The sequence below is a fragment of the Streptomyces sp. NPDC058284 genome (assembly GCF_042881135.1).
Classification (GTDB): Bacteria; Actinomycetota; Actinomycetes; order Streptomycetales; family Streptomycetaceae; genus Streptomyces.
In genome coordinates this window covers 184952-241854 of sequence record NZ_JBHVYE010000002.1, presented here as the reverse complement: position 1 = coordinate 241854, position 56903 = coordinate 184952, and the positions used below count along the sequence as shown (strand labels likewise).

Here is a 56903-nt window from a genome sequence, read left to right as displayed (position 1 = left end):
CGCCGAGGTCCTGCCAGACGCCCCACTCCCCGGTGGTGCCGGGCTCCTCGCCCGTTGTCCACCACTTGGCCTTCCAGGTGTGGCCCTTGTGCGATACCTGCTGGCCCCCGGTGTACACCGTCGCCTTCGCCCAGGGCGCCGCCGTGCACTGGTTGCCGCTGCCGCCGGTGACGGTCAGGGAGTACGTCGCCGAGTGCGCGGCGGACGGGCTCGCGCCGTTGACCGTCAGCTTGTACGTGCCGTTCACAACCGCCGCGGTCGTGCCGATCGTGAGGGTCGAGGTCCCGCCGGCCGTCACCGAGGTGGGGCTGAGGGAGGCGGTGACACCGGCGGGTGCGCCGCTGACGGTGAGCTTGACGGTCTGGGCGCTGCCCGAGGCCACCGCGGTCTTCACCGTGGCGGTGGTGCTTTCGCCGGCCTTGACCGTCCCGGAGGCCGGGGCCGCCGACACCGAGAAGTCGTCGCTGGGTACGGTGCCGCCGCTGGTGAAGGGCGCGAAGATGTGGCTGAAGTCCCAGGTGTTCTGCTCGATGCCGGAGCAGTTGTCCGCGGCGGCGCCGCCGGGGCAGCTGCCGTTGTCGCGCTGGAGCGCCCAGAAGGAGATCATGTTGATCCCCTTGCCGACCGCCCAGTCGTACACGTCCCTGGCGTTGGCGAGCGTGAAGGTCTCGGCCGGGCCGAAGTCGTCGACGCCGGGCATCTCCGTGACGCCGATCATCGCCCAGAGCTGCGTCGGGCTCTTGCCCGGATAGAGCTTGGCGAGCTGGTCGTACAGACCTTGGGCGGCCGTCTTGGTGTCCTGCGCCATGTCGTGGGAGGCGTTGTCGTAGTAGTCGAACGTCATGAGGTTGGCGACGTCGACCCGCGCGCCGTTGGCCACGGCGTTCTTCAGCACGGCGAGACCGCTGGACGCGAGGCCGTGGGTCGTCGTCGGCAGGGTGTACGAGATCTCCAGCTTGCGGCCCTCGGCGGCGGCCCAGTCCTGGACCTTCTTGATCGCCTTGTTCCGCCGGTCGATGCCGGCCGCGTTGTCCAGGGAGTCGACCTCGATGTCCATGTCGAGCCGGGGGATGTCGTAGGTCGTGATGACCTTCTGGTAGACGGCGGCGATCTGGTCGACGTCCGTACAGCTGTCGGCGATCTCGGTTCCCGTGGTGTCCGCCGTGTAGCCGCCGAAGGACGGGATGACGTCACCGCCGCGCCCCTGGATCGTCTTGATGTCGGCGCCGAAGGACGCCGGGGCGACGGGCAGTGAGGTGTCGCCGTTCCAGTAGGCGGTACAGGAGCCCTTCGACGCGGTCTGGAGGAACGCCATCGTCAGGTGCTTGGCCCCGGACTGGGCGCTGAGCGCGGCGGGGCTCTCGCCGGTCCAGGACTCGAAGTAGGGGGCGAAGACATGGGCGGGGAGCGGGGTCGCGGCCTGGGCGGGGGCACCGGAGACCGCGGTGAGGCCCAGAGCGGCCACTGCGGTGGCCACCGCGGTGGCGGCGGCACGGAGGGAGCGCATACGTCTCATGGCCATCCAAGAGGAGAGGGGGCGTCAACTCAGGTGTGACGCACTGGGGTTGCTTACGGAATAGCCCTGTGGTCAGAGACATGTCAATGGTCTGAACCAAGTAAGGACTAGACCAATTGGGCGGCTGGCGGCGTGCCGGACGGTGGCCTGCGGGGGCGCATGGCGCGGGGGCGCTGGTCAGACGGGCGCTTCGGGCTCGCCCCTGTGCGCCGGGGTGGGAATGGGTGGTCGTACCACTTGCCGACGAATCCGGTGGTCCGGGCGGTGCGGGTGGTCGGGTGGCCGGGTGGCTGGGGTGGGCGCAGGTGTCCCGGTGCGTCTACTCGCCGCCGAGCGGCCGGGGGACCCGAACGGCGGCCTCCCGGAGCAGCCGGGCCAGATCAGGGACGCCGAGGCCGAGTTCCTGGAGCCAGCGGGCCACCTGGGCGACGGGCGCCTTCAAGGCCTCCGCCTTCTCCAGGAGGTCGTGCAGGTCGATCTCACAGTCGATGGTGAGGAACATGTCGCTGTCATCGATGATCCGCAGCAGGTCGAGGGCCCGCGCGTAGGACAGGCCCTGCGGAACGTCGGGGCAGGAGACCGCGACGCCGTAGCCGGTGAGCCGTTCCACCAGGATCGATGCCGAGTAGGGCGCCGGCAGATCGCGGGCCGCCGCCATCACGTGGGCGAACGGCATGGCGTCGGCGGTGGTGACGTTGGTCCATATGAGAGGGCGGTCCTCCATGTCGACACACAGCAACTGCCCGTCCAGAGCATCGAAACGGCGCGGCGGCCGCAGGGGAACGTCGAATCCGTAGGCGCGAAGCCGGTCGACCGCTCGCCGCAGCGGCCAGTCCTGATGTTTCGCCGCGGCGAAGACATGCGTATAGAGCACCGGCTCGTCCGGGAACAGCGGCCCGTACCTTTTGGCGACCAGAACGGCCGCGTCATCGGCGCTCGCGTCCTCGGGCCACACCGACGGAGGGACGAAGCCCAGCCCTTCGAGCCGGTGCTTGATCTCGTGCGGTGAACACCGCAGTACCCGCGCGGCGGCGAGCACGTGGCCGGGCGGCACCTCCTTCGAGCGGTCAAGCCAGGGCCACACGCTGTTCGCGTCGCGGCTGAGCAGGACGGCCACATCGGCGCCCGGCCGCTCCGGCAGCCCCGCGGCATCGACACGCAGCCCGCAAGCGGTGAGACGCGCGCAGACCCCGCTCACCGGGAGGCCGAGGCACAGGGCCGCCTTCGCGATGTGACCGGCCGGGACGGCCTCGTCGGGGTCCACCCAGCCGTAGGCGTCCGCCTTCTCCCCGAGATCGCGCCGCAGAACCGGGTCGTGCTGTGCCGCGGCAGCAAGCCCGACGTAGGCCTCCGGTACGCGGATGCCGCACTCGCGCCACTGGTCGGCGAGGGCCCTGACGTCCGGGGAGGGCCCGTGCGATTCCCGCATCAGCTCGTCGAAGGTGGCCGTTCGCCGGTCCGGCAGAGCGCCCAACTGCCGTGCCCTGCACACCAGATCGGGCAAGGCCTTCCCGGTGGCCTCGGACGTGTCGTGCAGATGGTTGACGATGAATTCGACGTCCGAGGACCAACCCCAGTACAAGTCGTCATCGTCGCCCGCCGCGGCGGTCAGCAAGTCCCTGTCCGAGGGCAGGGCGGGCAGTACGGACGTGACCTCGGCGAGATCCGGGCACGCCTCCTCCAGCTGGGCCAGCAGCGGGTTCGGGCGATGGGCCAGCAGACGCCACAGCAGCACGGCGTCGGGCGCGTGCCCATGGGGGCTCTTCCACGGGTCGGGCCTCCATCGGTCCTCGCCGCGCCGTTCGCCGAACAGCTCCGGCACGACCTTGGGGTCGGCCATGAAGCACCCGGCCCGTGCCACGTCGAGCGTCCGGTTCCCGAACGCCAAGTGCCGTCCGGCGTCGGCAGCGGCTGTCGTCAGGAGGTCGCCCAGCAGCATGCTCCGGTCGGCCACCCGGCAGAGCCACGCGTAATCGGGCAGCGGCCCGTCCTCGGCCACCAGCGCGGACGCGGCCTGTTCGAGTACGGCACCGAGCTGACCTGCCACGTCGTCCAGGAGGGTGCGCCGGTCGGCGGAGAGCTGCCGGGGCGAGCGGGCCCCGGTCAGGTTGACCACCGCGCCCGTCAGTCCGCAGGCGTCGCTCGACAGCACTCCGCGGCGGACCTCCGGCTGCACGACCAGGCCGTCCACCAGAATCCCGCCCCCGTGCTCGCACCAGATCAACTGCACCCCCTCGGGAGCCTGGCGCCACGGCACCAGCGCGCCGTGCGCGTCCATGCCGTACTGCTCGCGGGCGGGCGCCTTCCGGGTCTTGAGGCGGTGCTCCTCCCACCGGGCAAGCCGGGACCCGTGCACCGCCTCGGTCGGGAACTCGGCGATGCCCAGGACGCGTTCGAGGGCGTCGACGCACGACCAGGCCCTCTCGGCCTGTCGCCGCCGCAGGTACAGCCGGACCTGGGTGCCGGCCTCGTCCCCGCGGTCCCGCAGCCGGACGATGCGGAACAGATGCGCAGGACCGCAGATGCGGGCTTCCAGGAGTGGCCCGAGCCGGCCCTCGGAATCCATCCGGCACGTCCGTACGCGGATCTCGTCGGCGAGCATGAAGTAGCTGAGCACACCGATGCCGAACCTGCTGTTCGGGTGGAACTCGACCGGCGGCCGCACCTGTGCCCACCGCGCGCGTTCAGCCGTGAAGTGCCGCTCGCGGACGAACTGCGAGCCTCCCTCGCTGAAGACACCGCGGAGCTGCTGCTCACCCATGCCGACCCCGTTGTCACGGCACTCGACGTACTCGCGGCCCTCCGCGTCCGTGCCCTGCTCCATGGCGATGCGGCCCTCGTAGGCGCCGGACGCGCCGCCGGACGGTCCGGACCGCCCGGACCGGTCCAGGTACTGCGTGCGGGCCCGGCGGTGGCGGCAGGCGTCCAGGGCGTTCTGGTACAGCTCGCGCACGGCGAGCTCGGGCTCCTTGTAGAGCTGGATGCCCGTGAAGTGCTCACGCACCCGGCGCTCGTCGAAGCGGAAGGCCGCCCAGCCGCTGAAGACGTCCTCCGCCGGACGCACTCCGTCGGCGGAGAGGCGGGCGGGCAGCGGCGGCAGGGGCTGGTTGACGCGTTCATGGACGGTGTTGCGGACAGTCGCCAACAGGCCGTCGACGTGGGCCACATACCCGCGAAGACCCTCGACGACGGCTTCGTGCCCGCACCGCGCCACGAGCACCGGCAGCTCCGGTGAGCCGCCCCACCGAGAGGCGGCCAAGGTCTGCCGCACCTCCGCCGGGTCGACGGGAAACGGAATCCCGACGTGCTCCACCACGATGCTGGGCAGAGCGGTGATCTCGCGGCTCATGCCGTGCGCCAGCGCGAGGAGGAGGGCCAGGCGCTGGTCCCGGACGCGCTGCGGCCCGCCGCGCCGGGCCCGGACCACGTCGTCCACGGGGAGGGCGCCGAGGTGTTCGGGGTCGCAGACGCCGGGGCCGACGCGAAGGCCGTGCAGGAGCCGGGCCACGCGGTGGGGGTCGAGCACCTGGCCCAGGGCTTCCGCCGGCTCGCCGATGTCCCGCAGGAACCCGCCCACCACAGCGGGATCGGACATCTCCTCGCGCTCCGCGAGCCAGCGGTGGAACAGCCACCAGCCGATGGGCCCCTCGGCGTCGGGGTGCCGGCGGCCGCGCTCGGCCAGGAGGTCGTGGCTGTCGGCGAACGCTTCGAAGGCGGATCGCGCCGGGTTCGCTGCCGCTGTCCGCCCGAGCGGGTTCGGCCCGTGGTGGCTCGGCCGGAGGCGGTTCGGCTCGACGGCCGGGGCGAGCGTGGCCGTCAGACGCAGGCACTGCATCCGGTGGAGGAACGGGACGAGGACGAGCAGGGCCGCCTCCGCCGGATACAGGTCCAGCTCCCGTGCGGCATCGGGCTCGCCGAGCAGCCACTCCAGTGCCTCCACGAACCGCCGCACGGCGTCGTCGTCCTGCCAGGGATCGGCACCCGCGTCGTCTCGCGTGGCGTCCCGCGTCCGGTCCTGCACCGCGACGACATCCGCGACGTACTGCTGGAAGAGGCCCGCGTCACGGCGTCCCGAAACGTGGTGCCAGACGGTGGAGTTGACGGCCAGGTCGACCCAGGGGCCGGTCACCGGGGCGGGGGAGGGGGAGGGGGACAGGTCGTCGTCGGGCCGGGCGCCCTGGAAGACGACGGTGTGCGCTTGGACCAGGTGGCCCACCGTCGAGTCGCGTACCGAGTTCCACGTCTCACCCCGCACCGTTCGTCCCCTGCCCCCGGCTCGTCCGCCCTGGCTCCTGCGCCTTGGCTCGTGCCACTGCGACGGTGCGGTCAGTGTAGGAGCCTGCGGGCGCGCCGGTGCGCGTGATTCCATGGGACGTCAGATAGCGGAAGCGCTCCAACTGGGCGCCGATGAACGGCATTTGATGTTGAGTGATTCTCTGGCGGCCCTGGCCGCCGTGGGCGGCGGCGCCGTCGTGCAGGCGATCGGTACGGACGCGTGGACGACGCTCCGCGCGGGCGTGGCCCGGCTCTTCGGACGCGGCGAGACCGACTCGGGCACGCTGGCCCGCCTCGACCGGACCGCGGCCGACCTCGACGAGGTGGCGTCCGCCGAGTCCGGGGCGGTGCGGGCGGATCTCAGCCGCGCCTGGCGGACCAGGTTCGAGGACCTGCTCGATGCCCTCCCGGAACCGGAACGCCGGGCCGCCGAGCGGGAGTTGCGTGCACTGATCGACCTGATCCCACGCGCCGCGACGGCGAAGGACCCGGTCGACGGCCGCCGGTGGGCCGGTGCCGGACGGGACCTGACCATCCGCGCGGGAGACGGCTCGGTCGCCGCCTTCCAGGTGGGCACGGTGAACCTCGGCGGCCCGCCGGACCCTACGGCGCCGGGCCCGGCGAGGGGCTGAGCGGCACCGGCGGCCACCCCACCGTCATGGTGGGCGACGTCCGCCGGATGCACGTCTACGGCGACATCGCCTCGGCCGGGTCCGGCTACCTGCGCGACCCCGCACGATGGCTGCCCGTACGGGAGTGGGAGCCGTACGAAGCCGGTGTGCACCGCGCGCACCCGTCCCGGAAGGGCCGCGCGCTGCCGGCCTACGTGCCCCGGGACATGGACGCCGTCATCCGTGCCCAATGGCAGGAAGCACTCGACGGGGGCGGGTTCATGTACCTGGTCGGCGAGGGCGCGGCAGGGGCGACACGGGCCGCGTTCGAGGCGGTTCGGGCCCTGGCCGCCGACCGGCGGGTCCTCGCGCCGCGTGCGCCGGGCCATCTGGCGCTGCTCGCCGACCGCCCACCACCTCCCACGCGCCGTGCGCCGGTCATCTGGCTTGACGGCCTGGAGCGTTTCCTCGTACCGGACGGCCTGTGCGTCGAAGTGCTCGGTGAGCTCGTCCGCGCGCGGTTCCCCGTCATCGCCACGCTCGACGCCCTGTCGTACGAGGCGCTCACCGCGCCCCGCGGCCCCGGACCGCGCCACCTGCTCCCCGGCAACGGGTGGGCGGCGCGGGTACTCAACTACGCGTCGCCCATCCGCCTCGCGCGGCACTGGACCTCGGCGGAGGTGGCGCGGGCGCGCCTGAGCGAGGACGGCCAGGTGCGGGAGGCGACGCGCTGTGTCCGGGCCCCGGTGGCGGAGTACCTGGCGGCGGGCCCCGCCCTGTGGAGCAGGTGGGAGAACGGCCGGCGCGCCGGGGAGAATCCACGCGGTGCCGCTCTCGTCACGGCCGCCGTCGACCTCGCCCGCGCCGGACTCACCGGCCCGTACTCCCGCCAACTGCTCATCGACGTACACCGGTTCCACCTGGCCGACCAGGTCGGTGACCGGGCGGTACCGGAAGGCCCGGACGACGCGTTCGCCTGGGCCGCGCGGCCCGCGCGTCACACCGTCGGCCTGCTCAACCTGGTCTCTCCCGACCTGTGGCAGCCCTACGGCGGCCTGGCCGATGCCGTACGCGACGACGCCGAGGCGCCCGGCGTACATCCCTTCGTGTGGTTCGAGGCACTGGCGAACAGCGCCGACATCGGCGAGGCGTTCCACATCGCCCTGAACGCAAGCGAGTCGGAACCGACAGTCGCCCGCTTCCTGTGGACGGCGCTGGTCGATGCGGGGGTCGCCCGCGCGCGGGTCAACCTGGGCGCCCTGCTGCTGGAGCAGGGCCGGTACGCCGAGGCGGAGACCGTCTGCCGCGAGGCGGCCCGGGAGCCGGAGACCCGGGCGCGGGCGCTGTTCAACCTGGCGCTCGTGTACGCCGGGTCCGGGCGGCCGTCCGACGCGTACGAGACCGCCCTGCGCGCCCTGGAAGCGGGCGTGCGGCAATCCTGGGCTCTGATCGGACAACTCAGGGCGGAGAGCGGCGATGTGGACGGCGCCGTGGAGGCGACCCGGCGGGCCGTCGGCCTCGGTGTACCGAACGCCGCCTACAACCTGGCCGGGTACTTGGCGGAAGCCGGGCACTTCGAGGAGGCGGTCGACACCTACCGCGATGTCATCGCCTCCGGCGACCTGGACGCCTACGGCGAACTCGGCTTGCTCCTTGAGAGGTTGGGGCGTTCGGCGGTGGCCCGGCGCGTCTACCGGGAGGGCATCGCCGCCGGGCGGAGGGACCTCTGGCTGAACCTCGGCAACCTCTTCAACCAGGAGGCCCGGCACGAGGAGGCATGCGGCGCGTTCGAGAGCGGCGGCCGGGCGGGCGACACCCGCGCCTGGTTCAACCTCGGAAACCTGCACGGACGCCAGGGCCGCCATCGGGCCGCGGTGACCGCCTACCGCGCCGCGATCGACGCGGGCGACCCGCACGGCCTGCACAACCTCGGCCTGGCGCTGGAGAGGCTCGGCTGCCGGGAGGAGGCGGAGGAGGCGTGGCGCCCGGCCGCGGCCCGGGGGGACCCGGACGCGCTGCTGGCACTGGCGGACCTCGCCGAGAAGGCGGGCCACAGGTCCCGCGCCATGACCCGCTACGAGCGGGCGGCGGACGCCGGAAGCAACGAGGCGCTGTACTGCCTCGGCGCGCTGACCATCCTCGAAGGGCGGTCCGAGGACGGGGAACGGCTCGTTCGCCGGGCGGCCGCCGCGGACAACGTATGCGCGCTCGTCCACCTCGGAATCCTCGCCACGGCACAGGGGCGGGACGGCGAGGGACAGCACTTCCTGCGGCGCGCGCTGGCATCGGACCGGCGGCTCGCCGAGGCGTACATCGACGGGTGGCGGGAGGCTGGGCCGTCCGAACGGGCATGAGGCCTTCGCAGGGCGCCCATTGCCGTGGCACCGGCACGGGCGAAGGCCTCCGCCGTCGGTACGCTGCCGAGGCCGGTGGACGTCCTGATCCGGTGTTGCGGGCCGGGACCACGAATCCCACCGGCCCGCCACCGTCCGGAGCGCTACCGCAGCCCCGGGTCCGGGACCCGGGTGCCCGTCCCGCTCACCCGCACTCGCGCGTCACCGGCGTGCAGCTCGACCCGCAGCAGACCCGGGCGGCCCATGTCCGCGCCCTGGTGCAGTTCGAGGACCGACTGCTCGGGGACCAGGCCCAGTTCGCGTGCGTAGGCGCCGAACGCCGCGGCGGCGGCGCCGGTCGCGGGGTCCTCGACCACGCCGCCGACGGGGAACGGATCGCGCACGTGGAAGACCGTCGCGGACTCGCGCCACACCAGTTGCACCGTGGTGAGGTCGAGGGAGGTCATGAAGTCCCTGAGACGCTCGAAGTCGTAGTGCAGGTCGGCCAGTCGGGTGCGGGACGCGGCCGCCAGGATAAGATGCCGCGCCCCCGCGTAGCCGATCCGCGGCGGGAAGGCCGGGTCGAGCTCGGCCGCGGACCAGCCGAGCGCGTCGAGTGCCTCGGTGACGTCCTTGTCCGCCGCGTCGTGGACGGCGGGCTCCACGCTGGTCAGGGTCGCGTGCAGCGCCCCGTCCGCGCTCTCGGTCACCGTCACCGGGACGGTGCCCGCGCGGGTGGCGAGGAGCAGTTCGCCGGCCCCGTGCCGCTCGGCGTGGGCGATGGCGGCGGCGATGGTGGCGTGGCCGCAGAAGGAGACCTCGGCCTTGGGGGAGAAGTAGCGGACGGTGTACGCCCTGGGGTGGTCGGCGAGCTCCGCGGGAGGAGCGGTCAGGAAGGCCGTCTCGCTGTAGCCGAGCTCGGCGGCGATCGCGAGCTGCTCGTCGTCGGAGAGACCGGTGGCGTCGAGGACGACACCGGCGGGGTTGCCGCCCGAGGGGTCGGCGGAGAAGGCGGTGTAGCGGAGGATCTCGGGGCCGGAGTGGGGCGTCGTCGTCATGGCGGAGGCAACTCCTTGCGGTGCGGGGAGGGTCGTGTCCGTACGCGTGTCGGTGCTGGTGCTGGTGCTGGTGCCGGTGCCGGTGTCTGCTTCTGCTTCTGTGCTCACCTGCATAAAGAGAGCATCGCCGTCAGATATTTCGCTGCCCGACGAAGTGTCGTTGTTCTACGCTGCGTTCATGCCGAACACCAGCCGCGTCCCCGCTCCGCGCTCGACGGTCGGTGGCGCGCCGACCGGTGGCGCACCGGCCGAGCGCCGGGGTGGGGCCCAGGGGGAGCCGCTCAAGCACCAGACCGACATCGCCCGCGCCGCCGCCCTCATCGCCGACCCGTCCCGCGCCCGCATCCTCAAGTGCCTGGCCGACGGCAGGGCGCTGCCCGCGAGCGCCCTGGCAGGCGAGGCGGGCATCGGCGCCGCGACCGCCAGCGCCCACCTCGCCCGACTCGTCGAGGGAGAGCTCCTCACCGTCGAGCGGCGCGGAAGGCACCGCCTCTACCGGCTCGCGGGCCCGGACGTGAGCGCCGCCATGGAGTGCCTCGCACTGATCGCGCCGCCGCTGGCCATCACCTCCCTCAAGCAGAGCAACCGCACCAACGCCCTGCACCGCGCCCGCTCCTGCTACGACCACCTCGCGGGGCGGCTCGGCGTGGCGCTGATGCGAGGCCTGCTGGAACGCGGCGTACTCACCGGTCACGACGGTGTGCACCGGCCCCACGAAGCCCTGCGCGACCGCCCGTCGTCGTACGGGCACGACATCCAGTACGCACTCACCCCTGCGGGCCGCGCGACCCTGGCCGAACTGGGCGTCGATCCGGACCGGCTCCCGCCCCGCCGCCCCGCGATCCGCTACTGCGTCGACTGGAGCGAACACAAGCACCATCTGGCCGGAGGACTCGGCGCGGCCCTCACGGCGCGGCTGTTCGCGCTGGACTGGGTGCGGTGGGGTCCTGCCCCGCGGGTGGTGCTCCTGACCGACGCGGGCGCGCACGGCCTGGAGCGCACGCTCGGAGTCACGGTCGCTGATGTCCGGCCCGGCTGAGGGTGATCCGGCCGTGGAACTTCTGCGGTACGGGCGCGAAGCGGTACGCCATGGTGACGTGCTCCGCGTCGGGTACGTCGAGGTGGTAGCGCGTACACATCAGGTAGCACAGCGCCATCAGCTGGACGGTGCCGATGTCGGCGCCGGCGCACTTCTTGGGGGCCCAGCCGAAGGGCACGTAGCAGCCCCTGGCCAGGGGCCCGTGCGGGGCGCCGGGCAGGAAGCGGTCCGGGTCGAAGGTGTCCGCGTCGCGCCAGAACCGGTGATCGCGGTGGATCATGTGCGGGCTCAGCACATAGCCGCGCCCCTCCGCCAGCGTGGTGCCGCCGAGGTCGAAGGAGGTCCGGGCGTGCCGCATGAGCAGCAGCGGCGGACTCCACATGCGCAGCACTTCCTTGACGAACCGGTGGGTGAGCGGCGCCGCCTTGACCGGGTCGGCGCGGAACGTCTCCGGATCGGTGGCCCGCAGCTCGACCGTGAGCCGCCGGGTCCACCGCGGCTGGCGCGCGAGTTCGTACAGCACGCTCGCGGCCGCCGCGCCGGGCGGCCCGCCGATCGCCGTGAGCACGGCGGTGACCACGTCGAGCGCACGGTCCATGCCGAGTTCCGGCAGCAGATCGACGAAGGGATCGGCGAGGTCGTGCTCCCGCGCACGGCGCCCGGCGGCACGCTCGCGCAGTATCCGCCGTACGACGAGTCCCGCCCGGAACTGCACGGCGGCGAAGTGGAGTTGATGCCGAAGTTCGCTCCCCGGGGAACGGTCGATCAACCGCATCAGCTTCTGGTCGAGGTCCTGGACGATCCAGGCGCTCTCGCGGGCGGTGAGGCCCGACAGGGCGACGGGCAGCAGGGCCCGCACGGCGACGTCCTGGGCGAGCAGGACCAGGTCGATGTCGTCGCCGAGGCGCGCGTCGATGGTCCGTTCCATGCGGGCGATCAGCGCGCCATGGTGCTCGGCGGTGGCGAGCGCGTGCAGCCGGGTGCGCCACTCGGTGCGCACCCGGGCCCACGGCACCGTGGCGCTGCCGCGCCGCCGGAGCATGTCGACGAAGCGGTCGTTCATGAGGAGGCCGTGCCAGTTCGCGGCGCTGACCTTGCGTGCCGCGTCCGGCTCGAAGACGGCGAGCAGGTCGTCGTTGATCCAGAAGACGCCGCCTTCGGCCGCGCTGCGGTCGCGCAGATCGTGCAGGAAGTCGTCGGGATGGTGCGGAGTGGTCATGGCGTCGCCTCTCGCGCCGCACGGGAAGCCGCCCGTCGGGGGCGACTTCCCGCGCACCCGAACGGATCAGATGTGGTGGTAGAGGTACCAGAAGTGATAGACCCCGCCGTAGCCGGACCGGATGTTGAGGGCCGACTTGGCAGAGCGGTAGAGCTTCCTCATGCAGTTCACCTCCCCCCAGGTGAATCGGTGCGGTCGCTCAGCCGCGCGGTGAAACGCGGCGGAGCCAGCGCGGGGCCCAGTTGGGGACCGCTCCCCGCGCCGGTGATCGACAGGTGCCGGTCGTGGGTGATGACGCGGACCAGGTCCGTCAGGAGCGTCATCGTCACGGTCGCCCCTGCGCAGCTGTGCGGCCCGTACCCGAAGGGCATGAACGCCGGATCGCGCGGGGGCGTCGCCCACCGGCCCGGCACGAATTCGTCGGGGCGGTCCCAGTGCTGCGGGTGGCGGTGCATCAGATACGAGCACACGTCCACGTCGTCGCGCGGGCCGACCGGGACCCCGGCCAGGTCGTGGGCGCTGCTCGGCTTACGGGTGAAGAGCCAGGCCACCGGCCACAGCCGCAGCGCTTCCCGGACTATCCACTCGGGTTCGGGGCCGTCGAGGCCGAAGGCGGGGCCCGAGGCTGGGCACTGGCCGGTATCGGTACCGGGTCCGGGTCCCGTACCGACGAGGTACACCGCCCAGCCCAGCGCGAAGCCGATGGAGCCCACCGTGGCGAAGAGGAAGGACAGATAGACCTCGGCGAGGTCGTCCGGCCGTGCCGAGGGGCCGCCATCGGTGACGACCACGTCCAGCAGGTCACGCGGATCGCCCGCACACTTCGCGGAAGCCGAAAGGGCCGTACGTCGCGTCCGGATCTCCGAGGCCAGGAGCCGCATGACCCGTCGGCGGAACACGAATCGCGAGGCCACCGAATGGCGTTCGCGCGCGCCGGCCAGCACTGCACGGGTCACCACGCCGTCGACGGCCTGCCGCAGCGGCGCCGGGGCCTGTCGGCACAGCAGTACGTCCGCCAGGTGCTCGCGGACCAGCAGGTTCCCGGCGTCGGGCCAGCTGCTGACCGGCACGAGCCGGTCCTTGACCAGCCGGGGCAGCTCGGCCCGGCCCGCGTCGAGCCGACGGCGCAGCAGCGCGCGTGCGCCACGGCCGATGTCGACCTGCGCGTCCCGCGGGCCGAAGATGCCCGAGCGGGTGTGGAAGAAGTCCGAGGTCTCCTCGAACAGGCCGCGCCGGTTGCCCATCACCTCGCGAGCGGCCCCGGGGCCGGCCACACACAGCCGCCCGGACGCGGAGCGCCAGATGTCCTGACGCCCGTCGAACTCCGCACGCAGGAAGGAGAGCGGGTCACGGCGCCAGGACGCCGCGTCGCGGGGCCCCGGGACCGGCCGGCCGTACGTCGCGCCGGTCTCCGCACCAGCCTTCGCACCAGTCGAAGATTCCATGCCCCCGCCCCTACTGTGCAGGGGAGGCCGCGCGTGATGGGACTGCACCCACCCGATGTTTCCGCTCCCCCGATGCCGGATGGCCAGCGTGCTCCGGTGGGGGCCGCGTGTCACCCCTCGGGACGTCCCCGCCGCACACCGCCCGGCGAAGGAATCCTGCGCGGACCGCGTCGCACCACCGGTCCGGGACCCATGAGCTGCACCGCTCGCGAAAACGCGGTGGACGACGCATCGCCCCTGCCGTCCGCCCGGCCTCCTGCACCGGCTGACTCGTCTTCGGCCCGGCTATGTAGGGCAGCCGACCACGGAGAGACTAGGTACGGACGCGGCTGCCCGAAAGGGCAAGATGCGATCCTGCCGCCCTCCCCGGACCGACCGCCCGAGCGACTGCCCGCGCTCAGTGAGCGGGGTCCGCGCGGCGGTGGGCGGGGTCCGCGCGCAGGTGGGCGACGCCCGAACGCACCGCCCAGCCGAAGACCGCGAAGGCGACGACACCCACCACGACCGAGTCGTACGGCGCCGGCAGACGCCCCGAGCCACCGAACGTGCCGAGCCACGACAACAGGGTGAGCGCCGCCAGGTGGAACACGATCCAGGCGCCCCGCCGCAGTTCCCCGGCCGGGGAACTGCCCGCCGTCCCGCGTCGTTGCAGCAGGAACAGCGGGACACCGACGAGGACGAGAGGCAGCGCGAGCCGCAGGTCGTCCCAGCCGGACCAGTAGATGAACTCGGTCGCCACGGCGAAACTGACCGGAGCGATCCAGCGCACCCCGGGCATGTGGCCGTCCGCCAGAGGCAGGCCACGCTCCCGGTCGTGCGCCCGGAAGGAGGCCACGGCCACCGCCGAGGCGGCGTAGATGATCAGGTACATGTCTCCCATCACGCTCACGATGTCCTGCCAGCCGCCGAACGGCAGCATGAAGACGATGATGACCGCGAGGTTGAGGACCAGGGCGCGGCGTGCGATGCCCGAGCGGGGGTCGATGCGCATGAAGAAGCGGGGCAGCAGGCCGTTCTTCGAGAGGGCGTAGGTGTGGCGGGCGTCGATCGCGACCCCCACGTAGGCGGAGCCGCCCGGGGAGACCACCGCGTCGGCGTAGAGCAGGGTGGCGAGCCAGTGCAGGTTGAGGACGAGGGCCAACTGGCCGAACGGCGAATCGAAGTTGACGCCCTGCCAGCCGTGCGCGAGCAGCGATTCGGGCACCGTGTAGAGGAAGGCGAGCTGGAGCCCGAGGTAGACGAGTACCGCGAGGCCGATTCCGGTGAGGACGGCTGCGGGGACGTTGCGGCGCGGGTTGCGGGCTTCTCCGGAGAAGTCCAGGGGGGCCTGGAACCCGTTCACGGAGTACACGATGCCGCCGCCGGCGAGTGCGGTGAGGCAGGCCGCGTAACCGTACGGGGCGAACCCTCCGTGGTCCGTGAGGCGGCCGGAATGGGTCCCGGACAGGAACAGGGCGACCACCGTCAGCACCGGGACGACGACCTTGAACACCGAAACGAGGTTGTTCAGACGCGCGAACATCCGCACCGCGAACCAGTTCAGCGCGGTGAGCAGCACGCTCAGCGCGGTGGCGACGCCCAGGCCCGACGCGGTGAGGGAGCCGCCGCGGTAGAGGCCGGGCACGTAGTGCGCCGCGTACTGCATGATCGCGCTGATCTCGGCCGCGGTGCCGCCCACGGAGAGCATGACGGACCAGCCGACGACCGTGCCGACCAGCCGGCCGTTCGCGTACAGCGGCCAGCGGACCGTGCCGCCGCCCTCCGGCCTGGTGGCACCGAGTTCGACCATGACCAGCGCCACCAGCGCGCAGAGCAGACCGGCCGCGACCCAGGAGAGCAGCGCGGCGGGCCCTGCGGTCTGGGCGGCGTACAGGGCGGCGAAGAGCCAGCCCGAGCCGAGGATGTTGGAGAAGCCGATCGCGGTCAGACCCCAGAACCCGAGATCCTTGCGCAGCCGGTTCTCCTCGGTACGGATGTCCGGGGCATCGGCGGTCTCCGCCGGTTGTTGCTGCGCCACGTGGCAAACCTCCTCGACAATCACGGACCCAGAGGAAGTCAGAGTGTCACGGCTGCTCACACTGCTCACGCTGCTCACGGCTGCCGGAGACGGAAGGGCCGCTCGACGCGCTCCGGCGTGGGTGGCGGTGGGTGGCGGTGGGTGGCTGTGGGTGGCGGCAGCCCTTGAGTCAGGCCGGGTGGCGCCGCGCCGGGGTCTGTCTCGTACGCTGTTGTGCGGCTCGGCGGACGAGTATCGCGTGCAGGTCCTGCGCCGCCTTGGGCGTCGAACGTGTGTGGCGTCGCTGGATGACGACGCGGAGTTCGGTGGTGTCGTCCGCCAGCGGGCGGCAGGTGATCGTGCCGCTGCGTTCCAGGGGGTCGCCGAGCACGCTGTAGTCGGGCAGCACGGTGGCGCCGAGCCCCTCGGCCACCATCAGCTTCCCCATCTCGGCGCCCTCGGTCGAGTACGAGAAGGACGGCGTGGAGCCCTGGAGGAGCCGGTGGATGTAGCGGTGCATGGTGTAGCCGGACCGCATCACGATCAGCGGCTGGGTCAGCAGGTCGGTGACGGTGACCGCGTTGAGCGCGGCGAGCGGGCTGTCCGGGCGGACACAGACGACCGGGCGCCCGCGCAGCAGTTCGGTGGTGTGCAGGCCGGGCGGAAGGTCGTCGTCCCGGAGGTAGCTGACCAGCCCGAGGTCGAACCCGCCCTCCGTGAGGTGTTGTTGGACACCGTCCTGCCGGTCCGTGACCACTTCCACCTGTGTCGAAGGATGAGCGGCACGGAACTCCCGGATGGCCGGCGCCAGCAAGGTGACCGTGGCCGCGTTGACCGTGCCGAGCCGCAGCAGACGGCTGATGTGGTGCTGCTCACCGGCTGCCCGGCGCAGCCGGTCGACCGCGTCGAGCACCCCGGCTATGTGCGGCAGCAGTTCGCGACCCTCATGACTGATCTTCGCCCCGGAGTGCCTGCGTTCCAGGAGCTCCACTCCCAGCTCCCGCTCCAGATTGCGGAGCGTCTCACTCAATGCCGGCTGCGATACGTGCAGTTCATCCGCCGCACGGCGTAATGACCCCATCCTGGTGACCGCAGTCAGGTATTCCAATTGCTCCACACGCATAGTGACCACCTCCGCGCCTCATCCTAACCGGCAAATTCGCCGACTGATGAGGTGGTGAAAGGGCTGCCCTATCGCCACATCGGGAATTCCGTCTCGATTTGGGGAAGGGGCTTTCACGCCCCTGTCGCAGCCTCCGTCGCCCGCGTTCTGGTCGGTAGTACGGCTCTGGCGGAATTCCCCTGCTCGGCGCCGGATGCCGGTCACGGCCCGCGCCAGCCGTTCGGGTCCGAGCCGCCTAGCCATGCCTCGGACGTGACTGCTGCGACCCCAGTCCTGTGGCGGGGCGCGGCCGTGGCACCTCCGTTTTGGAGGTCCCGCCGGCGGGCGCCGCGCGCGCTGCCTCATCGGTGGCGGCCGGCACGCGGGCGTCGGGCTGCGCGAGGCGGTGGCGAGGCGCAGCGCGTCGAGGCGGCCGAGTGAGTGTGATCTGCCGGACCAGCTGCTGAAAACAGGCCAGGGAAGCAAGGCTGGGCAGGACCGCCGCGGTGATGTCGATGACGTCCTTGGGCGCCTGCGCGACGCAAAGGAGCATGGCGATGAGAGAGAAGACAATCACCACGCACCAGGAGTGGACGGCACGGCGTTGATGCAGCGCGGCTCTCAGCACGGAAAGGGATGCGACCAGCAGGGGACCGAAGATGAGGACGGGCCACCAGGTGACCGAACTCGCTGTGTGGCCTTTGGCGACGAGCCGCAACGGGTCGTAAGCCACCGCCGTGCTGAAGAAGCTCACCGCCGATGCGGTGAGAGCGACGAGCGCCGCCATGGCGTAACTCGCGGTCCGGACGGGGTGCAGACGGAACTGGACACGTACTTTGCGATGGCTCTGCGGGTTCGCTCTCAGCGGCGGCAGCTCCGCCGTGATGTCCTGCAGTGCCCGAAGCGGGGAATTGACCGCGGCGTCCACGACGGGCGCCTCTTCACCGACCGAAGGGTTCGAGGAGGTCTGGTCCGCGATCGATTCCTGGAGCAGAAATGCCAGCTCCTCGGCCGGATCCCAAGCCTGAGAAGGCGGATCAGCTAGAGCCGAGTATTGACCCGGGAGGCCACCGTACGGGTTCGGGTCCCCGTAGTCGCCTCCAAATGGCCGATCATCTGGATATTCTGGGTGATAGTAGGGCTGCTCGTTCCACATAACGGAATCAGATCACTCCGGCCTGGGAGTACTGCACCAAGAAGTCGAATCGCGCCACCGTCCGGCGAGACCTGATTCAAGTGCGTTCATGCGGTCCAAAAATTCCGACAGAAGAGATTCCGTCGAAATCATGATGGGTGGTTCGTTCTCGTTGACAGCTTCGACCATGATCGGCGAAGCCGCCGAAGCGGGAGTGCCCCCCTGGGCCTCTACTCCGGATCTTCCGCGCGCGACTGGGGTTGCCTGGTTGACACGCGCGGAGGCGATGCACCCCCGAGGTTCCTTTGCCATATTCGGGATAACGCGGGGAAGTTCCTGCGGATGCGCGGCATACGAGTGAGGGTTCCTCCGGCCAGGATTCGTTATATGCGCTTGTATGACGGCTGTCCGGACGGATGGCCCCGGGTTCCGGGCCCAGGGCCCCGCGTGGTCCGGATGAGACGGAATCCTTGACCCTCGCGCATATCGCTGGCAAGCACCGTCCTGGCCGACGGCGTCCATCCCCAAAATCACTATAAACGCTATTCCGTGACACGGATTTTCCGGAGATGCCTACAGATCCGCTCCGCGCGGTGCCGCACCTCCTCCGTGCGCCCCGCTATTCGGTGTAATATTCCGCGCAAAAACGTTATTCCCTTGATTGGGCAGAGCCTTGCGCACACTCCGCTCGTTCCTCTCAATGCCCAATATGCGCAGGCCCAAACTCAAGGATGGAGATCGCTATGGCTGTAAGCTGGGCGAGACGAATCGCCGTCATCGAACCCGCCCCAAAATCCGTGCGGTACGCCAGGTACCTCGCCCCCCACTGGAAGGGGCTGACCCGCCTGGAAAGCGATAATTGTATTGGGCTCTTTCCTGCGGTGCTCCTCTTCGGCCTGGCTGCCCTGATTGTTTTCGGCGCGGGCGGCGCAGGCGTCGCATGGCTGGCCGACCAACTGACCGGACACCGCCGGCTCCCGTACCTGTGGCTGGCCTTCGACGCCGTCGCCGGCACGTCACTGGCACTCTCGTACTGGCTCGTCAGCCGCCACGCGTTGCGCTTCTACGAGGTGGAGCCCTCCTCGTCGTCCACCTGGCGGCTCGTCACGATCGCCAACACGGCCTGGCGCTGCCTCCCCGCCTACCACCGCGACAGCCAGAAGCCACGACTGCGGGCCGTCAACACCGCGGCCCGCCTGCTGCTCACCGACCCGGACGACCCCCACACCCACAGCATCCTCACCGAGCACACGGACGCCCTGCGTCACCTCGCCACCACTGTGCTCCATGAGGCGCAACAGGAGCAGCCGGACAACAGCGCTCGTGCGCTCCCCTTCGCACGGTCGGGCCGATCGAAGACAGGCCAGACCGCCGCAACCGTACGTGCGCAGTAGAACCTGGCCCACACGCTTAGCGGTGACACCGCAGGCTCCGTTGCGACACCCGCAGGCTCCGCTGTGGCACCTCATGCAAGCCAGGGGTGCGGGCGGCACGGCGAGCCGACTGCCCCTCCTTTCCCGCCCTTCACCTCGGGGGGCGGGAGGCCGCAGGCGTGGCGGGATGTCACCGCTCCGTACGGATTCGGGCTCCGCTTCCGTCTCGACGGAGCTGGCCCGGGAGGAGGATCCTGCTGTGAGCGTGGCGTTCGGTATAGGACAACCAGGTGATGCGGTCGGGGCGTTGCCTGGTGACCGACGGCCCGCGACGGTAGGGGCCAGGGCCGGGTGGGGGGGCATCATGCCGGGTACGCAGTGGATATTGCCGGTTGGAGTGTGTGCGGGTGTCACATGGGTGGCGCTTCTGGTCCGTTTCTGGCGTGAGGGCCGGTTGCTGGCCACCCGTACGTCTCAGTGGTGTGCCGTCCTGTTCGTGGCGTGGACGGCCTGTGTCGCCGGATTGGCCAGCTTCTACCTCATGCCGCACGCTTCGAGTGTTCCGCCGGCGCTGGTCGGTGCCGTCGCCGGCTGGGCCTTGGTCTCCCAGGTGGGTCGCGAGGAGGAACGGCAGTTGCAGCATGTCCCGCTGTTGAAGCTGTTCACTCTGTACGACTCGGTTCTGCTGGAGCGGTTGGCCAGGCAGTTGAAGCATGACGAGGCCCTCTGGTGCCGGAGCCTGGCCCGCGGGTTCTGTGAGAGCTGGGAACTGCGCATGTTCATGGACGATGTCCGCGACGTCCTGCTGCTCCGGGCGGATGTCACGGGCCTTGCGACAACACTGCTGCGCTCCGACCTGAAGGACGAGATCGAACGCAGGCACGGCGAGGCCGTGGTCGCGCTGAACGCATGGACCAGTGAGACACGGGCCACGGAGAAGCTGAGCGGGGACCCCGACACTCACATCCTGGCGGATGCGGAGCTCAGGGTCCGCAATGCTCGCGGTCAGGCGGAGCAGCGGTGCTGCTTTCTGCTGGGCATCGCCTACACGGAGGGGAACCGCTCCACCGACCGTGAGATCTTCAGTATCAAGGAGAACCTGCGGCATGATGGCGTGGAACACGGTATGCCCGACCGCCCCGCCTCGCGTAGGCGAGTCTCCATACCGGGCCAGTCGCGCGGCGGCCGCCCGTGACGCTCAGGACCGGGCGGGGGCATACGGCCGGACCGGCCCATCAGTCTTTGTACGACCATGACCGGACTGCCCGGCGTGTGGCGGAACGAGGAAATGGACCTCGACCTCGATGTCCAAGGCCTCGGCTATGTTCGCCAAGGAGCGCAGCGTGAGGTTCTCGTCCCCTGAGAGGATCTGGCTCACCCGGCCTGGCGATACACCCATGCACTCGGCCAGGTGTGTGCGGGAGATTTCCCGCTCCTCCAGTAGGCCCGCTATCGACGCGGTGACCTGGCGAGCCAGTCGCGCTCCCGCTAAGTCGTCCTGCCTCCTCGCGATGCTGTTGCGCCAACTCATCGCCACCCCCCACAGCTAGCCGCCCCGGTCCAGGGGCCTCGTTGAGAGCATGCCACGTTTAGGCATACCTAAAAGGTCTACGGGACAACGGATTTGACAGGCCGTCACTACGTCTCAGGGTGTTGCAGCCGTGACCTGCGGCGACGCTTCGACCGGATGTAATCGGCCACTTTCTCCCGTAGATCAGTACTGTCGGCGCGGTGCGGGCTCAGGTTCCTGCCCGAGCGAAGGATGCGATCGCAATGCAGCGCTCCGGAGTGTGCACTCTGGCCTCAACTGGTCCGTTGCTGAGCGGTATCACCACTCATTGGCCCCTGCGGCGGGGTCCGGGCCGGTCGCGAGGCAGGGCTGCCATGGCCCGGCGCCCATATCGGCCGGATGACGCGATCCGGCCACGAGCGGGCCCCTGATCGGCACGTCGCATCTGCGCCTGCGAGAGCCGGTCCGATGAGCCGAGGCCCTTACCCTGTGACGCGTGGGCTTCTGGCGGGCCGGTCAGCGCGCGTTGACGAGGATGCGTGCCTGGCCTTCGCGCCCGGCGGCCGTCACCTGCCAGCAGCCGGGGTCCGGCAGATCAAGGCCCATCGGCAGGGCTCCGGGAAGGCCCTCGGACGTCGGTGTCAGCTCTGCTCGTCCGGTGCCCGGCGTATCGTCGGTCCGCCGTACCGAGACCTTCGGCAGTGTCTTCGCGTCCACCCACAACGGGAACTTTCCCCGCAGGTGGCCGTCGTGGGTCTCCAGAAGGTCGCTCCAGTTGTCGGTCTGCGGGGCGATGAACCAGATGGTCCCCTCGCCGACCGCCTTCATGTCCTTCTCGGACAACTTGGCAGGCAGCCGGGAGGCCGGGACCACGGCGTCGTCGCACGCCCCTCCTCGTTGCTGCGACGAGGCCGGGTGGGACGACGAGGAAGCAGCCGTAGCGTCCTGCCGGTCGCTGCACGCGGCGATCGGTAGCAGGACGGCACAGCACAACAGCCCGGTGAGGCATGCCCGTCGACGCTTGGCATCAAGCAACCACATGGAGACTCCCTGTCATCCTCAGCGGCAGGAACATCAGGATGACGATGCCCGTGCTTTGCGTCAGGCGAGTCCGAACCAGGTGGAACAGAAGAGAGAACTGCCCGGCACAGCAGGTGGATTCCTTGGCGCACTCGCCACAGTAGTAGCGATTGCTCGCTGAGTACGAGTGCACCTCAGCGCCCCCTTATGCTCTGGTCGGACGAGTTGATCTCTACGGGGGAGACCTGACGTGTCAGGAGTGAACCGGACGACCCGGCGTCTCACGCTGTCGGCGGCCATCGCGGCCAGTGTGCTGTGCGCCGCTCTGACAGCGTGCGGAGGCGGGGGCGGCGATGATGCCGGGCACGGGGAGGGACCCACCGGTGCGACCAGCAGCCCTACGTCTGCGATACCGGACTCCGATGTGGTGCTGAGTCAGAAGGCGCAGGTCGAAAGCGCACTTCCGGACGTCGGCGCGATGGGCGGCCTGAAGGGTGTGAACGGGGGCGTCACCACCGCGGACGGGCACCTCGACTGTCCGAGTCCGCAGCAGTGCAAGGGGAAGTGGTACGGCCACGACAAGTTCGCCTTGTCCGGAGATACGCACTACGTCAACTTCGAGATCGTCACCTACACCAGCAGGCAGGACGCCAAGGCCGGGTTGAAGGCCGAGGTCGGTGACAAGCAGGCTCTCTCGAAGCCCACCCTCGGAAATGAGAGCCGGGCCTACACCAAGGAAGGCGGAGGGTTGACGGGCGAGTACATCACCATGCGCGTCGGCACGGTGGTCGCCACCACCTATGTGGAAGGCGGTGCGAGCGAACCGACGCTGACGCAGGGCGCCACGATGTTCGCCAAGCGCATCGCGCAGGTCCAGTCCGGAAAGCAGGCCACGGCCACGCTGCCCCAGTTCTGACCTGGCAGCCTCCGGCCCGCCCACCGATGGGTGCCTGGACAGTTCGTGGCCACGACCGTCTCCACCGCTCGCATCGACCGCCGTCCGGTCGAACCGGACGGCCCCCGCGCGCCCATGCGGTAAGTCAACGGGTTCAAGGGGCGGAGGGACTTGATACGGATGCAGAGTCGCCCGCTACCGCATCGCGGTCGTGGTCGCGCTCGACTGCGGGCTGCGGCAGGGAGAGGTCTTCGGCCTCTCGCCGGAGGACGTCGACTTCCAGCGAGGGATCGTCCGCGTACGCAGGCAGGTCCAACTGCTCAACGGCCGCTTGTACTTCACCCTGCCCAAGGGCGGTAAGACGCGCATCGTCGACATGTCCCAGTCCGTCGCCGCCGAGCTGACAGACCACTTCCTTCAGCACCCCGCCGTCGAGGTCGAGTTGCCGTGGGGCGGGCCGGAGCCGGAGCGGGAGAAGCGGACGTTCCCGCTCGTCCTGACGACGACGTACGGCAACGCGCTGCGGGCCAACATCTTCAACGACGAGGTCTGGAAGCCCGCCCTCGCTGCGGCCGGGGTCATCCCGATGCGGGAGGAGGGCAAGCGCTGAGAGGCGTCCCGCAAGGACGGATTCCACGTCCTGCGGCACACCTTCGCCTCGATCATCCTCGAAGCGGGCGAGTCCGTCGTCACCCTGGCCCGCTGGCTCGGCCACTCCAGCCCGACCATCACGCTCGACCATTACGCCCACTTCATGCCGGAGGCGGGCGGCAAGGGGCGCGCGGCGGTCGATGCCCTGCTTGGCTCAGTTCCTGATTACGTCCCTGAGGGCGTCGTGGCGGCTTAACCAATGGTTGGCGCAGCACATGTTGTGCCAACCGTTTGCTCTGCCCGCTTCGTGGTGCTCCGACTGGGGCAGTCGGTGAGGACGTTGTGGTGAAGGCCCGGAATCCGTGAGTGCTGGACTTCGGCCCTCGGGGGCGGCCAGTCCGGCTGGTGCTGGTGGCGCGGGAGACGGGGATTCCACCAGGGCGGGAGAGTGGTCCGTCATACAGAGGGGACCGCCTACTCGTCTGCGTACAGACGCTGGTGGAGGTCTAGTGGGCCAGCGACACCCGGGTCCGGCGGGAAGTCATGGGCTGGATGCTCGATTGGGCGCCACCTTCTCAAGGCTCCGACCTCTTGCGCGGAACCTTGATGGTTCGCCCGGCCTCCCAAGCCCGAACTACCAGTGCGTTTTGGATCCATCCGAGAAAGAAGATAGCTGTGAACAACATCCCAAGGGCCCCATAGATGGCGGGCACCACGTGCATGACTCCCACTGTCACAGCCGCTATGGACACAGGCAGCACAACCAAGGACCCCCGTGCCCGACGACGACACGCCCGCGCATAGCGCTCGGCTCGTCGCTGCTTCGTTTCCCTCTCGGCTGCCTCATCATCAAGGATGCGCCGTTGCCGCTCTGTCCATCGGCGGCGGACCTCCGCCTCTTCTGGGCTCTGCGGCTCGATGTTCGAGTTGAACACTACGTCGCCGTGGACGGACCCTGCCTGGACAGAATGCCCCGCAACGTTGCCGCTCAAGTCGTTCCGCATGGACCGCTGTTCGCTCATGGATCGGAAGATACGCCAGCGGTGGCGCGCACCGCTTGGTCATGCGTGGATTAGCGGCCACGCATGACCAAGCCACCACCCCAGAGGAAGAGAAGTGCGGCCGCAATCCCCACAAGCACCGCTGCGGTAGTCCAATCATGGGTGCAATAGCCGAGGACTGCGAAGCCAGGGGCGGCTAGTACCAGCACCAGGAGCCCACAGCCCTTGATCGCCTTGTTGTCCTCCGCCTCTAGTCGCTGCCGGGCGCGCTCAGCCGCTTCCCGCTTCTTCCTCTTCGCGCCGACGATGTCTTCATCTTGCTTCGGAGCGTCGCAGGATGGATGGGGCACGGAGTTCGGTCCGTGAAAATGCACATCTCCGTAAATATTGCCGAACTGTCCGGATATGCCGAAGGCATTGCCGCTCATGTCGTTGGTGACGTTTTGTCGGGCACAGTCGTCTCGCGCTTCCTCCATGGTCAAGAAGTTACGCTAAATAGCCGCATTCGACGGGTAGTTGGAGCAAGGGGCGTGCCCCAACAGGGGCTCTCTCGACCAAGCGCGGATCAGGACTGGCGTGAAGGCGAACCGAAGTTGAGAGGGCCCACGCTGCCAGCCTGAATCACTGGGCCGAGCTGGAGGCCGCCACTGATCGTATTTTGGACGCTCGTAACTTGTCGGCCTTCCAGAACGTGCTCCAAGTCGCTCAGCACAGCTCGCAGTTGAGCTGCCGCCGTGGGCTCAGCCAGCAGGAGGCGTCTCAGTTGCGTGCGCCACAGTGCCTCAACGTCTGCGGCAGTCTGTTCGTCACCAGTTGCCACCGCCATCGTCAGCTCGCTGCGCGAGGTCTCTAGCTCCCCCTCGATCGCTGCTTCTTCGCCTCGACGATTACGCGCGAAAAACGCGACGATATGATCACGCGCCTGCGTCCAGGAGTCCGCCGCCATCTGCTGAACGAGCACGGTCGCTCCCGAAGCGGCGAGTGCCATCAACTCTGCATCCATCAAGCCCCCTTGGCTGTGACTGAGGCAGTCACGGTAACCCCGGACGTCCGCCGCCGCTGCGCGCATACGTCATGTAGATGGCTGTTGACGGATGTCTCAGAAGTGCGTCCGCTCCCTCTGCGTGCATTGTCAGTGACGGTGCAGTGGAGGGAAGCTGGGCAGGGTAGGTCGTGCACCAGGTGTAGAGCATGAGGGGCGGGGTGGGGTACCCGCTCCCCAGTGCCGCGCATTCTCCCCAGATTCTCCCCAGGAGTCCTAGAGGGGGCCTACGGGGTGTTCGCGTACGTGAAGTTAGCTACGCGTCCACCCCTGCTCCTACAGCCAGTCCCGTCGCTTGAAGATGAAGTACAGGCTCACACAAACCCCCGCCATCAGCAGAATCGCGAACGGGTACCCGAACGCCCACCCCAGCTCCGGCATCCGCTCGAAGTTCATCCCGTAGATCGTTCCCACCAGCGTGGGAGCAAACAAAATCGCCGCCCACGACGAGATCTTCTTGATCTCCTCGTTCTGTTCGAAACCCGCCTCCGCCAATGCCCGCATCTCCGCGTTCTGCTGTTGGGTGACCAGGGTTGCGTTCACCGTCAGGATTTCCGTCAGGGCCTGGCGGAAGCCGTCGACGCGTTCGCTGGTGTGGGTGACGTGGTCGGCGACATCGCGCAGGTAGCGCTGGAGCTCCTCGTCCGTGCCGTACTTCGCGAAGCCTGCCATCAGGGCGTGCAGCATGCTGACCAGGGGGCGGGTGGCTCGTTGGAACTCGACCATTTCGCGGGAGAGTTCGTAGATGCGGCGGGAGACCTCCGGGTCGCCTCCGAAGACCTCGGTCTCGATCTCGTCGATGTCGTTCTGGACGCCGGCGACGACCGGGGCGTAGCCGTCGACGACCGCATCGAGGATCGCGTAGAGCACCGCCTCGGGGCCCAGTCTGAGGAGGTCGGGGGAGTCCTCCATGCGGCGGCGGACCGCCGTGAGGTCGGGGGCCGCGCCGTGCCGGACCGTGATGACGAAATCGGGGCCCACGAAGATGTGCAGCTCACCGAAGTCGACCTCCTCGGGCGCGTCGAGGTAGCGCGCGGCGCGCAGGACGACGAAGAGCGTCTCGCCGTAGCGCTCCAGCTTCGGGCGCTGGTGGGCCTCCATGGCGTCCTCCACGGCCAGTTCGTGGAGGTCGAACTCGGCGGCCAGGGAGAGGAGTTCGCTCTCCGTCGGGCGTGCGAGGCCGATCCATGCCATGCCGTCCGGCTGGTCGCGCAGCTCGCGGAACGTGTCCGCCAGGGACCCGGGCGTCGCCACCCTGACGCCGTCGCGGTACAGCGCCGCCTCGACGACGCTGTCGGCGTTCGGCCGTGGGGGCGGGGTGGGTTCCGCGGGGAGCTGGGCGCCTGGGGAGGCTGGTGTGGGCTCCGCGTTCTTCGGAATCCTGGCTGGCTTGGGCGGCTTCGGGGACTTCTGGGGCTTGGGCGGTTTGGGCGGTTTGGCGGACGACGTCGCCGTGGCTCGCGTCATGCGGCGCCACGCGTTGTGCCTCGCGGTCGGTGTCGGACGGGCTCGGCGCTCCGCCATGCTGGCCGCCTCCTGTGTCCTGTGTCGAACGCTTGTCCATGTGGCCGCGGGCGGCCGATGCCACCTGTAGTGCGGCCGCGGTGCGGCCACGGAGCAGCCACGGAACGGTCACTACATCGGCACCGAGCAGGATATGCGTCCCGGGTCACGTGGGCGTGGCGAGACGGCGCGAGCGGGCGAAGCGGGCGAGGGGGGCGAGGGGGGAGAAGGGGACGCGCCGGCTCACCGGGGGGGGTATATCGGCACGCGTTGCGGTGCCTGCCGGGCACCTGCCCCGACCCGGTCGGGTTGGGTCGGGTCGGGCCGGGTCGGGTCCGGTTGGGGCGGCGAGAATCGCGGACCGTACCTGTCCGCTACCCCCGCTAGCGTGCCGTCCATGACCAAGACCACGCTCCGGGCACCGGCAAGCACCACCCCCGTACTGGGAGTACGCGCCCTCAACCGGGCCACCCTCGACCGGCAGCTCCTCCTGCGGCGGGCCCGGGGTCTGTCCGTCAAGGACGCCGTCACCCACCTCGTCGGTCTCCAGGCGCAGAACGTCAAGCCGCCGTACTACGCCCTCGCCGCGCGCCTCGCCGAGTTCGACCCCGGCGAGCTCTCCGCGCTCCTGGACTCCCGCGAGCTGGTCCGCATGGTCACACTGCGCTCCACCATTCACCTGCACACCGCCGACGATGCCCGCTCGCTGCGGCGGCTCGTGCAGGGCGCCCGCGAACGCGAGCTCTCGGCCTTCCGCAACGGGCTGACGGGAGTCGACCTGAGCGAACTCGCGGGGCTCGCCCGCGCGGCCGTCGAGGCGGAGCCCCGCACCATGAAGCAACTCCGCGAGACGCTGCTCGTCCGGTGGCCCGACGCCGATCCGCAGGCCCTCGCCGTAGCCGCCCGGTGCACCCTGCCCCTCGTGCAGGTCACCCCGCGCGGGCTCTGGCGGCGCGGTGGGCAGGTCGCCCTCACCACCCTTGAGCAGTGGCTCGGCGACGGACCGGACAGCCGGTCAGGAGCAACCCCCGGCGTCACGCTCGACGACACCGTCCTGCGCTACCTCGCCGCCTTCGGGCCCGCCTCCGTCAAGGACATGCAGACCTGGGCCCGGCTCACCCGGATGCGGGAGGTCTTCGAGCGGCTGCGACCCCGGCTGCGTACGTACCGCGACGAGAACGGCGTCGAGCTGTTCGACCTGCCCGACGCGCCCCGCCCCGACGCGGACACCCCGGCCCCGCCCCGTTTCCTGCCCGAGTACGACAACCTCCTCCTCGCGCACGCCGACCGCACCCGCGTCGTCCCCGCCGCGTACAAGGGGCGTACGTGGAAGGGCAACGTCCCGTTCTCCGTGTTCCTCCTCGACGGGTTCCTGGCCGGGGTGTGGCGGCTGGTCGAGGAAACGAAGCGAGGGAAGGGTGCGGAAGGCGGCGCCGCCGTGCTCACCATCGAGCCGTTCGGGAAGCCGAGCCGCGCCCAGCGGGACGAGCTGACGCGGGAGGCCGAGCGGACGCTGCGGCGGATCGCCGAGACCTCGTCCTCGTACGACATCCGCTTCGGGGCCGTCATCGACGCCTGACGTCGGCGGCTGCCGGGTCCGGGTGAGCCGACGCGAATCGGGAGGAGTACCGGGCGACAGCGTGGTACTCCTCCCGTACGTCCACGAAAGGAACGCCGGTGACCCACGCAACCGATGACACCTGCGGACGCCCCGGCCCCGGTGCCGAGCCGACCACCGCCGACCGCGCCTGGCTGGCGGTGGCCTGCCGGCTCGCGACCGAGTGCCCGCCCTCGCGCACGGAGCTCTCCGGTGGCGTGGTCGTCCTCGCCGACGACGGCACCGAGCTCGCCCGTGGCCGCGCGCGCGAGCACGGACCCGATGAGCACGCAGCCGAAGCCGCCCTCGCGCGGCTCGCCCCCGACGACCCGCGACTGCCCACCGCCACGCTCTACAGCTCGGCCGGACCGTGTGCCGAGCGTGCCTCGGGGGCGCCTCCGTGTGCGGAGCTGATCCGGAAGGCCGGAATCCGTCGGGTGGTCACCGGCTGGCGGGAGCCCTACGCGGACGGGACCGCTGCGGGGCAAGCCGACGCAAAGGGGGCCGCTGCGGAGGAAGGCACTGCGGGCCAGGCCGACGCCGACGGGGCCGAGCGGCTCGAAGCCGTCGGCGTCACCGTCATCGAACTGCCCGAGTACGCCGACGCCGCCAAGGCCCCGAACCGGCACCTGTTCTGAAGCGGCGGCCTTGCAACCGGCCTCGCAACCGGCCTCGAAACCGGGTGCACGTCCGGCCTCGCGGTCCGGCCCCGCGACCTCCCCGTACCGCCGCCCCGCCCCCCGCCCCGCGCCCCGCCCCCGCCCTCAACCCACCCGCTCCGACAAGAACGCCTCCCACGTGCGCGTGCCCGTGACGCCCGCCGTGGCGAGGTTCTCCCCGGCGCGGTACGCGCGGCCGACCTTTCCCGGCACGCGCACCGGTACGAGGGGGCGCCGCCTGCCGGTCGACTCGACATATCCGCGAACCAGGTCGCCCAGCCCGTACACCTCCGGGCCCGAAAGGTCGGGGACCAGGCCCGCCGGGGCGCTCAGTGCCAGCTCCACCAGGCGGGCCGCCACGTCGCGGGCGTCCACCGGCTGCCAGCGCATCCCGCCCGGTGCGGGGACGACGGGCAGCTTCCCCATCTTCTGCGCCACCGTCAGGGCCAAGTCGTGGAACTGGGCCGCCCGCAGCGTCGTCCAGGGGATGCCCGACTCGGCCACGGCCCGCTCCGCGCCCAGTTTCGCGCGGAAGTAGGCCAGCGGGATGCGGTCCGCGCCGATCACCGAGATGTACACGAGGTGCCGCACACCGGCCGTGCGCGCGGCCCGCACCAGGCTTCTCGTCGCCTCGTCGTCGCCCTTGGGGCCGCCCGCGAGGTGCAGCACCGTCTCCACTCCCGCCAGCGCGGCGGCCAGGCTGGTACCGGCGCCCGTACCCGCACCCTCACCGGAGTCCGCCCGGCCCTCGCCCTGGAGCAGGTCGCCGACGTGGTACTCGATGCCGGGCTCGGCCGCACGGCTGTGCCGGGTCAGGATGCGGACCTCGTGGCCCGCCTCCCGCAGGAGCGGTACGACGTGGCCGCCGAGCGTGCCGGTGCCGCCGGTGACCAGGATGGGGGCTGATGTCTTCAACGTTCTCTCCCGACGTTCGACCACAGGTCCGCCCGGCTTCGCTTCTCGCGCCGCCGAGCGGGTTTTCGTCGGCCGAAGGCGCTCCCCCTGCGGGCGGCTCCCCCTGCGGGCGGTGCGCGCTGTCGGCCCACTGCGATGACGCGCGGCCCCGCCGAAGTGTGACAGGGGCGGGCGGCCGGGGTTCGGCGGGCGAGTCGTCGAAACGATTTCTCGCTCACCTGTCACATCTCCGCGGCGGGCTCCGTCAGGGAAGTGACGTCGACGCCGGAGCGGCGACGGCGTCGGAATGACGACAGAGGCAAGACTTCGAGGAGTTGTTGACCATGAACGCACGTTCTCTCACCGCAGAGGTTCCGATGGTTCCGCGGATGTCCGAGGACCCCGCCCAGCTCGTTCCCGAGCTGGCCGATGTGTCGGCGGCGTTGTTCCGGGTCACCGGCAACGGTTCGGTGCCGCGTTCCACGATCAGTCTGGTGCAGCTGCGTGCGGGCCAGATCGTCGGCAGCACCTATCTGACCGTTCTGCACACCGGGTTCCTGCGCAAGGGCGGGGAGTCGGAGGAGCGGATCACGTCGGTGGTGTCGTGGCAGGACTCGCCCTACTTCACCGGTGCCGAGCGGGCCGCGCTGGCCCTCGTGGACGCGGTTCTCCAGCCGTCCGCGGACGGTGAGCGGGTCTCCGACGCGCTGTACGCCGAGGTCGCGGAGCACTATGACGAAAAGGCGCTGGCCACCCTGATGTTCGCGATCGGCCAGGTCAACTTCTTCATCGCCGTGGCACTCGTCGCCAAGCCGGTGCCGGGCCGCTCCTTCAGCGACCCCTGGAAGTGACACCGGCTCTCGGGACGGTTCGCTGCAGGACAGGCTCGCCATGATCGGGGCGGGCGTCGTGCGGCAGTGGACGGTCGTGTACGCCCGACACCGGCGCTGATCACAGGGAGTTCAGCCATGCCCATCGTCACCGTCCGATTCACGAGACGCCCACGGACAGCTGGGGCGTGGCGGGCAAACTGACCGCCGACAAGTAGACAGGTCCACGCGGCTCCCACGGGGGTGGGGCCATGCGGGCCGCGCACACCCGTCACACCGTCACATCCAGCACACCCGACGCGCCGGGCGGGGCTACAGCGCCCGAGACCCACCCCTGCACTGCTCACGGCAACCGCCTACCGCGACCGCCTACGGCAGCAGCCCCGCCCGCCGCGCCGCCACCACCGCCTCCAGGCGCGTGTGCGCGCCCAGTTTCCGCATCGCCGAGCGCAGATAGCCCTTCACCGTCTCCGGGCGCAGCCCGAGCCGTTCGGCCGCCGCCGCGTTCGTCACGCCCGCGGCCACGCAGGACAGGACGTCCACCTCGCGCGGCGCGAGCGACACGGGGCGGCCCCGGCCGCGGTCAGGGACCGTCGCCGCCGATTCCAGCCGGCCGCACACCGAGAGGAGCTCGGCCCGCAGCACCGGGTCGACGATGCGCGGGGCCAGGGCACGCAGCGCGCCGTGCGCCTCGCGGACCTGCTCCCACGCCCCCGGCCCCGCCACCGGCTCCCTGGCCGCCGCGAGGAGCGAGCGCACTTCGTCGCGTACGACGAGAGCCTGCTCCACGTCCCTGGCCGCCGACACCGCGGCCGACAGCGTCCGGTCGCCGAGCGGCTGGGCCGCGCGCAGCGCACCGTAGAGCACTCCGCGCACCTGGCGCCGCACCACCACGGGCACCGCGAGCACCGACCTGAGCCCCTCGGCGGCGACCGCCGCGTCGTACTCGTGGCTGATGTGCCGCGACACGTGGTAGTCGGTGACCGCGCAGGGCCGTGACAGGGCGACCGCCTTGCCGCCGAGGCCGTTGCCCGAGGAGATGGCGAGGCCGTTCAGGGCGCGCGTCACCGTGCCGCTCAGCTCGCCGATCCGCACCTGGCGCGCCCCTTCGAGGAGGCCGCCGAACGCCACCGGCAGCCCCGTGCCGCGCCGCAGCCGCAGCAGAGCGGCCCGCATCTCCACCGCCTCGCCGCCGTCAGCCGCCACGCGTTCGCCCCTTCACCTCGCGACACCCCCGTCCGGGGGTAGTGAGACCCGCATCACGAATTACACGATGTTACGTAGCGTCCGGCAATGAGTACGGCGGCAGGAATGGCCGGAGCGGCCGGCGCGGGACCGCGTAATCGAGTAGGGGTGCACATGACGATGACCGGGGCGAGCGCCACGGAGCAGTTCCGTACCGCACGGGACTTCCTCCTGCGGCATAGAGAGGACTACGCGACCGCGTACGAAGGCTTCGCCTGGCCGCGGCCCGAGCGGTTCAACTGGGCGCTCGACTGGTTCGACGTCATCGCCGACGGCAACGGACGGACCGCGCTGCACATCGTGGAGGAGGACGGCCGGGAGGGCCGGTTCTCCTTCGCCCGGCTCTCCGCCCGCTCGAACCGGGTCGCCAACTGGCTGCGCGGGCACGGCGTCCGCGCCGGTGACCGCGTCGTCGTCATGCTCGGCAACCAGGTCGAGCTGTGGGAGATCGCGCTCGCCGCGATGAAGCTGCGCGCCGTCGTCATCCCGGCGACGCCGCTGCTCGGCCCCGCCGACCTGCGGGACCGCATCGAGCGGGGCCGCGCCCGGCATGTGGTCGTGCGCCCCGAGGACACCGCGAAGTTCGACGACGTACCCGGCGACTACACGCGGATCGTCGTGGGCGGGGAGCAGGGGGAGGGCCTGGCCCCCTCCGGCGCGGGCTGGCTCTCGTACGCCGGTGCCGACGACGCCCCCGACGTCTTCGAGCCCGACCGGATCACCCTCGCCGACGACCCGCTGATGCTCTACTTCACCTCGGGCACCACCGCACGCCCGAAGCTCGTCGAGCACACCCACGTCTCCTACCCCGTCGGCCACTTGGCGACGATGTACTGGATCGGCCTCAAGCCCGGCGACGTCCATCTGAACATCTCCTCGCCGGGATGGGCCAAGCACGCCTGGTCCAACCTCTTCGCGCCGTGGAACGCCGAGGCCACCGTCTTCATCCACAACTACGCCCGCTTCGACGCCGGGCGGCTGATGGCGGAGATGGACCGGGCGGGTGTCACCTCCTTCTGCGCGCCGCCCACCGTGTGGCGCATGCTCATCCAGGCCGACCTGACCCAGCTGCGCACCCCGCCGCGCGAGGTCGTCGCCGCGGGGGAGCCGCTCAACCCCGAGGTCATCGAGCAGGTGCGGCGCGACTGGGGCGTCACCATCCGCGACGGCTTCGGGCAGACCGAGACGGCCGTGCAGGTCGCCAACTCGCCGGGCCAGCAGTTGAAGCCGGGCTCCATGGGCCGTCCGACCCCCGGCTTCACCGTCGTACTCCTGGACCCGGTGACCGGTGAGCCGGGCGCGGCCGAGGGGGAGATCGCCCTCGACCTGGGAACCGATCCCGTCGGCCTGATGGCCGGCTACCACGGCGATCCCGAGCGCACCGCGGAGGCGATGGCGGGCGGCTACTACCGCACCGGCGACATCGGCTCGCGCGACGCCGACGGCTACATCACCTACGTCGGACGGTCCGACGACGTCTTCAAGGCGTCCGACTACAAGATCTCGCCGTTCGAGCTGGAGAGCGCGCTTTTGGAGCACGAGGCGGTGGCCGAGGCGGCCGTCGTGCCCGCGCCCGACCCGGTGCGGCTCGCCGTCCCCAAGGCGTACGTCGTGCTCGCCGAGGGCTTCGAACCGGGCCCGGACACCGCGAAGTCGCTCTTCGAGCACTCCCGCGCGGTGCTCGCCCCGTACAAGCGGCTGCGCCGTCTGGAGTTCGGCGCGCTGCCCAAGACCGTGTCCGGCAAGATCCGCCGCGTGGAGCTGCGCGAGGCGACCGCGGCGGGCTCCGACGCGGAGTACCGCGAGGAGGACTTCCGGTGACAGAGCTCTCGTACGCGCACGGGACCAGCGGGACCCCGCTCCTCGGCGACACCATCGGGCAGAACCTGGACCGGGCCGTCGAGGCCTGGCCGGAGCGGGACGCGCTCGTCGACGTCGCCGCGGGCACGCGCTGGACGTACGCCGAATTCGGCGCCGCGGTGGCGCAGTTGGCGCGCGGGTTCCTCGGGGCGGGCGTGGCCAAGGGGGACCGCGTCGGGATCTGGGCGGTGAACTGCGCGGAGTGGGTGCTCGTGCAGTACGCCACCGCGCGCATCGGCGCCATCATGGTGAACATCAACCCGGCCTACAGAACCCACGAGTTGGAGTTCGTCCTCAACCAGGCGGGCGTCTGCGTCCTCATCGCCTCGCAGGCCCACAAGAGCAGTGACTACCGCGCGCTGGTCGACGAGGTTCGACCCCGCTGTACCGGGCTGCGCGCCGTCCACTACATCGGGGACGGCTCGTGGGACGCGCTCCTGGCCGCCGCCGATGCGGTCGACCCCGGCGAACTCGCTGCCCAGGAGGCGCTGTTGAGCTGCGACGACCCGGTGAACATCCAGTACACCTCGGGCACCACGGGCTTCCCCAAGGGCGCCACCCTCTCCCACCACAACATCCTCAACAACGGCTACTGGGTGGGCCGTACGGTCGGCTACACCGAGCAGGACCGGATCTGTCTGCCCGTGCCCTTCTACCACTGCTTCGGCATGGTGATGGGCAACCTCGGCGCCACCACGCACGGCGCGTGCATCGTCATTCCCGCGCCGTCCTTCGACCCCGTCGCCACGTTGCACGCCGTCGAACGGGAGCGCTGCACCTCGCTGTACGGCGTACCGACGATGTTCATCGCGGAGCTGAACCTCGCCGACTTCGCGACGTACGACCTGAGTTCGCTGCGCACCGGCATCATGGCGGGCTCGCCCTGCCCCGTCGAGGTGATGAAGCGAGTGGTCGCCGAGATGCACATGGAGGAGGTGTCCATCTGCTACGGCATGACCGAGACCTCGCCCGTCTCCACCCAGACGCGCCGCACCGACGACCTGGAGCGCCGCACGGGCACGGTCGGCCGCGTCCTGCCGCACATCGAGGTGAAGATCGTCGACCCGGCGACCGGGGTGACGCTGCCGCGCGGTGCGCCCGGCGAGCTGTGCACCCGCGGCTACAGCGTGATGGTCGGCTACTGGGACGAGCCCGAACGGACCCGCGAGGTCATCGACGCCGGGCGCTGGATGCACACCGGGGACCTCGCGGTGATGCGGGAGGACGGCTACGTCCAGATCGTCGGCCGCATCAAGGACATGATCATCAGGGGCGGCGAGAACATCTACCCCCGGGAGATCGAGGAGTTCCTGTACGGCCACCCGAAGATCGCCGACGTCCAGGTGGTGGGTGTCCCGCACGAGCGGTACGGAGAGGTGCCGCTCGCCTGCGTGATCCTGCGGGACCCCGGCGAGGGGCTGACGCTCGAAGAGCTCCAGGCCTACTGCGAGGGGCAGTTGGCCCATTACAAGGTCCCGGCCGGGCTGCGGCTCCTGGATTCCTTCCCGATGACGGTCTCCGGCAAGGTGCGCAAGATCGAGCTCAGGGAGCGGTACGGGGAGTGAGGTCCTGTCTTTGAACCCCAGTCGTCCCCGTGAGGTCGCGGCGCATGCAGAGGCGGGGCCACCGGTCGAGGCCGAGCTCCGCCTCGTGCGCGCGGACCGTGCGCAGGGCAGGGGAGAGATCGGCGTCCGCGAGCGGGGTGAAGCCGATGCGGGCGTAGTACGGGGCGTTCCACGGGACGTCGGCGAAAGTGGTCAGCGTCAGCGCGGTCGCGCCCCGCGCGCGGGCCTGCACGGCGGCGTGCTCGATGAGGGCGCGGCCGACGCCGCGGCGGGCGGCGCGGGGGTACACGGAGACCTGCTCGATGTGGAAGGCGGTGGGGCCGGTACGGGTACGGGTGGTACCGGGGTCGGTACCACCCGTACCGGTACCGGCGTCGGTGCCTGCCGCCGCGGTGGTGTCTTCGAGCGGCTCACCGATCAGGTACGCGACCGGGGCGTCGTCCGCGATTCCCGCGTCAGCCGCGTCCCCCGCCTCTTCCACGTCGACGGCGACCCACGCTCCGCCCGCGCGGCGGAAGCGGTCCAACTCCTCGACGGTGGGCGGCTCGTCGTCCGCGATCGCCGCCATGCCGAGGGCGCGGAAGGGTTCACCCGCGGCCCGCTCGATGTCCTGGAGCGCGGGCAGGTCGGCTGCGGTGACGGGGCGGATGCGCATGGGGCGAGTATGCCGTGGCCAAAACCGGTTGTGTGGCCGGGGGCCGACCGGCGATCGTGGGCCGGTCCGTCAGCCGATCCCGTGAGGTGAGTGTGCAGTTGCCGAAGACCGGCGAGCCCGAGAGATCGGGTACGGGGACAGAGGCGGGGGCGACGGGGGCGAAGGTCCGCCCGCCCGGTCTCAGCCGCGGCATGGTGCTGCTCCTCGCCGTCACCTGTGGCGTCGCCGTCGGCAACGTCTACTTCCCGCAGGCCGTCAGCCCCTTGGTCGCCGACGGTCTGCACGTCTCGGCCGACACGGCGGCGCTCGTCGTGACGGCCACCCAGTTCGGCTACGCGGGTGGCATCTTCCTGCTCGTGCCGCTCGGTGACCGCATCCCGTACCGGACGCTCATCGTCACGCTTCTCGCGCTCACCGGGCTCGGCCTGCTCGGCGCCGGTGCCGCGCCGGGGCTCCCGCCGCTGCTCGTCGCGAGCGTCCTCGTCGGTGTCACCACCGTCGTCGCCCAGGTCATCGCGCCCACCGCGGCAGGCCTCGTCCCCGAGGAACGCCGCGGCGCCGTCGCGGGCACCCTGCTGAGCGGTTCGATCGGCGGCATGCTGCTCTCGCGCGTCTTCGGCGGCGCGGTGGGGGAGTGGCTGGGCTGGCGGGCCCCGTACCTGATGACGTCGGCCGTCACCCTGATCATCGCGTGTGTCCTCGTCCGCGCGCTGCCGAGGTCGACCGCGCCGTCCCGGCAGAGCTACCCCGCACTCCTCGCCGAGTCCCTCCGCCTGCTGCGCACCGAACCGGACCTGCGTCGCTCCGGCTTCTACCAGGCGATGATCTTCGGCGGGTTCTCCGCGCTGTGGACCGGTGTCGCGCTGCTCCTTACCGGTCCCGAGTACGGGATGGGCGCGTCGGCGGTCGGCATGCTGGCCCTGGTCAACGCGGCGACCATGATCTGTACGCCGGTGGCGGGGCGGCAGGTGGACCGGCGGGGATCCGACGCGGTCAATCTGGTCTGCATGGTCGCCGTCCTGGTGGCGTCCGCCGTCCTCTTCGCCGGCGGGCTCGGCGGAGCGGTGGGGCTCGCGGCGCTCGCGGTGGGATCGCTGCTGCTCGACGTGGCGATGCAGTCCGGCACGGTCGCCAACCAGGTACGGATCTTCGGCCTCAGCGACGAGGCGCGCGCCCGGCTCAACACGGCCTACATGACCTGCGCCTACCTGGGCGGAAGCGTCGGCTCCTGGCTCTCGGTACGGGCGTACGGCGCCTTCGGCTGGCCGGGGGTGTGCGGGCTCGTCGCACTGATGACCGCGCTGGCGCTCGCCCGGCACCTGGCGCATCTGCGGGGCGCGGGCCGGGCTCCCCGCACGCCCCGGACCCCGCTCACGCCCCGGAGGCGAACAGCTCGTCCGCGGGGGCGTTGACCGGCTGGGGCGTGCCGGTCGCGTCCAGGGTGAACAGGGGTACGCCGAGGGCGTCCGCGCGGATGCGGGCCCCGGCCGTGTACCCGGACAGGGAGAAGCAGACGCAGGTGACGGGGGTGTCGTCGGCCTCGGTCATGGCGGTCAGCCACAGGCACTCGATGTCCCGCAGGGTGGTGGGCCGCGAGGCGGGGTCGACCTGCGCCAGCAGTCCGCGCGCGGCGATCCGGGCCCCCGAGGGCGGGCGCCGGGCGGCGCTGCGCGTGTTCAGGTAGCCGAGCCACCGCAGGTACAGGGCGGCCACGGTCACGGCGTCGCGGCCGTCGCGGATCGCCATGGGGCGGAAGGCGGGCCGCGGGCGCGGGGCGGTGCGGGGGAGCGGGATGTGCGAGGGGAGGGCGGGGCCCTCCTCGACGGGTCCCGCTCCGTCTGACCCACCCGCTCCGTCTGACCCGCCCGTTCCGTCTGACCCACCCGCTCCGTCGAGCCCGCCCCTTCCGTCGAGCCCGCCCCTTCCGTCCACCCCCTCCCCGCCGAGTACCACGGCCACCCGCAGCACCGCTCCGCAGGCGCAGTCCAGCTCCGGCCGGGGCCACTCGCTCCGGCGGCCGCAGGCCCCGCACCGCACCGCCACCCACTCCTCCGCCCACGTGCGGTCGGTGACCGGCTCCGCCGTCGCGCCGCGCGCCACGGGAGGCGTCACGAGGGCGCCGCACACGCAGGGGTAGGCCGGGGGCGCGTACAGCTGCTCGCGCCGGCAGCCGGGGCACCGTATCGGCACGCCACTGTCCGTCACCGTCATCACCACCGCCTGCCGTAGCCGACCCGCCGTGTCCCGCCGCCCTCATCCTCCACCCAAGCGGTGGCGGCCCGCCGCAAGTTGCGGCAACGGGTGAAGCGACGGGCGCCGTAGGCGCGTAGCGACGGGCGAATCACCGGATCTCTCTTGACGCTCTCGGGCGCACCCGCTTACATTGCTTCCATATAGCAGAACTAAATTTCCACAATGCGGAAACAGGAGCTCACCGCAGGGCGCGACGGGAGCCGGATCCGCCAGCCGAATCCGGCAGCCGAAGAGCTGTCGAAGCTGTCGAAGCAGGAGAACCCCATGGCTCGTATGACCGCTGCACGCGCGGCAGTTGAGATCCTCAAGCGCGAAGGCGTCGTCAACGCGTTCGGTGTGCCGGGCGCCGCGATCAATCCCTTCTACAAGGCGCTCAAGGAGGGCGGTGGCATCGACCACACCCTCGCCCGTCACGTCGAGGGCGCCTCGCACATGGCCGAGGGCTACACCCGGGCCAACCCGGGCAACATCGGTGTCTGCATCGGTACGTCGGGCCCGGCGGGCACCGACATGATCACCGGCCTGTACTCCGCGACCGGTGACTCGATCCCGATCCTCTGCATCACCGGCCAGGCGCCGACGCACCTCCTGCACAAGGAGGACTTCCAGGCCGTCGACATCGCGACGATCGCCAAGCCGGTCACGAAGATGGCCGTCACGGTCCTGGAGGCCGCGCAGGTCCCCGGCGTCTTCCAGCAGGCGTTCCACCTGATGCGCTCGGGCCGTCCGGGCCCGGTCCTCATCGACCTGCCGATCGACGTCCAGCAGACCGAGATCGAGTTCGACCCGGAGACGTACGAGCCGCTGCCGGTCTACAAGCCGACCGCGACCCGCGCCCAGATCGAGAAGGCGATCCGCTTCCTGGTCGAGTCCGAGCGCCCGCTGATCGTCGCGGGCGGCGGCATCATCAACGCCGACGCGTCCGACCTCCTGGTCGAGTTCGCCGAGCTCACCAACACCCCTGTCGTGCCGACCCTGATGGGCTGGGGCACCATCCCCGACGACCACGACCTGAACGCGGGCATGGTCGGCCAGCAGACCGGCCACCGCTACGGCAACGCGACGTTCCTGGAGTCGGACTTCGTCCTCGGCATCGGCAACCGCTGGGCCAACCGCCACACCGGGTACGCGCTGGACGTGTACACCGAGGGCCGCACGTTCGTGCACGTCGACATCGAGCCGACCCAGATCGGCAAGATCTTCGCCCCGGACTACGGGATCGCCTCCGACGCCAAGGCCGCCCTCGAACTCTTCGTCGAGGTCGCCAAGGAGCTGAAGGCGGCCGGCAAGCTGCCCGACCGCTCCGCGTGGGTCGCCTCGCACCTGGAGCGCAAGGAGACCCTCCAGCGCCGCACGCACTTCGACAACATCCCCATGAAGCCGCAGCGCGTCTACGAGGAGATGAACAAGGCCTTCGGCAAGGACACGCGCTACGTCACGACGATCGGCCTCTCGCAGATCGCGGGCGCGCAGATGCTGCACGTCTACAAGCCCCGCCACTGGATCAACTGCGGCCAGGCGGGCCCGCTCGGCTGGACCATCCCGGCCGCGCTCGGCGTCGCGAAGGCCGACCCGGACACGCAGGTCGTCGCCCTCTCCGGGGACTACGACTTCCAGTTCATGATCGAGGAGCTGGCGGTCGGCGCGCAGCACCGCATCCCGTACGTCCACGTCCTGGTGAACAACGCCTACTTGGGCCTGATCCGCCAGGCGCAGATCGGCCTGGACATCAACTTCCAGGTCAACCTGGAGTTCGAGAACCAGAACAGCCCCGAGCTCGGCGTCTACGGCGTCGACCACGTCAAGGTCGCCGAGGGCCTGGGCTGCAAGGCGATCCGCGTCACCGACCCGAACGAGCTGGCGGCCGCCTTCGAGCAGGCCAAGAAGCTCGCCCAGGAGCACCAGGTGCCGGTCGTCGTCGAGGCGATCCTGGAGCGCATCACGAACATCGCGATGAGCCCCACGGCCGACATCAGCGCGGTCAAGGAGTTCGAGGAACTCGCCACGGAGCCGGGCCACGCGCCCACGGCGATCCGCCCGCTGAAGGTCTGACACCGGCCTGCCCACCGACTGGGGCGGCCCACCCGTGGGGGGTGGGCCGCCCCTTCGGCGTGCGCTCAGGCGGTCATCAGGCCGCGACCTTTCCGGAGGAGGTGTACGTGTCGTCGAAGACGAGTTGGTACTTGGCGCCGTCCCGGACGTCCGTGGCGATGACCGTCCACCGGCCCGCGCGTGCCAGCGTCGTCCTGTTCTGGCAGACGCCGCCGGACCAGCAGATCTTGACCCGGCGGTTCACGTTGCTCTTGACGTTGATGTCGCCACAGTTCGTGGTGGCCCGGGCATAGCTGGACGGGCCGGGCCAGTAGGAGACGATCCCGTACGGGTTCGTCGTGTAGGAGCGGGCGCTGCCGTAGCAGGACTGCGCCGTGTAGTCCCCCTTGGCGGCGGTCGTGTCCGACGGGGCGGCGGTCGCGGCGGCGGTCGCACCGCCGAGAAGACCGGCCGCGAGAGCCAGTGGGACGAGGCGTGAATGGGTGCGCATGCTGGTTTCCCCCTGATGGCTGAGCGGCCGCGGTGGTCGGCCGTGGCGGCGTGGTTCGAGCCGTGCGTGCGGCTCGCACCAGAACGTAGAGGGCGGGTGCGGTCGCGCGCGTCAAACCGAGGGTGGAGTCGGGGTAAACCCGTGCGGTAGGGGGAGTGGGTGCGCGCGTACGCCAAAGAGCGGCGAGTACGGGGACCGTCCCGTGCTCGCCGCTCCGGCTCTGCTGCCCTGGGGGCCGCGAAAGGGCCTGTAGGGCTGTGGAGTTGTGGGGGCTGTGGAGTTGTGACCGCCCGACCGCGCGCGACTGGCGGAACATGCATACGCGCTGCCGGGCGGAGTCTGTGGGCCCCGAAGGGGGCGTCGGCCGGGACCGCGGCGGCTGCGATTGGACCGGGGGTTTCCTCCCCTCAGGTCGAGAAGGAAGCCGTCGGACCTTGACCACCGCACTGGCTCGCAGAGCCGCCGCGGACCGTGCCTGCCCGGCCGCGTCACGTACCACCCCTCATCCGGGTCCGTGACATCGGCTCGGGCTCAGCGCCGGTGAGTCGACCTCCCGTCAACTCACCGGCGCAGCCTGGGAGTTACTCGCTCAGTCCTCGCGCAGGGCGCGGACGGCCTCCTCGACGCGCTTGCCGTAGTCGGCGTCGGCGGCGTGGAAGTGGGCGAGGTTCTTCTCGATGACGTCGTCGCGGGAGACCTGGGACAGGCCGCCGGCGATGTTCGCCACCAGGCGCGACTTCTCGTCCTCGGACATCAGGCGGTACAGCTCGCCCGCCTGGTAGAAGTCGTCGTCCTTGGTGTGGGTCGCGGCCGCGTGCGTGCCGGTGTAGCCGGCGACCGCGAGCGGCGCGGACAGCGGCCGGCCGGTCTCGGCGGGGCCGTCGTACGAGTTGGGCTCGTAGTTCTTGCGGTCGCGGCCGTAGGCGTTGGACGCCATCAGGCCGTCGCGGCCGTAGTTGTCGGCCTTGGTCGCCTTGGGGGCGTTGACCGCGAGCTGGGTGTGGTTGACGCCCAGGCGGTAGCGGTGCGCGTCCGCGTAGGCGAACAGGCGGCCCTGGAGCATCTTGTCGGGGGAGGGGCCGATGCCGGGAACGAAGTTGTTCGGGGAGAAGGCGGCCTGCTCGACCTCGGCGAAGACGTTGTCGGGGTTGCGGTCGAGGACCAGTCGGCCCACGCGCTGCAGCGGGTAGTCCGCGTGCGGCCACACCTTGGTGAGGTCGAACGGGTTGAAGCGGTAGTCCGCCGCGTCGGCCGCCGGCATGACCTGCACGTGCAGCGTCCAGGACGGGTTCACGCCGCGCTCGATGGCCTGGAGCAGGTCCGTCTGGTGCGAGTTGGGGTCCTTGCCCGCGATCTCGGCGCCCTGCTCGGCGGAGAGGCAGCGGATGCCCTGGTTCGTCTTGAAGTGGTACTTGACGAAGAAGGCCTCGCCCTTGGCGTTCGTCCACTGGTAGGTGTGCGAGCCGTAGCCGTTCATGTGGCGGTACGAGGCGGGGATGCCGCGGTCGCCCATCAGCCAGGTGACCTGGTGCGTGGCCTCGGGGGCGTGCGCCCAGAAGTCCCATACGTTGTCCGGCTCCTGCTTGCCCGTGAAGGGGTCGCGCTTCTGGGAGTGGATGAAGTCGGGGAACTTCAGCGGGTCCTTGATGAAGAACACCGGGGTGTTGTTGCCGACGAGGTCGTAGTTGCCCTCTTCGGTGTAGAACTTCACCGCGAAGCCGCGCGGGTCACGGACGGCGTCCGCGCCGCCGAGGTTGTCGGCCACGGTCGAGAAGCGCAGGAAGACCTCGGTGCGCTTGCCGATCTCGCCGAGGAAGTCGGCGTGCGTGAAGCCGGTGACGTCGTCGGTCACCTCGAAGTAGCCGTACGCGCCGGAGCCACGGGCGTGCACGACGCGCTCCGGGATGCGCTCACGGTTGAAGCGGGCCAGCTTCTCCAGGAGGTGCTGGTCCTGGAGGAGGATCGGGCCACCGACGCCGGCGGTGGCGGAGTTCTGATTGTCGGCGACGGGGGCGCCGGACTCGGTCGTGAGCACACGCTTCGACATGGTGGCGGGGTTGACCTTCCGTACGGAACTGCTTCGACTGACGACGGTGTTCGGGAGCGTATGGAGCCCTGAGCAGCTACGTCAACAGTTTGTTGAAGTTTTTGAGTGGGTCTTGTTCACGGCATGGGGCGTGAGGATGAGGCGTGAGGCATGGCAGAGGGTTCCGGGCCGCGGCGACGCCTGGGCGCGACAGGACAGGTGTCAGCGCCACCGCGGCCCGGAAGTTCGTGGGAGAGCTCCGGGTGGTTAGAGCTCGGCGCCCGAGAGGCGCTCGACGGAGCGCAGCAGGGCGGAGTGGTCCAGGCCGCCGTCACCCTGCGCACGCAGCGAGGCGACGAGCTGGGCGACGACCGCGCCGACCGGCAGGGCGGCGCCGACGTTGCGGGCGGCGTCGGTGACGATGCCCATGTCCTTGTGGTGCAGGTCGATCCGGAAACCGGGCTTGAAGTCGCGGTTCAGGAAGTTGTCCTTCTTGCGGGTCAGCACGGTCGAGCCGGCGAGACCGCCGTTGAGGACGTCGAGCGCGGCCTTCAGGTCCACGCCGGACTTCTCCAGGAAGACCACGGCCTCGGCGCACGCCTGGATGTTGACGGCGACGATGAGCTGGTTGGCGGCCTTCACGGTCTGGCCCGAGCCGTGCGGACCGCACAGCACGATGGTCTTGCCCAGGGCGTCGAGGAGCGGCTTGGCCTCGTCGAAGTCGGCCTGCTCGCCGCCGACCATGATGGAGAGCACGGCCTCGATGGCACCGGCCTCGCCGCCGGACACCGGGGCGTCCAGGACGCGCAGGCCCTTCTCCTTGGCGGCCTTGGCCAGGTCCACGGAGGTCTGCGGGGTGATCGACGACATGTCGACGATCAGCGCGCCCGACCTCGCGTTCTCCAGGATGCCGTCAGGACCGTACGCGATGGCCTCGACCTGCGGGGACGCGGGCACCATGGTGACGATCACGTCGGCGTCCCTGACGGCTTCCGCGATCGACTTCGCGGCAGTGCCGCCGGCGGCCGAGAGCCGGTCCAGCTTGTCCTGCTCCAGGGTGTAGCCGGTGACGGAGTAACCCGCCTTGATCAGGTTCTCGGACATGGGGGAGCCCATGATGCCGAGGCCGATCCACGCGATCTTGGGAAGGTTGCTCATGAGGGTGCCTCTCTAACTGCTGTCGTACGTCGGGGTGTTGGCGCTCAGCGCGCGGCGCGGGCCTCGGCGGGCAGCCAGTCGAAGGCCTCGGCGCTCGGGCGGTCTCCGGCCTTGTACTCCAGGCCGACCCACCCGTCGTAACCCGCCTTCTTGAGCTGGTCGAGAAGGCCCTCGAGGGGGAGCGAGCCGGTGCCGGGGGCGCCGCGGCCGGGGTTGTCCGCGATCTGCACATGGCCGGTCCTGGCCGCGTACTGCTCGATGACCGCGGGGAGGTCCTCGCCGTTCATGGACAGGTGGTACAGGTCCATCAGGAACTTGGCGTTGCCGAGGCCGGTGGCCGCGTTCACCTTGTCCACGATCTCGATCGCCTTGGGGGCGCTCACGATCGGGCACTTGGGCGACTCGGGGGCGTTCAGCGCCTCGATCAGCAGGATCGCGCCGACGCGGTCGGCCTCGCGGGCCGCGAGCACCAGGTTCTCCAGGGCGAGTTCGTCCTGGACGGCCGGGTCCACGCCGTCGACGCGGTTGCCGTACAGCGCGTTCAGCGCCGTGCAGCCGAGGGACTTCGCGAAGTCCGCCGCCACCGCGAGGTTGGCGCGGAACTTCTCGCTCTCCTCGCCGGGGATCGACAGGGCGCCGCGGTCCGGGCCCGGCAGCTGCCCGGCGTAGAAGTTCAGGCCCACGAGCCGCACGCCCGCGTCCTCGATCGCCTTCTTCAGGGCGTCGAGCTCGGACTGCTCGGGGGTGGGGGCGTCGACCCAGGGCCACCACAGCTCGACCGCGCCGAAGCCCGCCTTCGCGGCGGCCGCGGGGCGCTCCAGGAGCGGGAGCTCGGTGAAGAGGATCGACAGGTTCACATTGAAGCGCTGGTCGGAGTATCCCATGGGGCTTCCGCGCTCCTTCCGTATTGCGGAAGTTCATTTCTGCTTGATGGAAGACTGCCTCCGATCTGCGGAAGCTGTCAAGAGGGGACTGCCGAAAATTCGAGCGGCGGCGTTAGGTTGTTGAGCGTGCGATTGAGAGTGGAGTTCACAACCGAACCCTTCGATCTCGACGAGGCACCCGCGCATGCGCTGGTGGCCCGCGAGGTCATACAGGGGGCCCCGCTGGACGCCGTGGACGTAGGTCCCTTCGGCAATACGGCGGAGGGGGACGTCGACGCGGTGCTGACCGCCGTCGACGCCATGCTGCGCCGGTCCCTGGGCGCCGGCGCCACTCGCGTCTCGCTCCAGGTCAACGTGATCGGCGAGCCGGGCGGTCCGGCGGACCCGGGGGAGGCGGATAAGTGACCGGTTTCGGGGACGACCCCTTCGTCGCCGCGGTGAAGCCGCTGGTGGACGCCATGGGCGGCGAGATGGTGCCGCCCGACGAGGCGGGGACCGACGATGTGGTCCTCAGCTGGGAGGGCGAGGACGTGGTGGCCGTGCGGCTGCCGCAGCTCGCCGACTCCCTCGACCACATCCTGCTCGCCCTTGAGCGCAAGCAGGGCCGTCCCCTCTCGGAGCTTGACCGCAAGTCCAAGCAGGAGGTCGTGCGGATCCTGGAGGCGCGCGGCGCGTTCTCCGTCCGGCACGGCGTGGAGACTGTGGCGGGCGCCCTGGGGGTCAGCCGCTTCACCGTGTACAACTACCTCAACAGGGAGAACGCCGCCAGGAGCGAGTAGTCCGGGAGTGGCCCCGGCCCTCACGTCCGTCACTCTGTGCCGCCGAGCCGTCACCCGTATCGCGGGTGGCGGTTTCTTTGTTCAAGTTATTTCAACAAAGTGTTGACGCTGCGTTGTTGAAGGTCTTAGCTGTTCCGCAGCCCGTCCAGCACAAGGCCACGGAGGCTCCCCGTGACTTCGAGTACACAGCGCTTTGCGGGGGAAGCCCCCACACCCCCCGCGGGTCTCACCCGGTTCAACACCTTGGAGGAGGCCGCGGCCACCGCCGCGCTCCACGAGGCCTGCGCCTCCTCGGCTTGGGGAAGCAAACTGCTCTCCCAGCGCCCCTACGACACCGTCGAAGCCCTCTTCGCCGCGAGCGACGCCGCCATGGCCGAGCTCACCGCGGAGGATCTCGCCGAGGCGATGGCGGGGCACCCGCCGATCGGGCGCCCGAAGCCCGGGGACCCGACCTCGTCCCGCGAGCAGCGGGGCATGGCAGGTGCCTCCGAGGAGCTCAAGACCGAAATGCTCGAACTGAACCTGGCTTACCAGGACAAGTTCGGACACGTCTTCCTGATCTGCGCCACCGGTCGCACCGGCGAGCAGATGCGGGACGCGGTCAAGGAGCGGATCGGCAACTCGCCCGAACAGGAGCGGGAGATCGTCCGCTCCGAACTCGGCAAGATCAACCGCATCCGCCTGACCCGCCTCCTGGAAGAGGAAGCCGCATGAGCACGGAAACGACCGCCTCGGTGTCCACGCACATCCTGGACACCAGCGTCGGACGCCCCGCCGAGGGCGTCGCCATCTCGCTGTGCGCCCGCAGCGGCCCGGACGCCGAGTGGCTGGCGCTCGGCGGCAGCGCGACCGACGCGGACGGGCGCTGCAAGGACCTCCCGGCGCTGCCGGAAGGTGTCACACACGTACGTCTCGACTTCGAGACCGAGGCGTACTTCCTGACCAAGAACAACCAGCAAGCCGAGGCGCAGCAGGACGCCCCCGCGAATCGGGACAGCGGTGCGACCGGAGCGTTCTTCCCGGAGGTGGCGATCACGTTCGCCGTCACGCCGGGCGAGCACTACCACGTACCGCTGCTGCTCAACCCGTTCGGCTACTCCGTTTACCGAGGGAGCTAGCAGACATGCCCACCATTCTGGGACAGAACCAGTACGGCAAGGCTGAGAACCGGGTCGTTAAGATCACGCGGGACGGCGACACCCATCACATCAAGGACCTGAACGTCTCCGTCGCCCTCTCCGGCGACCTGGACGACGTCCACTACAACGGCTCGAACGCCAACTGCCTGCCGACGGACACGACGAAGAACACCTGCTTCGCGTTCGCCAAGGAATACGGCATCGAGTCCGCCGAGCAGTACGGCATCCACCTCGCCCGGCACTTCGTGGACAGCCAGCCCTCGATCCACCGCGCGCGCATCCGCATCGAGGAGTACAGCTGGGAGCGCATCGGCGGCTCCGACAGCAACTCCAAGTTCATAGGCGCCGACGAGGTCAAGCACTCCTTCGTCCGCAAGGGCCAGGAGACGCGGCTCGCCCAGATCACCTATGACGGCGAGAACTTCGAGGTCCTCTCGGGTCTGAAGGACCTGACCGTGATGAACTCCACGAACTCCGAGTTCTGGGGCTACATCAAGGACAAGTACACGACGCTCCAGGAAGACTACGACCGCATCCTCGCCACCTCCCTGTCCACCTGGTGGCGGCACAACTGGACCAACGACGAGCAGCGCATGCCGAGTTGGGAGCGGAGTTACGAGCAGGCGAAGAAGCACATCCTGCACGCCTTCGTGGAGACCTACTCGCTGTCGCTCCAGCAGACGCTGTACCAGATGGGTTCGCGGGTCATCAACAACCGCAGCGAGATCGACGAGATCCGCTTCTCCGCGCCCAACAAGCACCACTTCCGTCAGGACCTCTCGCCCTTCGGCCTCGACAACGCCGCCAAGGACGGAGCCGTCTACTACGCCGCCGACCGCCCGTACGGCCTCATCGAGGCCACGATCCTGCGGGACGGCGTCGAGCCGAAGATCCCGGTCGACATGACCAACCTCTGACGCGGGATGCGCGCCCCCGCTCCACCGCAGTGGGCGGGGGCGCCACACCGGAGGGAACATCCGCAATGGCACAGCCTGCACAGGGGCCGGCAGCAGCCGAAGGCCCGTGTTCCACCCCATCGGACATAGCTGACAGGGACATAGCTGACAAGGCGTCAACTGCCGACTGTCACCCGGTGGACGAGAAGCTCCACCCCTCGCGGCTCGTCCCCGCCGCGCTCCAGCACATCGCCGCCATGTACGCGGGTGTCGTCACCCCTCCGCTCATCATCGGCCAGGCCTGCGGCCTGGACACCGTCGCCCAGACCCGGCTCATCGCCGCCGGTCTGCTGATCGCCGGTCTCGCCACCATCCTGCAGACCCTCGGCGTCAAGGGCTTCGTCGGCAACCGCCTGCCGTTCGTGAACGCCGCCTCCTCGGCCGGTATCGCGCCGATCCTCGCCATCGCCGAGACCAACGCCAAGGGCGACCAACTCCCCGCCATCTACGGCGCGGTGATGGTCGCCGGCGTCTTCTGCCTCGCCGTCGGCCCCTTCTTCGGCAAGCTGCTGCGCTTCTTCCCGCCGCTGGTCACCGGCGTCGTCATCACCCTCATCGGCGTCACGCTGATGCCGGTGCCCGTGAAGTGGGCCCAGGGCGGCGACGAGAGTGACCCGACGTTCGGCAACATGAGGTACCTGGCGCTCGCCGCCTTCACGCTCGTCGTGATCCTGCTCTTCCAGCGCTTCGGCCGCGGCTTCCTCAAGCAAGTCGCCCTGCTCGCGGGCCTGTTCATCGGCACACTCGCCGCGATCCCCTTCGGCATGGCGGACTTCACCTCCGTACGGACGGCTCCGCTGGCCGCGCTGCCCACCCCGTTCGCCGCCGGGACGCCCGTCTTCCAGCCCGCCGCGATCCTCTCGCTCTGCATCGTGATGCTCGTCCTGATGACCGAGTCCGCGGCCGGCATGCTCGCCCTCGGCGAGATCTGCGAACGCAAGACCGACGGGAGGACCATCACCCGCGGCCTGCGCACCGACGGGATCGCCACCCTGGTGGGCCCCGTCTTCGGCGGCTTCCCGACCTCCGCCTTCGCGCAGAACGTCGGCGTGGTCTCGCTGACCCGGGTCCGCAGCCGCTACGTCGTCGCCGTCGCCGGTGGCGCGCTCATCGTGCTCGGCGCCTTCCCGGTCCTCGGCGCGGTCGTCAACGTCGTGCCCATGCCGGTCCTCGGCGGCGCGGGCATCGTCCTCTTCGGCTCCATCGCGGTCAGCGGCATCCGTACGCTCTCCGAGGCGGGCCTCGACGACAGCTCCAACATCATCCTGGTGGCCGTGTCGCTCGGGGCGGGCATCATCCCGCTCGCCGCGCCCACCTTCTACGCGGAGTTCCCCGCGTGGGCCCAGACCGTGCTCGGCTCCGGCATCAGCGCCGGCGCGCTCGTCGCGGTCTCGCTCAACCTGTTCTTCCACCATCTCGGCACCCGTGGCAGCGCGCAGAGCGCTGCCGCGGCACTCAAATCTTCCTAGGGTCATGCCGTGCCCACCTCGCATCGCCACCAGTAGAGAAGGAAGCACCATGGCAGCATCGGCAACCCAGGAAGGCGCCGTCGAGCGCATCGTCATCGAGAACGCCGCGATCGCCACGGTCGACGCCCACGACACCGAGTACGCCTCGGGACACGTGGTCGTCGTCGGCAACAGGATCGAGTCGATCGGCGCGGGCAAGGCCCCCGAGGGCCTCGCCGACGTCGTACGCCGCGTCGACGCCACCGGCCACCTGGTCACCCCCGGCCTGATCAACACCCACCACCACTTCTACCAGTGGATCACCCGGGGCCTGGCCACCGACCACAACCTGTTCAACTGGCTGACGGCGCTCTACCCGACCTGGGCGCGCATCGACGAGCAGATGACGTACGCCGCCGCGCAGGGCTCGCTCGGCATGATGGCCCGCGGCGGCGTCACCACCGCCATGGACCACCACTACGTCTTCCCGCAGGGCTCCGGCGACCTCTCCGGGTCGATCATCCGCGCCGCCGCCGAGATGGGCGTCCGCTTCACCCTGGCCCGCGGCTCCATGGACCGCAGCGAGAAGGACGGCGGCCTCCCGCCGGACTTCGCCGTCGAGACCCTCGAAGGCGCGCTCGCCGCGACCGAGGAGACCGTCAAGAAGCACCACGACGCGTCCTTCGACGCGATGACGCAGGTCGCCGTCGCGCCCTGCTCGCCGTTCTCCGTCTCGACCGAACTCATGCAGCAGGGCGCCGAGTTGGCCCGCCGCCTGGGCGTACGCCTGCACACCCACGGCAGCGAGACGGTCGAGGAGGAGAAGTTCTGCCACGAGCTCTTCGGCAAGGGCCCGACCGACTACTTCGAGTCGACCGGCTGGCTCGGTGAGGACGTGTGGATGGCGCACTGCGTCCACATGAACGACTCCGACATCGCCGCGTTCGCCCGCACCGGCACGGGCGTCGCGCACTGCCCGTCCTCCAACGCCCGTCTCGCGGCCGGCATCGCCCGGGTGCCCGACATGCTGAAGGCGGGCGTCCCGGTCGGCCTCGGTGTCGACGGCACCGCGTCCAACGAGTCCGGCGAACTCCACACCGAACTGCGCAACGCGCTCCTGATCAACCGTCTGGGCGCGCACAGGGAAGCCGCCCTGAACGCCCGTCAGGCCCTGCGCCTCGGCACGTACGGCGGCGCGCAGGTCCTGGGCAGGGCCACGCAGATCGGCTCCCTGGAGGCCGGCAAGCTCGCCGACCTCGTCCTCTGGAAGATCGACGGCATCGGACACTCGTCCATCGCCGACCCGGTGACCGCCATCGTCTTCGGCGCGGCGGCCCCGGTCACGCTCTCCCTCGTCAACGGCAGGCCGGTCGTCGAGGACGGCCGCCTGCTGCACGCCGACGAGGACGCCATCGCCCGCTCCACGCGGGACCAGGCACAGCGGCTCGCGCGGATCGCCGCCGGGAGCTGACACCGAGAACTCCGGTCAGGGGGGACGGCCCCTGACCGGACTTGAGCAGCCGAGCGGGCTGCTCAAGTGCCGCCCCGGAACGCGGCCCAAAGCTTCGCGTTCCCGGGGCGGTCAGTACTACCTGGGCGCATTTCCCACAACTGCACACCGAGCAAGTCCTTGCACCACGCACCACCTCCCAGAAGCGAAAAGTGCCGGCGGCCCCGCCGGGACCGGAAAACAACCGGAGGAGCCACAGTGGCCACTCAGCCCAGGTTCACCAAGCAAGGCACCACCCCTGAGCCACCCGGAAGCGACGGCGGAACCGCCATACATCCGGTCGACGAGAAGCTCCCCGCGATGAAGATGGCGACCACCGGCCTCCAGCACGTCGCCGCCATGTACGCGGGCGTCGTCGCGCCGCCGCTCATCGTGGGCGCCGCGATCGGCCTCTCGCCCAAGGAACTCACCTTCCTCACCGGCGCCTGCCTCTTCACCGCGGGCCTCGCGACCTTCCTGCAGACCCTCGGGTTCTGGAAGATCGGCGCCCGGCTGCCCTTCGTCAACGGCGTCACCTTCGCCGGTGTCGCGCCCATGCTCGCGGTCGTCGAATCGACCGACAACAAGGACGACGCGCTGCCGCTCATCTTCGGCGCGGTGATCGTGGCGGGCGTGCTCGGCTTCATCGCCGCCCCGTTCTTCTCGAAGCTGGTCCGCTTCTTCCCGCCCGTGGTGACCGGCACGGTCATCACGCTCATCGGCATCTCACTGATGCCGGTCGCCTTCGGCTGGGCACAGGGACCCGTCCCCGGCGCCCACGACTACGGCTCCATGAAGAACCTGGGCCTCGCGGGCCTCACCCTCGTCGTCGTCCTGCTCCTTCGCCGCTTCACCACCGGCTTCGTCAAGCAGATCGCGGTCCTGCTCGGCCTCGTCATCGGCACCGTCATCGCGATCCCCTTCGACGCCACCGACTTCAGCCCGATCGGCGACGCGGACGTCGTGGGCTTCCCGACGCCGTTCCACTTCGGCGCCCCCCAGTTCGCGGCCGCCGCGATCGTCTCCCTCTGCGTCGTCATGGTCGTCTCCATGACGGAGTCGACGGCCGACATGCTGGCCCTCGGCGAGATCGTGGAGCGGCCCGCCGACGAGAAGACCATCGCGGCCGGACTGCGCGCCGACACCCTCGGCTCCGCGCTCAGCCCGCTCTTCAACGGCTTCATGTGCAGCGCCTTCGCGCAGAACATCGGCCTGGTCGCGATGACGAAGATCCGCAGCCGTTACGTGGTCGCCGCCGGCGGCGGCTTCCTGGTCCTGATGGGCCTGTGCCCGATGGCCGCCTCACTGATCGCGGTCGTGCCGCGCCCGGTCCTCGGCGGCGCGGGCGTCGTGCTCTTCGGCTCGGTCGCGGCGAGCGGCATCCAGACGCTGGTCAAGGCCAACCTGGAGCGGGACAACAACGTCCTCATAGTCGCCGTCTCGCTGGCCGTCGGCCTGATCCCGATCGCCGCGCCGGAGTTCTACCACGCGTTCCCGGAGACCGCGAAGATCATCCTGGACTCGGGCATCTCGACGGGCTGCGTGGCCGCCGTGCTCCTGAACCTGGTCTTCAACCACATCGGCAAGGGCCGCGAGGAGGACGACGTGACGGCTCCGATGGAGCCCGGCAGGGAGATCGCCGAGACGCGCGTGCCGGGGCAGGCCGTGGCGCACTGAGCCACCGGCGACCTACCCGGTCCGAATTCCTCCGGGGCGGTGGCCCCTCGCGCGGTCGAGTGCCGTGCGAGGGGCCGCTGTTCAGCTGTCGATGTCCATGGCGTCCGCCTGATCCGGCGCCGCACCGCCACCGGCCGGGATCACCTTGAGGATGTTGCCGTTCTTGTCGCACAACTCCGCACGCAGGATGTGGCCGGCCTGCATGCCACGCCAGAAGATGACCTCCTGCTGCTGGACGAAGGCCGTGGTGCCCAGCGTGTCCACCAGGTCGATGCCGCCGGGAGCACTGATCACATAGCGGTAGCCGCTGCCGTCGGGCTGCCGTGCCCAGTCGGGCACGTACCCGCCCGGCGAGCGGGTGGTGCTGACGAAACCGGTCTTCTGGAGCAGCTTCTGGTAGTGCCGCAGGCTGGCGGGCAGCTTCTCGTTCCAGGCGTCGAACCCCTTGCCGAGGATCTCGTCGGGCGTCCGCTTGTCCCACCGGTAAAGCAGCTCGTTGTCCTTGCGGTAGCGCAACGGTGGGAGCGGGCGACCCTGCTTCCTGTCCTCGCGCATCGACTTCACCTTGCCGGGATCAGGGCCGTACGTACTCTCCCCGAACCCCACCGCGGGCTGCGGCGTCGGCGTGGTCTCGCGCGGGTACTTGCCGCGCTCCGCCATGAACGTCGCGTAGTCGTACTCGTCCGCCTCCGAGTCCATCCCGCCGTCCGACAGCTCCTCGGCGTCGGAGAAGTCCCGCGCGTCGACGTCCATCGCGTTGGGGTCCCGGCCGGGCGCGCGCTGCACCGCGGGCCGCTCCTCCTGCTGGTGGCCGCAGCCCGCCCCGTGCCGGTGCTGCTCCTGCTCCCCGGCGCGGCCGTCCTTGCGGAGCATCTGGACGACGGCCGCGTTGCCCGCCGACCCTTGCAGGGCGAGGAGCCCGTGGAGCGGGGCGTCGGCCGGGGCCGCGGGTCTGCGGGCCGCGGTCCGCGCCTTCGCGGCGTCGTGCTTTGCGGCGTGGTCATGGTCGCGCAACGGGACTCCTCCAGGTACAGAGCGACCCACTCTGCCCTCAGGACCCCCGTCAGGGCCAGGAACCGAAGGGCAGCATCGCGTGCAGTCCTCGTGGTCCGATCGCTTGACCTCACGTGTTCCTGAGGTCCGAGGATGCGGCGCGGGGAAGCCCGCAGGGGGCCTCCGTGGGACGCCTCACGCACGTGCTGGTGAAGGAGGACGGGACCTGGCGGATCACGTCCTCCCGGACCACCCCGAGCCTCGGCTGAACGGCCGCCTTCAGGGGTGGTCGTACCAGGAGAACGCGGCGATCCGCCAGCCCTCCGGCGTGCGGACGAACTGCATCGTCTTCGTGCCGCCGCCCTCGAACGGCTCGCCGTCCATGACGCCCGCCTTGGCGTACTCGCCGAACCGGCACGCGATGTCGCCGGTGATGTCGGTGCGTTCCGAGACCTCCCACTCGGCGAACTCGACGAGACGTCCTTCGGCGAGCAGCCGCTCGCGGGGCTCGATGAACTCCTCCACGGTGTAGGCCGCGTACCGCGGTCCCGTCACGACGATCACGCCGCCGGGCAGCATGAGCCGACGGATCCTGGCGACGTCCGCGGCCTTGCCGCCGCGGTTGTCGAAGGCCCCGAAGAACTCGGCGGTCAGTGCGTCGATTTCGGCCTTGGGGTGCTCGGCCTCGGGTATCTCGATCTCGGACATGCCGGGACCGTAACACCCCTATTTCCCGCACACCGGCGCGGAGTTGACCGAGCCGCCCGCGTTCTCGTCGTCCGTGCCGAGCACGGCCCTGCCGCCGGCGCCCGGCACGCACTCGACCGCCTCGATCTTGACGCCCTTGAACTTCCGTACGACCACGGGGGACTTGGCGACGGACAGCCGCACCGTGCCGGAGCGGCTCACGGAGAGCTTGCCCGCGTTCAGGACCGCCGAGGCGAAGGGGCCGTCGTCGCCCGCGTCGGACGCCGAGCTGATCACGAGGCGGCCCGAGGGCGTGACGGAGATGTCCGAGGCGTGCCGGACGTCACCGGTCGGGTAGGGGGCGCGGAGCCGGGCCGTGGCGACCGGGCCGAAGTCGGCCTCGCCGTACTGGTTGAAGGAGAAGGGCGCGGCGTGCAGCGTCGCAGGACGCTTCTTGCCCGCGCCCCGGTCCGCCCAGACCGCGGCCATCTTTCCGTGCCGCGAGGTCAGCGCGAAGCTCTCGTAGTCGTCGCCGTCGGCTATCCCGGGGAGCGGGGAGGTGTCGAGGACCTCGACCCCGGACCCGGACGCCTTGAGGTGGTAGACCAGGCCGCGGCTGGCCAGGGCCACGTACTCGTCGTGGGCGCCCGGCACCGCCTCGATCGCCTCCAGGTCGACGGGCTCCGCGGTGCCCGCCCAGGCGAGCGGTGTGACGTGGGTGGCGGTGGAGCGGTCACCGTCGGCGCCGGGGCGGTAGGTCAGCCGGGCGACGCGGTTCTCGCCGGGCTTCTTGTTGTCGCGCACGACGACGGCGTCCGTCCGCCCGTGCCGGTGGCCGCCGCTCGTGACGGCGAGCCCGCTGATGCCGGACCTGATGTCGTCGCCGACCTTCTGCCAGCCGCCGCTCGGGGCGTGCGCCGCGGACGCCGTGAGGCCGCCCGCCGACAGGAGGGCGGCTGTCGCGGTCAGCACGGTCGTGGTCGTACGGAGGAACATGGAGATCTCTCACCTCGGTGCGGATCGAGCGCAGGTCGAACGCAGGGACGGCTGTGATGACGCGCGTAGACGGGAAGTTGGCGGGGACCGTACCCAGTTCAACCACCGCGAGGCAAGGGGTGAGAGGGAAGAGGCAAGAGGGGGCGCGGGCGCGCGGGACGCCGAGGGCGCCCCGCGCGTCCGACTCATCCGATGTGGTACGGGTCCCCGTAGACCTTCCAGTCGAGCGGCGTGTCCAGGTTGAGGTTCCGCTTCTTCAGGAACACCCGCTGCGCGGTGTCGACCCGGCTGGTGTCCTCGTGGGCCTCCTCCTGCTTCATCGCCCAGACGCGCGCGTCGAGGAAGGCGTTCAGGTACGTCACCTCGTCGCCGCCCTGGGCCGGCGGCTTGGCCGAACGCAGCGCACGCTTGCGGATGTTGCGGAAGCTGGTGGAGTCGCCGCCGTCGCCGTGCATGACGATCGCGTCGTAGTAGCAGAACTGGCCGAGGACGCCGATGCCGTCCGTCTTGCCCTGCTTGACCGCGGGGTTGAAGTAGACGCGGTCGCGCTCGTCGTTCTGCGCCTTGCGGAACTCCGCGTCGGTGTCGGCGGCCCGCTCCCAGTCGCGCTTGAAGTTCGGGTCGAGGCCGTCGTGCGAGTCGGTGCCGTCGACCCGGCGCAGCGCCGGGAGGTACTTGGCCAGGACGTTCCCCGGCTTGCGCTGCGTGTAGAGCTCGACCAGGTCGAGCATGTCGCCGGTGCCGGAACAGAAGCCGATGATGCCCGCGGTGTAGCCGCGGCCGTCGTCGATGTCCTCGCAGTATCGATACTGCTTCTTCCAGTCGAGGGAGGAGTTCTCCGCGCTGCAGACGATCTGCATCGCGATCTCCTTCTTCGCCGGGTCGTCGAGCCCGCCCGCGGAGATCCGCGGGGCGGTGGGCCGGGGCGAGGTGGACCGGGACGAGGTCTGGGTCGCGTTCGCCGTCTGCGTGGCGAGGAGCGGGCCCGCGACGGCCGCGGCGCCCATGAAGGTGAGCAGTTTGCGGCGGGAGCTGTTACGGGGGGTGTCGGTGGTGCGCGGGCGTATGTGGGGGGTCTCCACGAGGGCCTCCAGGTAGGGGAGTTCACGGTTCCGCGTCTGTTAGGAAAGTTTCCTACCAGAGATTGGGGATGACGTATACCCGTCAAGCGACGATGAGTCCGCGGCACCGAATGGCCGGACCTCGCTCTGGCCGCCGGCCCCACGGGTCCGTACGCTCCCCCTCGCTCACGCAATCCGCTCCAGGCACCGCAATGCGTTCCACGCATCACAGGCAGCTCTCCAACCCCCCTCCTCAGAAATGGAATGGAGAACCATGGCCGGTGCACTGCTGCTGAGCGGCGCCCTCGTGGCGCTTTTCGGCTCGACGCTCCCCGCTCAGGACACGTCCACGATCCTGGACCCTCCCCCGGACAAGATCGTGATCGAGGTCGCCACGGTGAACGGTTCCGGGTGCCCGCTGGGCACTGCGGCCGTCGCCGTCTCCCAGGACAACACGGCCTTCACGGTCACCTACAGCGACTACCTCGCCCGTACGGGTGCGGGGGCCGACCCCACGGCCTTCCGTCGCAACTGCCAGCTCAACCTCATCGTGCATGTCCCGCAGGGCTTCACGTACGCGATCGCCAGCGCCGACTATCGCGGCTACGCCTCGCTCCAGGCGGGCGCCAAGGGTAAGGAGAAGGCCTCGTACTACTTCCAGGGCTCACCCCAGACGGCGTCCATCAGCCATGAGTTCAAGGGCGCCTACAGCGACAACTGGCAGGCGACGGACTCGACGGACTGGGCGCAGCTCGTCTGGGCTCCGTGCGGGGTGAAGCGGAACTTCAACATCAACACCGAGCTGCGGGTGGACGGCGGGACATCCGATCCGGCGAAGTCGAGCTT

General features: G+C 70.3%; 48 protein-coding genes and 1 pseudogene (2 of these 49 running past the window's edge). 24 read left to right on the top strand and 25 right to left on the bottom strand.

The features are described from left to right. Together ACFVYR_RS04345 and ACFVYR_RS04340 are read right to left on the bottom strand one after the other, a co-directional pair. Positions 1–1516, bottom strand: the 5' portion of a protein-coding gene (locus ACFVYR_RS04345) for a glycosyl hydrolase family 18 protein (RefSeq protein WP_384248345.1). The gene continues 8 nt to the left of window position 1, outside the view; 1516 of the gene's 1524 nt are visible here — the first part of the coding sequence; its start codon is at positions 1514–1516; the stop codon falls past the left edge of the window. Positions 1517–1835: 319 nt separating this feature from the next. Further along, positions 1836–5771 carry an ATP-binding protein gene (locus ACFVYR_RS04340; protein ID WP_384248343.1) on the bottom strand — a complete coding sequence of 1312 codons (3936 nt, stop codon included), beginning with the start codon at positions 5769–5771 and terminating at the stop codon, positions 1836–1838. A gap of 166 nt (positions 5772–5937) precedes the next feature. On the opposite strand from ACFVYR_RS04340, the gene ACFVYR_RS04335 reads away from it, so the two are divergent. Together ACFVYR_RS04335 and ACFVYR_RS04330 are read left to right on the top strand one after the other, a co-directional pair. Then, positions 5938–6423 carry a hypothetical protein gene (locus tag ACFVYR_RS04335; RefSeq protein WP_384248341.1) on the top strand — a complete coding sequence of 162 codons (486 nt, stop codon included), beginning with the start codon at positions 5938–5940 and terminating at the stop codon, positions 6421–6423. A 26-nt stretch (positions 6424–6449) separates the two neighbouring features. After that, positions 6450–8756, top strand: coding sequence for a tetratricopeptide repeat protein (locus ACFVYR_RS04330; protein WP_384248339.1), 2307 nt, complete (start codon positions 6450–6452; stop codon positions 8754–8756). Between the two features lie 143 nt (positions 8757–8899). On the opposite strand, the gene ACFVYR_RS04325 is transcribed toward ACFVYR_RS04330, so the two are convergent. Next, the gene (locus ACFVYR_RS04325) at positions 8900–9793 is read right to left on the bottom strand and encodes a PhzF family phenazine biosynthesis protein (RefSeq protein ID WP_384248699.1); all 894 of its coding nucleotides are present in this window, start codon (positions 9791–9793) and stop codon (positions 8900–8902) included. A 178-nt stretch (positions 9794–9971) separates the two neighbouring features. On the opposite strand from ACFVYR_RS04325, the gene ACFVYR_RS04320 reads away from it, so the two are divergent. Further along, the gene (locus ACFVYR_RS04320) at positions 9972–10832 is read left to right on the top strand and encodes an ArsR/SmtB family transcription factor (protein WP_384248337.1); all 861 of its coding nucleotides are present in this window, start codon (positions 9972–9974) and stop codon (positions 10830–10832) included. Here the strand turns inward: ACFVYR_RS04320 and ACFVYR_RS04315 are convergent. The 5 genes from ACFVYR_RS04315 to ACFVYR_RS04295 all read right to left on the bottom strand — a co-directional run bounded on the left by ACFVYR_RS04315 (position 10804) and on the right by ACFVYR_RS04295 (position 17750). Then, entirely contained in the window at positions 10804–12051 is a 1248-nt protein-coding gene (locus ACFVYR_RS04315; RefSeq protein WP_384248335.1) for a cytochrome P450, read from the bottom strand. The genes ACFVYR_RS04320 and ACFVYR_RS04315 overlap by 29 nt on opposite strands. Positions 12052–12218: 167 nt before the next feature. Continuing rightward, entirely contained in the window at positions 12219–13496 is a 1278-nt protein-coding gene (locus ACFVYR_RS04310) for a cytochrome P450 (protein WP_384248334.1), read from the bottom strand. A 397-nt stretch (positions 13497–13893) separates the two neighbouring features. Further along, entirely contained in the window at positions 13894–15450 is a 1557-nt protein-coding gene (locus ACFVYR_RS04305; protein WP_384248696.1) for an APC family permease, read from the bottom strand. A 232-nt stretch (positions 15451–15682) separates the two neighbouring features. Next, entirely contained in the window at positions 15683–16615 is a 933-nt protein-coding gene (locus ACFVYR_RS04300; RefSeq protein ID WP_384248332.1) for a LysR family transcriptional regulator, read from the bottom strand. Positions 16616–16850: 235 nt separating this feature from the next. Then, the gene (locus ACFVYR_RS04295) at positions 16851–17750 is read right to left on the bottom strand and encodes a hypothetical protein (protein ID WP_384248330.1); all 900 of its coding nucleotides are present in this window, start codon (positions 17748–17750) and stop codon (positions 16851–16853) included. A gap of 722 nt (positions 17751–18472) precedes the next feature. Here ACFVYR_RS04295 and ACFVYR_RS04290 point away from each other — a divergent pair. Beyond that, on the top strand, positions 18473–19123 hold the full coding sequence (locus ACFVYR_RS04290; protein ID WP_384248328.1) for a hypothetical protein: 651 nt from the start codon (positions 18473–18475) through the stop codon (positions 19121–19123). A gap of 397 nt (positions 19124–19520) precedes the next feature. Beyond that, positions 19521–20297: a hypothetical protein gene (locus ACFVYR_RS04285; RefSeq protein WP_384248327.1), complete on the top strand. Its 777-nt coding sequence runs from the start codon at positions 19521–19523 to the stop codon at positions 20295–20297. Between the two features lie 3 nt (positions 20298–20300). On the opposite strand, the gene ACFVYR_RS04280 is transcribed toward ACFVYR_RS04285, so the two are convergent. Together ACFVYR_RS04280 and ACFVYR_RS04275 are read right to left on the bottom strand one after the other, a co-directional pair. Beyond that, positions 20301–20633 (bottom strand): helix-turn-helix domain-containing protein, encoded by a 333-nt coding sequence (locus ACFVYR_RS04280; RefSeq protein ID WP_384248325.1) that lies wholly within the window; start codon positions 20631–20633, stop codon positions 20301–20303. 495 nt (positions 20634–21128) lie between these two features. Next, positions 21129–21455 carry a hypothetical protein gene (locus ACFVYR_RS04275; RefSeq protein ID WP_389611244.1) on the bottom strand — a complete coding sequence of 109 codons (327 nt, stop codon included), beginning with the start codon at positions 21453–21455 and terminating at the stop codon, positions 21129–21131. 604 nt (positions 21456–22059) lie between these two features. On the opposite strand from ACFVYR_RS04275, the gene ACFVYR_RS04270 reads away from it, so the two are divergent. The 3 genes from ACFVYR_RS04270 (at position 22060) to ACFVYR_RS04260 (ending at position 23374) form a co-directional block, all read left to right on the top strand. Further along, positions 22060–22548 carry a hypothetical protein gene (locus ACFVYR_RS04270; protein WP_384248322.1) on the top strand — a complete coding sequence of 163 codons (489 nt, stop codon included), beginning with the start codon at positions 22060–22062 and terminating at the stop codon, positions 22546–22548. A gap of 190 nt (positions 22549–22738) precedes the next feature. Then, on the top strand, positions 22739–23137 hold the full coding sequence (locus tag ACFVYR_RS04265) for a hypothetical protein (RefSeq protein WP_384248321.1): 399 nt from the start codon (positions 22739–22741) through the stop codon (positions 23135–23137). 30 nt (positions 23138–23167) lie between these two features. Further along, a complete protein-coding gene (locus ACFVYR_RS04260) occupies positions 23168–23374 on the top strand; it encodes an integrase (RefSeq protein WP_384248694.1) in 207 nt (68 codons plus the stop codon). Between the two features lie 816 nt (positions 23375–24190). Here ACFVYR_RS04260 and ACFVYR_RS04255 read toward each other — a convergent pair. The 3 genes from ACFVYR_RS04255 to ACFVYR_RS04245 all read right to left on the bottom strand — a co-directional run bounded on the left by ACFVYR_RS04255 (position 24191) and on the right by ACFVYR_RS04245 (position 26685). Next, the gene (locus ACFVYR_RS04255) at positions 24191–24601 is read right to left on the bottom strand and encodes a hypothetical protein (RefSeq protein WP_384248319.1); all 411 of its coding nucleotides are present in this window, start codon (positions 24599–24601) and stop codon (positions 24191–24193) included. Between the two features lie 83 nt (positions 24602–24684). Beyond that, complete coding sequence (locus ACFVYR_RS04250) at positions 24685–25122, bottom strand: hypothetical protein (protein WP_384248318.1); 438 nt, start codon at positions 25120–25122, stop codon at positions 24685–24687. A gap of 315 nt (positions 25123–25437) precedes the next feature. Continuing rightward, positions 25438–26685, bottom strand: a complete 1248-nt coding sequence (locus ACFVYR_RS04245) for a magnesium and cobalt transport protein CorA (RefSeq protein ID WP_384248317.1) — start codon at positions 26683–26685, stop codon at positions 25438–25440. 376 nt (positions 26686–27061) lie between these two features. Here ACFVYR_RS04245 and ACFVYR_RS04240 point away from each other — a divergent pair, with 376 nt between their 5' ends. Beyond that, positions 27062–28243, top strand: coding sequence for a winged helix DNA-binding domain-containing protein (locus tag ACFVYR_RS04240; RefSeq protein ID WP_384248315.1), 1182 nt, complete (start codon positions 27062–27064; stop codon positions 28241–28243). Positions 28244–28374: 131 nt separating this feature from the next. Next, positions 28375–28899 (top strand): annotated as a pseudogene (locus tag ACFVYR_RS04235) (hypothetical protein); the annotation flags it as partial. Positions 28900–29025: 126 nt separating this feature from the next. On the opposite strand, the gene ACFVYR_RS04230 reads toward ACFVYR_RS04235, so the two are convergent. Continuing rightward, positions 29026–29835 (bottom strand): SDR family oxidoreductase, encoded by an 810-nt coding sequence (locus tag ACFVYR_RS04230; RefSeq protein WP_384248314.1) that lies wholly within the window; start codon positions 29833–29835, stop codon positions 29026–29028. 323 nt (positions 29836–30158) lie between these two features. On the opposite strand from ACFVYR_RS04230, the gene ACFVYR_RS04225 reads away from it, so the two are divergent. Continuing rightward, the gene (locus ACFVYR_RS04225; RefSeq protein ID WP_384248312.1) at positions 30159–30665 is read left to right on the top strand and encodes a carboxymuconolactone decarboxylase family protein; all 507 of its coding nucleotides are present in this window, start codon (positions 30159–30161) and stop codon (positions 30663–30665) included. Between the two features lie 348 nt (positions 30666–31013). Here ACFVYR_RS04225 and ACFVYR_RS04220 read toward each other — a convergent pair whose 3' ends face one another. Next, positions 31014–31820 (bottom strand): response regulator transcription factor, encoded by an 807-nt coding sequence (locus ACFVYR_RS04220; RefSeq protein WP_384248691.1) that lies wholly within the window; start codon positions 31818–31820, stop codon positions 31014–31016. A gap of 189 nt (positions 31821–32009) precedes the next feature. Here ACFVYR_RS04220 and ACFVYR_RS04215 point away from each other — a divergent pair, with 189 nt between their 5' ends. Together ACFVYR_RS04215 and ACFVYR_RS04210 are read left to right on the top strand one after the other, a co-directional pair. Continuing rightward, positions 32010–33710, top strand: coding sequence for an AMP-binding protein (locus tag ACFVYR_RS04215; protein WP_384248689.1), 1701 nt, complete (start codon positions 32010–32012; stop codon positions 33708–33710). Then, positions 33707–35314: an AMP-binding protein gene (locus tag ACFVYR_RS04210; RefSeq protein WP_384248311.1), complete on the top strand. Its 1608-nt coding sequence runs from the start codon at positions 33707–33709 to the stop codon at positions 35312–35314. Before ACFVYR_RS04215 ends, ACFVYR_RS04210 begins: the two co-directional genes overlap by 4 nt. Here the strand turns inward: ACFVYR_RS04210 and ACFVYR_RS04205 are convergent. Then, positions 35292–35969: a GNAT family N-acetyltransferase gene (locus tag ACFVYR_RS04205; RefSeq protein ID WP_384248309.1), complete on the bottom strand. Its 678-nt coding sequence runs from the start codon at positions 35967–35969 to the stop codon at positions 35292–35294. The two genes, ACFVYR_RS04210 and ACFVYR_RS04205, sit on opposite strands and share 23 nt — an antisense overlap. 191 nt (positions 35970–36160) lie before the next feature. On the opposite strand from ACFVYR_RS04205, the gene ACFVYR_RS04200 reads away from it, so the two are divergent. Continuing rightward, positions 36161–37381: an MFS transporter gene (locus ACFVYR_RS04200; RefSeq protein ID WP_384248686.1), complete on the top strand. Its 1221-nt coding sequence runs from the start codon at positions 36161–36163 to the stop codon at positions 37379–37381. Here ACFVYR_RS04200 and ACFVYR_RS04195 read toward each other — a convergent pair. Then, positions 37341–38180, bottom strand: coding sequence for a hypothetical protein (locus ACFVYR_RS04195; RefSeq protein ID WP_384248308.1), 840 nt, complete (start codon positions 38178–38180; stop codon positions 37341–37343). The two genes, ACFVYR_RS04200 and ACFVYR_RS04195, sit on opposite strands and share 41 nt — an antisense overlap. Positions 38181–38495: 315 nt before the next feature. Here ACFVYR_RS04195 and gcl point away from each other — a divergent pair, with 315 nt between their 5' ends. Continuing rightward, positions 38496–40274 carry a glyoxylate carboligase gene (gcl, locus tag ACFVYR_RS04190; protein ID WP_384248684.1) on the top strand — a complete coding sequence of 593 codons (1779 nt, stop codon included), beginning with the start codon at positions 38496–38498 and terminating at the stop codon, positions 40272–40274. A 76-nt stretch (positions 40275–40350) separates the two neighbouring features. On the opposite strand, the gene ACFVYR_RS04185 is transcribed toward gcl, so the two are convergent. From ACFVYR_RS04185 to ACFVYR_RS04170, 4 genes are all read right to left on the bottom strand, one after another. Further along, positions 40351–40764 (bottom strand): hypothetical protein, encoded by a 414-nt coding sequence (locus ACFVYR_RS04185; protein WP_384248307.1) that lies wholly within the window; start codon positions 40762–40764, stop codon positions 40351–40353. Between the two features lie 589 nt (positions 40765–41353). Further along, on the bottom strand, positions 41354–42811 hold the full coding sequence (locus ACFVYR_RS04180) for a catalase (protein WP_384248305.1): 1458 nt from the start codon (positions 42809–42811) through the stop codon (positions 41354–41356). 246 nt (positions 42812–43057) lie between these two features. Beyond that, positions 43058–43948 (bottom strand): 2-hydroxy-3-oxopropionate reductase, encoded by an 891-nt coding sequence (locus ACFVYR_RS04175; RefSeq protein WP_384248304.1) that lies wholly within the window; start codon positions 43946–43948, stop codon positions 43058–43060. Positions 43949–43992: 44 nt separating this feature from the next. Further along, the gene (locus tag ACFVYR_RS04170; protein ID WP_384248303.1) at positions 43993–44832 is read right to left on the bottom strand and encodes a TIM barrel protein; all 840 of its coding nucleotides are present in this window, start codon (positions 44830–44832) and stop codon (positions 43993–43995) included. A gap of 126 nt (positions 44833–44958) precedes the next feature. Here ACFVYR_RS04170 and ACFVYR_RS04165 point away from each other — a divergent pair, with 126 nt between their 5' ends. From ACFVYR_RS04165 to ACFVYR_RS04130, 8 genes are all read left to right on the top strand, one after another. Further along, positions 44959–45237 carry a hypothetical protein gene (locus tag ACFVYR_RS04165; protein ID WP_355805625.1) on the top strand — a complete coding sequence of 93 codons (279 nt, stop codon included), beginning with the start codon at positions 44959–44961 and terminating at the stop codon, positions 45235–45237. Then, positions 45234–45611, top strand: a complete 378-nt coding sequence (locus ACFVYR_RS04160; RefSeq protein ID WP_384248302.1) for a helix-turn-helix domain-containing protein — start codon at positions 45234–45236, stop codon at positions 45609–45611. The genes ACFVYR_RS04165 and ACFVYR_RS04160 overlap by 4 nt, the downstream gene beginning before the upstream one ends. A 171-nt stretch (positions 45612–45782) precedes the next feature. Further along, positions 45783–46325, top strand: coding sequence for a 2-oxo-4-hydroxy-4-carboxy-5-ureidoimidazoline decarboxylase (gene uraD / locus ACFVYR_RS04155; RefSeq protein WP_384248300.1), 543 nt, complete (start codon positions 45783–45785; stop codon positions 46323–46325). Continuing rightward, positions 46322–46729, top strand: coding sequence for a hydroxyisourate hydrolase (gene uraH, locus ACFVYR_RS04150; RefSeq protein ID WP_384248298.1), 408 nt, complete (start codon positions 46322–46324; stop codon positions 46727–46729). The genes uraD and uraH overlap by 4 nt, the downstream gene beginning before the upstream one ends. Before the next feature lie 5 nt (positions 46730–46734). Further along, the gene (gene pucL, locus ACFVYR_RS04145; RefSeq protein ID WP_306337172.1) at positions 46735–47667 is read left to right on the top strand and encodes a factor-independent urate hydroxylase; all 933 of its coding nucleotides are present in this window, start codon (positions 46735–46737) and stop codon (positions 47665–47667) included. Positions 47668–47732: 65 nt separating this feature from the next. Beyond that, positions 47733–49175 carry a nucleobase:cation symporter-2 family protein gene (locus ACFVYR_RS04140; RefSeq protein WP_384248297.1) on the top strand — a complete coding sequence of 481 codons (1443 nt, stop codon included), beginning with the start codon at positions 47733–47735 and terminating at the stop codon, positions 49173–49175. Between the two features lie 49 nt (positions 49176–49224). Then, positions 49225–50625, top strand: a complete 1401-nt coding sequence (locus tag ACFVYR_RS04135; RefSeq protein ID WP_384248295.1) for an 8-oxoguanine deaminase — start codon at positions 49225–49227, stop codon at positions 50623–50625. 339 nt (positions 50626–50964) lie between these two features. Further along, positions 50965–52320 (top strand): nucleobase:cation symporter-2 family protein, encoded by a 1356-nt coding sequence (locus tag ACFVYR_RS04130; protein WP_384248681.1) that lies wholly within the window; start codon positions 50965–50967, stop codon positions 52318–52320. An 81-nt stretch (positions 52321–52401) separates the two neighbouring features. On the opposite strand, the gene ACFVYR_RS04125 is transcribed toward ACFVYR_RS04130, so the two are convergent. From ACFVYR_RS04125 to ACFVYR_RS04110, 4 genes are all read right to left on the bottom strand, one after another. Further along, complete coding sequence (locus tag ACFVYR_RS04125) at positions 52402–53334, bottom strand: hypothetical protein (RefSeq protein ID WP_384248294.1); 933 nt, start codon at positions 53332–53334, stop codon at positions 52402–52404. A 258-nt stretch (positions 53335–53592) separates the two neighbouring features. Continuing rightward, entirely contained in the window at positions 53593–54021 is a 429-nt protein-coding gene (locus ACFVYR_RS04120; RefSeq protein WP_384248292.1) for a DUF4440 domain-containing protein, read from the bottom strand. A gap of 18 nt (positions 54022–54039) precedes the next feature. Continuing rightward, positions 54040–54996 (bottom strand): hypothetical protein, encoded by a 957-nt coding sequence (locus ACFVYR_RS04115; RefSeq protein ID WP_384248290.1) that lies wholly within the window; start codon positions 54994–54996, stop codon positions 54040–54042. Positions 54997–55181: 185 nt separating this feature from the next. Continuing rightward, complete coding sequence (locus ACFVYR_RS04110) at positions 55182–56078, bottom strand: chitosanase (RefSeq protein WP_384248289.1); 897 nt, start codon at positions 56076–56078, stop codon at positions 55182–55184. A 253-nt stretch (positions 56079–56331) separates the two neighbouring features. Here ACFVYR_RS04110 and ACFVYR_RS04105 point away from each other — a divergent pair, with 253 nt between their 5' ends. Then, on the top strand, positions 56332–56903 hold the 5' portion of the coding sequence (locus ACFVYR_RS04105) for a DUF4360 domain-containing protein (RefSeq protein WP_384248287.1). 76 nt of this gene lie beyond the right edge of the window; 572 of the gene's 648 nt are visible here — the first part of the coding sequence; the start codon lies at positions 56332–56334; the stop codon falls past the right edge of the window.

What these genes read in the sequence shown, in the direction of transcription:
- ACFVYR_RS04195 (WP_384248308.1), bottom strand. Translation starts at nt 38,180, where the DNA reads ATGACGGTGACGGACAGTGGCGTGCCGATACGGTGCCCCGGCTGCCGG.
- ACFVYR_RS04170 (WP_384248303.1), bottom strand. Translation starts at nt 44,832, where the DNA reads ATGGGATACTCCGACCAGCGCTTCAATGTGAACCTGTCGATCCTCTTC.
- ACFVYR_RS04205 (WP_384248309.1), bottom strand. Translation starts at nt 35,969, where the DNA reads ATGCGCATCCGCCCCGTCACCGCAGCCGACCTGCCCGCGCTCCAGGAC.
- ACFVYR_RS04240 (WP_384248315.1), top strand. Translation starts at nt 27,062, where the DNA reads ATGACCAAGACCACGCTCCGGGCACCGGCAAGCACCACCCCCGTACTG.
- ACFVYR_RS04175 (WP_384248304.1), bottom strand. Translation starts at nt 43,948, where the DNA reads ATGAGCAACCTTCCCAAGATCGCGTGGATCGGCCTCGGCATCATGGGC.
- ACFVYR_RS04115 (WP_384248290.1), bottom strand. Translation starts at nt 54,996, where the DNA reads ATGTTCCTCCGTACGACCACGACCGTGCTGACCGCGACAGCCGCCCTC.
- gcl (WP_384248684.1), top strand. Translation starts at nt 38,496, where the DNA reads ATGACCGCTGCACGCGCGGCAGTTGAGATCCTCAAGCGCGAAGGCGTC.
- ACFVYR_RS04295 (WP_384248330.1), bottom strand. Translation starts at nt 17,750, where the DNA reads ATGTGGAACGAGCAGCCCTACTATCACCCAGAATATCCAGATGATCGG.
- ACFVYR_RS04130 (WP_384248681.1), top strand. Translation starts at nt 50,965, where the DNA reads ATGAAGATGGCGACCACCGGCCTCCAGCACGTCGCCGCCATGTACGCG.
- ACFVYR_RS04320 (WP_384248337.1), top strand. Translation starts at nt 9,972, where the DNA reads ATGCCGAACACCAGCCGCGTCCCCGCTCCGCGCTCGACGGTCGGTGGC.
- ACFVYR_RS04225 (WP_384248312.1), top strand. Translation starts at nt 30,159, where the DNA reads ATGAACGCACGTTCTCTCACCGCAGAGGTTCCGATGGTTCCGCGGATG.
- ACFVYR_RS04310 (WP_384248334.1), bottom strand. Translation starts at nt 13,496, where the DNA reads ATGGAATCTTCGACTGGTGCGAAGGCTGGTGCGGAGACCGGCGCGACG.
- ACFVYR_RS04325 (WP_384248699.1), bottom strand. Translation starts at nt 9,793, where the DNA reads ATGACGACGACGCCCCACTCCGGCCCCGAGATCCTCCGCTACACCGCC.
- ACFVYR_RS04330 (WP_384248339.1), top strand. Translation starts at nt 6,450, where the DNA reads ATGGTGGGCGACGTCCGCCGGATGCACGTCTACGGCGACATCGCCTCG.
- ACFVYR_RS04290 (WP_384248328.1), top strand. Translation starts at nt 18,473, where the DNA reads ATGGCTGTAAGCTGGGCGAGACGAATCGCCGTCATCGAACCCGCCCCA.
- ACFVYR_RS04300 (WP_384248332.1), bottom strand. Translation starts at nt 16,615, where the DNA reads ATGCGTGTGGAGCAATTGGAATACCTGACTGCGGTCACCAGGATGGGG.
- ACFVYR_RS04120 (WP_384248292.1), bottom strand. Translation starts at nt 54,021, where the DNA reads ATGTCCGAGATCGAGATACCCGAGGCCGAGCACCCCAAGGCCGAAATC.
- ACFVYR_RS04200 (WP_384248686.1), top strand. Translation starts at nt 36,161, where the DNA reads ATGGTGCTGCTCCTCGCCGTCACCTGTGGCGTCGCCGTCGGCAACGTC.
- ACFVYR_RS04245 (WP_384248317.1), bottom strand. Translation starts at nt 26,685, where the DNA reads ATGGCGGAGCGCCGAGCCCGTCCGACACCGACCGCGAGGCACAACGCG.
- ACFVYR_RS04135 (WP_384248295.1), top strand. Translation starts at nt 49,225, where the DNA reads ATGGCAGCATCGGCAACCCAGGAAGGCGCCGTCGAGCGCATCGTCATC.
- ACFVYR_RS04315 (WP_384248335.1), bottom strand. Translation starts at nt 12,051, where the DNA reads ATGACCACTCCGCACCATCCCGACGACTTCCTGCACGATCTGCGCGAC.
- ACFVYR_RS04335 (WP_384248341.1), top strand. Translation starts at nt 5,938, where the DNA reads ATGTTGAGTGATTCTCTGGCGGCCCTGGCCGCCGTGGGCGGCGGCGCC.
- uraH (WP_384248298.1), top strand. Translation starts at nt 46,322, where the DNA reads ATGAGCACGGAAACGACCGCCTCGGTGTCCACGCACATCCTGGACACC.
- ACFVYR_RS04250 (WP_384248318.1), bottom strand. Translation starts at nt 25,122, where the DNA reads ATGGATGCAGAGTTGATGGCACTCGCCGCTTCGGGAGCGACCGTGCTC.
- ACFVYR_RS04215 (WP_384248689.1), top strand. Translation starts at nt 32,010, where the DNA reads ATGACCGGGGCGAGCGCCACGGAGCAGTTCCGTACCGCACGGGACTTC.
- ACFVYR_RS04180 (WP_384248305.1), bottom strand. Translation starts at nt 42,811, where the DNA reads ATGTCGAAGCGTGTGCTCACGACCGAGTCCGGCGCCCCCGTCGCCGAC.
- ACFVYR_RS04185 (WP_384248307.1), bottom strand. Translation starts at nt 40,764, where the DNA reads ATGCGCACCCATTCACGCCTCGTCCCACTGGCTCTCGCGGCCGGTCTT.
- pucL (WP_306337172.1), top strand. Translation starts at nt 46,735, where the DNA reads ATGCCCACCATTCTGGGACAGAACCAGTACGGCAAGGCTGAGAACCGG.
- ACFVYR_RS04140 (WP_384248297.1), top strand. Translation starts at nt 47,733, where the DNA reads ATGGCACAGCCTGCACAGGGGCCGGCAGCAGCCGAAGGCCCGTGTTCC.
- ACFVYR_RS04220 (WP_384248691.1), bottom strand. Translation starts at nt 31,820, where the DNA reads ATGCGGGCCGCTCTGCTGCGGCTGCGGCGCGGCACGGGGCTGCCGGTG.
- ACFVYR_RS04280 (WP_384248325.1), bottom strand. Translation starts at nt 20,633, where the DNA reads ATGAGTTGGCGCAACAGCATCGCGAGGAGGCAGGACGACTTAGCGGGA.